General features: G+C 39.0%; 56 protein-coding genes (1 of these 56 running past the window's edge). 32 read left to right on the top strand and 24 right to left on the bottom strand.

Going from position 1 to position 57,671, the window contains the following annotated elements:
* Positions 1–52: 52 nt before the first annotated feature.
* Entirely contained in the window at positions 53–1,054 is a 1,002-nt protein-coding gene (gene pdhA / locus AC106S_RS20360; RefSeq protein WP_482441526.1) for a pyruvate dehydrogenase (acetyl-transferring) E1 component subunit alpha, read from the bottom strand.
* A 125-nt stretch (positions 1,055–1,179) separates the two neighbouring features.
* Here pdhA and AC106S_RS20355 point away from each other — a divergent pair, with 125 nt between their 5' ends.
* On the top strand, positions 1,180–1,782 hold the full coding sequence (locus AC106S_RS20355) for a phosphatase PAP2 family protein (protein WP_482441524.1): 603 nt from the start codon (positions 1,180–1,182) through the stop codon (positions 1,780–1,782).
* Between the two features lie 8 nt (positions 1,783–1,790).
* Complete coding sequence (locus tag AC106S_RS20350; RefSeq protein WP_482441523.1) at positions 1,791–2,282, top strand: BlaI/MecI/CopY family transcriptional regulator; 492 nt, start codon at positions 1,791–1,793, stop codon at positions 2,280–2,282.
* Positions 2,283–2,346: 64 nt separating this feature from the next.
* Here the strand turns inward: AC106S_RS20350 and AC106S_RS20345 are convergent, their stop codons facing one another.
* Positions 2,347–2,697, bottom strand: coding sequence for an RNA recognition motif domain-containing protein (locus tag AC106S_RS20345; RefSeq protein WP_309427522.1), 351 nt, complete (start codon positions 2,695–2,697; stop codon positions 2,347–2,349).
* 251 nt (positions 2,698–2,948) lie between these two features.
* On the opposite strand from AC106S_RS20345, the gene AC106S_RS20340 reads away from it, so the two are divergent.
* The 7 genes from AC106S_RS20340 (at position 2,949) to AC106S_RS20310 (ending at position 9,457) form a co-directional block, all read left to right on the top strand.
* Positions 2,949–3,503, top strand: coding sequence for a DUF2975 domain-containing protein (locus AC106S_RS20340; protein ID WP_482441522.1), 555 nt, complete (start codon positions 2,949–2,951; stop codon positions 3,501–3,503).
* A 7-nt stretch (positions 3,504–3,510) separates the two neighbouring features.
* The gene (locus AC106S_RS20335) at positions 3,511–3,714 is read left to right on the top strand and encodes a helix-turn-helix domain-containing protein (RefSeq protein WP_482441521.1); all 204 of its coding nucleotides are present in this window, start codon (positions 3,511–3,513) and stop codon (positions 3,712–3,714) included.
* Between the two features lie 124 nt (positions 3,715–3,838).
* Positions 3,839–4,252, top strand: coding sequence for a DUF6157 family protein (locus AC106S_RS20330; RefSeq protein ID WP_482441520.1), 414 nt, complete (start codon positions 3,839–3,841; stop codon positions 4,250–4,252).
* A 96-nt stretch (positions 4,253–4,348) separates the two neighbouring features.
* The gene (locus tag AC106S_RS20325) at positions 4,349–4,741 is read left to right on the top strand and encodes an acyl-CoA thioesterase (protein WP_482441519.1); all 393 of its coding nucleotides are present in this window, start codon (positions 4,349–4,351) and stop codon (positions 4,739–4,741) included.
* Positions 4,738–5,298, top strand: a complete 561-nt coding sequence (locus AC106S_RS20320; protein ID WP_482441517.1) for a helix-turn-helix domain-containing protein — start codon at positions 4,738–4,740, stop codon at positions 5,296–5,298. Before AC106S_RS20325 ends, AC106S_RS20320 begins: the two co-directional genes overlap by 4 nt.
* Positions 5,299–5,483: 185 nt before the next feature.
* Complete coding sequence (locus tag AC106S_RS20315) at positions 5,484–8,348, top strand: heavy metal translocating P-type ATPase (protein WP_482441516.1); 2,865 nt, start codon at positions 5,484–5,486, stop codon at positions 8,346–8,348.
* A gap of 371 nt (positions 8,349–8,719) precedes the next feature.
* Entirely contained in the window at positions 8,720–9,457 is a 738-nt protein-coding gene (locus AC106S_RS20310; protein WP_482441514.1) for a DUF72 domain-containing protein, read from the top strand.
* A 5-nt stretch (positions 9,458–9,462) separates the two neighbouring features.
* Here the strand turns inward: AC106S_RS20310 and AC106S_RS20305 are convergent, their stop codons facing one another.
* Positions 9,463–10,287: a carboxypeptidase-like regulatory domain-containing protein gene (locus AC106S_RS20305; RefSeq protein WP_482441513.1), complete on the bottom strand. Its 825-nt coding sequence runs from the start codon at positions 10,285–10,287 to the stop codon at positions 9,463–9,465.
* Positions 10,288–10,921: 634 nt separating this feature from the next.
* Here AC106S_RS20305 and AC106S_RS20300 point away from each other — a divergent pair.
* The 5 genes from AC106S_RS20300 (at position 10,922) to AC106S_RS20280 (ending at position 16,184) form a co-directional block, all read left to right on the top strand.
* Complete coding sequence (locus tag AC106S_RS20300; protein ID WP_482441511.1) at positions 10,922–11,788, top strand: polysaccharide deacetylase family protein; 867 nt, start codon at positions 10,922–10,924, stop codon at positions 11,786–11,788.
* A gap of 111 nt (positions 11,789–11,899) precedes the next feature.
* A complete protein-coding gene (locus AC106S_RS20295) occupies positions 11,900–12,559 on the top strand; it encodes a YggS family pyridoxal phosphate-dependent enzyme (RefSeq protein ID WP_482441510.1) in 660 nt (219 codons plus the stop codon).
* A gap of 56 nt (positions 12,560–12,615) precedes the next feature.
* On the top strand, positions 12,616–13,800 hold the full coding sequence (locus tag AC106S_RS20290; protein WP_482441509.1) for a sigma-54-dependent transcriptional regulator: 1,185 nt from the start codon (positions 12,616–12,618) through the stop codon (positions 13,798–13,800).
* 102 nt (positions 13,801–13,902) lie between these two features.
* Entirely contained in the window at positions 13,903–15,264 is a 1,362-nt protein-coding gene (locus AC106S_RS20285; RefSeq protein ID WP_482441508.1) for an MATE family efflux transporter, read from the top strand.
* 95 nt (positions 15,265–15,359) lie between these two features.
* Positions 15,360–16,184 carry a GLPGLI family protein gene (locus AC106S_RS20280; protein WP_482441507.1) on the top strand — a complete coding sequence of 275 codons (825 nt, stop codon included), beginning with the start codon at positions 15,360–15,362 and terminating at the stop codon, positions 16,182–16,184.
* A 69-nt stretch (positions 16,185–16,253) separates the two neighbouring features.
* Here AC106S_RS20280 and AC106S_RS20275 read toward each other — a convergent pair whose 3' ends face one another.
* Positions 16,254–16,757 carry a GNAT family N-acetyltransferase gene (locus AC106S_RS20275; protein ID WP_482441506.1) on the bottom strand — a complete coding sequence of 168 codons (504 nt, stop codon included), beginning with the start codon at positions 16,755–16,757 and terminating at the stop codon, positions 16,254–16,256.
* A gap of 114 nt (positions 16,758–16,871) precedes the next feature.
* On the bottom strand, positions 16,872–17,435 hold the full coding sequence (locus AC106S_RS20270; RefSeq protein WP_482441505.1) for a Crp/Fnr family transcriptional regulator: 564 nt from the start codon (positions 17,433–17,435) through the stop codon (positions 16,872–16,874).
* Between the two features lie 78 nt (positions 17,436–17,513).
* Here AC106S_RS20270 and AC106S_RS20265 point away from each other — a divergent pair, with 78 nt between their 5' ends.
* Together AC106S_RS20265 and AC106S_RS20260 are read left to right on the top strand one after the other, a co-directional pair.
* Positions 17,514–18,203: an HAD family hydrolase gene (locus AC106S_RS20265; RefSeq protein ID WP_482441503.1), complete on the top strand. Its 690-nt coding sequence runs from the start codon at positions 17,514–17,516 to the stop codon at positions 18,201–18,203.
* Between the two features lie 34 nt (positions 18,204–18,237).
* Positions 18,238–18,393 (top strand): hypothetical protein, encoded by a 156-nt coding sequence (locus tag AC106S_RS20260; RefSeq protein ID WP_482441501.1) that lies wholly within the window; start codon positions 18,238–18,240, stop codon positions 18,391–18,393.
* A 218-nt stretch (positions 18,394–18,611) separates the two neighbouring features.
* Here the strand turns inward: AC106S_RS20260 and AC106S_RS20255 are convergent, their stop codons facing one another.
* From AC106S_RS20255 to AC106S_RS20245, 3 genes are all read right to left on the bottom strand, one after another.
* On the bottom strand, positions 18,612–19,337 hold the full coding sequence (locus AC106S_RS20255; RefSeq protein WP_482441499.1) for a hypothetical protein: 726 nt from the start codon (positions 19,335–19,337) through the stop codon (positions 18,612–18,614).
* Positions 19,338–19,410: 73 nt separating this feature from the next.
* Positions 19,411–20,133, bottom strand: coding sequence for a hypothetical protein (locus tag AC106S_RS20250; RefSeq protein WP_482441498.1), 723 nt, complete (start codon positions 20,131–20,133; stop codon positions 19,411–19,413).
* Between the two features lie 72 nt (positions 20,134–20,205).
* A complete protein-coding gene (locus AC106S_RS20245) occupies positions 20,206–22,608 on the bottom strand; it encodes a S9 family peptidase (RefSeq protein WP_482441496.1) in 2,403 nt (800 codons plus the stop codon).
* Between the two features lie 120 nt (positions 22,609–22,728).
* On the opposite strand from AC106S_RS20245, the gene AC106S_RS20240 reads away from it, so the two are divergent.
* Positions 22,729–22,890 (top strand): bacteriocin-like protein, encoded by a 162-nt coding sequence (locus AC106S_RS20240; protein ID WP_153391867.1) that lies wholly within the window; start codon positions 22,729–22,731, stop codon positions 22,888–22,890.
* Positions 22,891–22,946: 56 nt separating this feature from the next.
* Here the strand turns inward: AC106S_RS20240 and AC106S_RS20235 are convergent, their stop codons facing one another.
* Complete coding sequence (locus tag AC106S_RS20235; RefSeq protein ID WP_482441494.1) at positions 22,947–23,375, bottom strand: DoxX family protein; 429 nt, start codon at positions 23,373–23,375, stop codon at positions 22,947–22,949.
* A 66-nt stretch (positions 23,376–23,441) separates the two neighbouring features.
* Entirely contained in the window at positions 23,442–24,317 is an 876-nt protein-coding gene (gene era / locus AC106S_RS20230; protein ID WP_482441493.1) for a GTPase Era, read from the bottom strand.
* Positions 24,318–24,515: 198 nt separating this feature from the next.
* Between era and AC106S_RS20225 the strand changes: the two genes are divergently transcribed.
* The 3 genes from AC106S_RS20225 (at position 24,516) to AC106S_RS20215 (ending at position 26,402) form a co-directional block, all read left to right on the top strand.
* Positions 24,516–25,079: a Crp/Fnr family transcriptional regulator gene (locus tag AC106S_RS20225; protein WP_482441628.1), complete on the top strand. Its 564-nt coding sequence runs from the start codon at positions 24,516–24,518 to the stop codon at positions 25,077–25,079.
* A 221-nt stretch (positions 25,080–25,300) separates the two neighbouring features.
* Positions 25,301–25,627 (top strand): DMT family transporter, encoded by a 327-nt coding sequence (locus tag AC106S_RS20220; RefSeq protein WP_482441491.1) that lies wholly within the window; start codon positions 25,301–25,303, stop codon positions 25,625–25,627.
* 67 nt (positions 25,628–25,694) lie between these two features.
* Positions 25,695–26,402: a T9SS type A sorting domain-containing protein gene (locus AC106S_RS20215; protein WP_482441490.1), complete on the top strand. Its 708-nt coding sequence runs from the start codon at positions 25,695–25,697 to the stop codon at positions 26,400–26,402.
* Positions 26,403–26,455: 53 nt separating this feature from the next.
* Here AC106S_RS20215 and AC106S_RS20210 read toward each other — a convergent pair whose 3' ends face one another.
* The 6 genes from AC106S_RS20210 to AC106S_RS20185 all read right to left on the bottom strand — a co-directional run bounded on the left by AC106S_RS20210 (position 26,456) and on the right by AC106S_RS20185 (position 33,004).
* Positions 26,456–27,223 (bottom strand): class I SAM-dependent methyltransferase, encoded by a 768-nt coding sequence (locus AC106S_RS20210; protein ID WP_482441488.1) that lies wholly within the window; start codon positions 27,221–27,223, stop codon positions 26,456–26,458.
* Positions 27,223–28,032 (bottom strand): type I methionyl aminopeptidase, encoded by an 810-nt coding sequence (gene map, locus AC106S_RS20205; protein WP_482441486.1) that lies wholly within the window; start codon positions 28,030–28,032, stop codon positions 27,223–27,225. The genes AC106S_RS20210 and map overlap by 1 nt, the downstream gene beginning before the upstream one ends.
* Before the next feature lie 80 nt (positions 28,033–28,112).
* A complete protein-coding gene (locus AC106S_RS20200; protein WP_482441484.1) occupies positions 28,113–28,544 on the bottom strand; it encodes a BT0820 family HAD-type phosphatase in 432 nt (143 codons plus the stop codon).
* Between the two features lie 93 nt (positions 28,545–28,637).
* Positions 28,638–29,615: an acyl-ACP desaturase gene (locus AC106S_RS20195; protein ID WP_482441482.1), complete on the bottom strand. Its 978-nt coding sequence runs from the start codon at positions 29,613–29,615 to the stop codon at positions 28,638–28,640.
* A gap of 153 nt (positions 29,616–29,768) precedes the next feature.
* Complete coding sequence (gene gpmI / locus AC106S_RS20190) at positions 29,769–31,310, bottom strand: 2,3-bisphosphoglycerate-independent phosphoglycerate mutase (RefSeq protein ID WP_482441481.1); 1,542 nt, start codon at positions 31,308–31,310, stop codon at positions 29,769–29,771.
* A 449-nt stretch (positions 31,311–31,759) separates the two neighbouring features.
* Positions 31,760–33,004, bottom strand: a complete 1,245-nt coding sequence (locus AC106S_RS20185; protein WP_482441479.1) for a DUF2268 domain-containing putative Zn-dependent protease — start codon at positions 33,002–33,004, stop codon at positions 31,760–31,762.
* Between the two features lie 210 nt (positions 33,005–33,214).
* On the opposite strand from AC106S_RS20185, the gene AC106S_RS20180 reads away from it, so the two are divergent.
* A complete protein-coding gene (locus AC106S_RS20180; RefSeq protein WP_482441477.1) occupies positions 33,215–33,538 on the top strand; it encodes a translation initiation factor in 324 nt (107 codons plus the stop codon).
* A 2-nt stretch (positions 33,539–33,540) separates the two neighbouring features.
* On the opposite strand, the gene AC106S_RS20175 is transcribed toward AC106S_RS20180, so the two are convergent.
* The 3 genes from AC106S_RS20175 to AC106S_RS20165 all read right to left on the bottom strand — a co-directional run bounded on the left by AC106S_RS20175 (position 33,541) and on the right by AC106S_RS20165 (position 38,732).
* A complete protein-coding gene (locus AC106S_RS20175; RefSeq protein ID WP_482441476.1) occupies positions 33,541–34,440 on the bottom strand; it encodes a leucine-rich repeat domain-containing protein in 900 nt (299 codons plus the stop codon).
* Positions 34,441–34,499: 59 nt separating this feature from the next.
* On the bottom strand, positions 34,500–36,665 hold the full coding sequence (locus tag AC106S_RS20170) for an alkaline phosphatase PhoX (RefSeq protein ID WP_482441474.1): 2,166 nt from the start codon (positions 36,663–36,665) through the stop codon (positions 34,500–34,502).
* A 237-nt stretch (positions 36,666–36,902) separates the two neighbouring features.
* A complete protein-coding gene (locus AC106S_RS20165; RefSeq protein ID WP_482441473.1) occupies positions 36,903–38,732 on the bottom strand; it encodes a cytochrome-c peroxidase in 1,830 nt (609 codons plus the stop codon).
* Between the two features lie 232 nt (positions 38,733–38,964).
* Here AC106S_RS20165 and AC106S_RS20160 point away from each other — a divergent pair, with 232 nt between their 5' ends.
* From AC106S_RS20160 to AC106S_RS20150, 3 genes are read left to right on the top strand one after another with little or no spacing between them, the layout of a single operon-like run.
* A complete protein-coding gene (locus tag AC106S_RS20160; RefSeq protein WP_482441471.1) occupies positions 38,965–39,423 on the top strand; it encodes a hypothetical protein in 459 nt (152 codons plus the stop codon).
* Between the two features lie 23 nt (positions 39,424–39,446).
* On the top strand, positions 39,447–40,301 hold the full coding sequence (locus AC106S_RS20155; RefSeq protein ID WP_482441469.1) for a nucleoside phosphorylase: 855 nt from the start codon (positions 39,447–39,449) through the stop codon (positions 40,299–40,301).
* 6 nt (positions 40,302–40,307) lie between these two features.
* Complete coding sequence (locus AC106S_RS20150; protein WP_482441468.1) at positions 40,308–40,826, top strand: hypothetical protein; 519 nt, start codon at positions 40,308–40,310, stop codon at positions 40,824–40,826.
* 761 nt (positions 40,827–41,587) lie between these two features.
* Here the strand turns inward: AC106S_RS20150 and AC106S_RS20145 are convergent.
* Positions 41,588–42,352: a Rossmann-fold NAD(P)-binding domain-containing protein gene (locus AC106S_RS20145; protein WP_482441467.1), complete on the bottom strand. Its 765-nt coding sequence runs from the start codon at positions 42,350–42,352 to the stop codon at positions 41,588–41,590.
* 553 nt (positions 42,353–42,905) lie between these two features.
* Between AC106S_RS20145 and AC106S_RS20140 the strand changes: the two genes are divergently transcribed.
* From AC106S_RS20140 to AC106S_RS20115, 6 genes are all read left to right on the top strand, one after another.
* Positions 42,906–45,053: a type VI secretion system Vgr family protein gene (locus AC106S_RS20140; protein WP_482441465.1), complete on the top strand. Its 2,148-nt coding sequence runs from the start codon at positions 42,906–42,908 to the stop codon at positions 45,051–45,053.
* Positions 45,054–45,069: 16 nt separating this feature from the next.
* Positions 45,070–46,629, top strand: a complete 1,560-nt coding sequence (locus AC106S_RS20135) for a polymorphic toxin-type HINT domain-containing protein (protein WP_482441464.1) — start codon at positions 45,070–45,072, stop codon at positions 46,627–46,629.
* Positions 46,630–46,657: 28 nt separating this feature from the next.
* Positions 46,658–47,095, top strand: coding sequence for a hypothetical protein (locus tag AC106S_RS20130; RefSeq protein ID WP_482441462.1), 438 nt, complete (start codon positions 46,658–46,660; stop codon positions 47,093–47,095).
* Positions 47,092–47,517, top strand: a complete 426-nt coding sequence (locus AC106S_RS20125; RefSeq protein ID WP_482441460.1) for a tetratricopeptide repeat protein — start codon at positions 47,092–47,094, stop codon at positions 47,515–47,517. Before AC106S_RS20130 ends, AC106S_RS20125 begins: the two co-directional genes overlap by 4 nt.
* Positions 47,518–47,581: 64 nt before the next feature.
* Positions 47,582–47,962, top strand: a complete 381-nt coding sequence (locus AC106S_RS20120) for a hypothetical protein (RefSeq protein WP_482441459.1) — start codon at positions 47,582–47,584, stop codon at positions 47,960–47,962.
* A 44-nt stretch (positions 47,963–48,006) separates the two neighbouring features.
* Complete coding sequence (locus AC106S_RS20115; protein ID WP_482441457.1) at positions 48,007–48,879, top strand: hypothetical protein; 873 nt, start codon at positions 48,007–48,009, stop codon at positions 48,877–48,879.
* Positions 48,880–48,968: 89 nt separating this feature from the next.
* Here the strand turns inward: AC106S_RS20115 and AC106S_RS20110 are convergent, their stop codons facing one another.
* On the bottom strand, positions 48,969–50,351 hold the full coding sequence (locus AC106S_RS20110) for a hypothetical protein (protein WP_482441456.1): 1,383 nt from the start codon (positions 50,349–50,351) through the stop codon (positions 48,969–48,971).
* 263 nt (positions 50,352–50,614) lie between these two features.
* Positions 50,615–51,172 (bottom strand): DNA-3-methyladenine glycosylase I, encoded by a 558-nt coding sequence (locus AC106S_RS20105; protein ID WP_482441455.1) that lies wholly within the window; start codon positions 51,170–51,172, stop codon positions 50,615–50,617.
* Between the two features lie 256 nt (positions 51,173–51,428).
* Between AC106S_RS20105 and AC106S_RS20100 the strand changes: the two genes are divergently transcribed.
* Together AC106S_RS20100 and AC106S_RS20095 are read left to right on the top strand one after the other, a co-directional pair.
* Positions 51,429–51,728 carry a hypothetical protein gene (locus tag AC106S_RS20100; protein ID WP_482441454.1) on the top strand — a complete coding sequence of 100 codons (300 nt, stop codon included), beginning with the start codon at positions 51,429–51,431 and terminating at the stop codon, positions 51,726–51,728.
* 120 nt (positions 51,729–51,848) lie between these two features.
* Positions 51,849–52,661 carry an enoyl-ACP reductase FabI gene (locus AC106S_RS20095; RefSeq protein ID WP_482441453.1) on the top strand — a complete coding sequence of 271 codons (813 nt, stop codon included), beginning with the start codon at positions 51,849–51,851 and terminating at the stop codon, positions 52,659–52,661.
* A gap of 1,580 nt (positions 52,662–54,241) precedes the next feature.
* Here AC106S_RS20095 and AC106S_RS20090 read toward each other — a convergent pair.
* Together AC106S_RS20090 and bglX are read right to left on the bottom strand one after the other, a co-directional pair.
* Positions 54,242–55,681, bottom strand: coding sequence for a glycoside hydrolase family 30 protein (locus AC106S_RS20090; RefSeq protein WP_482441452.1), 1,440 nt, complete (start codon positions 55,679–55,681; stop codon positions 54,242–54,244).
* 121 nt (positions 55,682–55,802) lie between these two features.
* Positions 55,803–57,671, bottom strand: partial view of a beta-glucosidase BglX gene (gene bglX, locus AC106S_RS20085; protein WP_482441451.1) — the 3' portion only. The gene runs 354 nt beyond the window's last position; 1,869 of the gene's 2,223 nt are visible here — the last part of the coding sequence; the start codon falls outside the window, past its right edge — the gene reads right to left on this strand; its stop codon occupies positions 55,803–55,805.

Raw genomic sequence — 57,671 nt, 5'->3', positions numbered from 1 at the left:
CAAAATTCAATGTCAAATGTCAAACGTCAAATGTCAAATTAATTTTTATTTATTAATTTTCTAATTTATCTAAGAACGGATAGTCTTCCTGAGCATACACATACTCATAGATCTTCTCAGCATCCGGATATGGAGAATTCTCCATAAATTCGATACACTCTTCAACAAAATCCCTTGATCTGTTATCCATAGCTTCCAGTTCTTGTTCCGTAGCCCATCCGTTTGCTAAAATTCTTTGTTTCACCAATTCGATCGGATCGTCGTTTTTGTGAACTGCAACTTCTTCTTTAGAACGGTAAGGTTCAGCATCAGACATAGAGTGCCCTCTGTAACGGTATGTTCTTGCTTCAATGAATGTAGGCCCGTCTCCTCTTCTCGCTCTTTCGATAGCTTCGTAAGCAGCTTCCGCCACTTTTTCAGGATCCATTGCGTCTACGGCAAGGCAAGGCATTTCGTACCCAAGACCCAGTTTATAGATATCTTCGTGGTTGGCTGTTCTTTTTACAGAAGTTCCCATCGCATACTGGTTGTTTTCTACAACAAATACCACAGGTAGCTTCCAGTTCATAGCCATGTTGAATGTTTCGTGTAAAGACCCCTGTCTGGCGGCACCATCTCCGAAGAAACAGATATTTACAGCTTTTCTGTCGAAATATTTATCTGCAAAAGCAATACCTGCTCCCAAAGGGATCTGTCCTCCTACAATACCGTGACCTCCATAGAAACGGTGCTCTTTGCTGAAAATGTGCATAGAACCACCCATACCTCCTGATGTTCCGGTAGCTTTACCGCAAAGTTCAGCCATGATTCTCTTAGGATCCACTCCCATCGCCATTGGATGAATGTGGCATCTGTAAGCAGTAATCATGCTGTCTTTCGTTAAATCCATTGCATGTGTGAAGCCGGCAGGAATAGCCTCCTGACCGTTATACAAATGTAAAAAACCTCTGATCTTCTGTTTTAGATAAAGAGAACGGCATTTGTCTTCAAACCTTCTCCACATAGTCATATCTTCATACCACTTCAGGTATACCTCTTTAGAAAATTCTTTCATGTGATAGCTCTTGCTTATTTATGATGAAATATTTGAGCAAAATTATAAAAAAAACTTTGTTTTTATCGTATACCTACTAATTGTTTTTTTGTGTATAGTGTTATATTTGAATTTTAAACCTGAACATGGAAGAAAAACAACCGTCATTAGTACATAAAATTTCAAAAGTCATATCCGATTTTTTCAATCCTTTAGTTTCTCTGTTTATTTTTTACGTTTATATGAGCGTAAGGGAATATTCGCTTAAAGACTCTCTTTTTTATTTTGTTCCTATCCTTTTAATGACTATCATCCCTGTCATTATCTGGCTGATATGGAATGTAAAAACCGGAAGATACACGAATATGGATGTATCTGACCGTGTACAAAGGAAAACCTTATATATATTTGTAGCAGGCTGCTTAATGAGTTATCTTATTTTTCATTATGTAAGGAACGGCTATATTGATCTGGTGATGCTGTTTATTCTGATTCTTCTTATCACCATGCAGATCAGCAATTTTTTCATCAAAAGTTCTATGCATACCTCTTTCAATATATTTGTAGCGGCATTATTTTTCAGTATGAACTGGAAGATGGGTATGATCTGGCTGGGTATTGCAGCGCTGGTAGGAATGACAAGGGTTATTTTAAAAAGACACACGGTAAAAGAAGTATTTATGGGGGCAGGAATAGCATTTCTGGTATCTTTTCTCTATCTTTATTGCAATATACAATTTCAACATTAAGAATATCTATGAAAATTAATCATCTTACGTCTGCGGAAGAGAACTTTATGAAACTGTTCTGGAAGCTGGAATCTTTTTACCTGAAAGACGTTATGGAGCAGCATCCCGAGCCGAAACCGCATCAGAATACCGCTTCCACCTACTTAAAAATACTTGTTGAAAAAGGGTATCTTTCCACAGAAAAAGAAGGCAGAATATTCAAATACTCTGTAATTGTTCCTATGGAAGAATACAGAAAATTCCTGCTAAAAGAGCTTGCTCATCATTTTTTCAATGATTCCGGAAAAGAAATTCTTGAATTTTTATTCAACGAAAATTTAATTTCACAAAATGACCTGAAGGGTTACTTTGATCTTAAGATAGAAATAAAACCAGCCAAAACCGAAGAACCTAAATTTGAGATCGCTGAAGAAGTCCTCAATCCTAAAAAGGTAAAGAAAGGTAAGGAAAAAGAGAAAAGTAAGGATAAAGAGAAGAAGAAAAAAAAGAAGAAAGACTGATTTACTTTATCAGTTTTTGAGGAAAAGACATAAAAAAAGCGGCTTAAAAAAGCCGCTTATATTTTTACCAACGATTTCCGCCTCCGCCACGGTTGTTACCATAGCCTCCGCCTCTGTTGTTGTTATTTCCGTAACCTCCGCCTCTGTTGTTATCGAAGCTTCTTCTTGGTTTTTCTTCTCTTGGCTTAGCTTCAGATACGTTCAAAGTTTTTCCGTTGAATTCTTTCTGATTAAGAGCCTCGATAGCTTGCTTTCCTTCTTCATCACCCATTTCGATGAAACCAAAACCTCTAGAACGGCCGGTTTCTCTATCGGTAACGATTTTAGCTGATGATACGTCACCGAATTCTGCAAATAGATCATGCAACTCATATTCTTTAGTTGCGTAATTGATGTTTGAAACAAAAATGTTCATTTTGAATAAAATTAAAAAATTAATAAAAATTTGGGTATATAAAAGAAAAACAACATAAATTAATGAACAAATATTGATTCCAAATATAAACGTATGCAAGATACAATTAATAATTTCAAATCAAAGCTTTTTTTGACCCGTTTCTCACATTATGTTGAATTTAAAATTTAAATTGATTGAAAAAGGAAAAATATTTATTGTTTTTCAATAAATATTTACCGATATTTGTTTTCATAATTTTTTATTAAAATATGAAAGCAATGGAAACCAATACCAAAAGAATTCTTTCGATCATGCATGTTATTTCATGGATCATCTTTATCGGGGCCTGTATCACCGCAGGAGCACTTACATGTTCTTACATCATTACCGTAGTGAAACCCGAAGCAGCAAAAAACCTTTATAAAGGCATCAGCTTTTACCGGCTGTACCAGTCCGACCCTCAAATGTATTTCCGTACGGTAACTGTTATTATTTTTCTGGCGTGCTACAAAGCATATCTGGCTTATTTTGTGGTAAAAATTTTCCTGAAGCTTAATCTGGCAGCACCTTTCAGTGAGGAAATCAGGATGATGATCTCCAAAATCAGTTATGCCGCCCTTTCAATCGGTCTTATTTCCCTTATCGCCAGTTCTTATTTTTTCGATAAAGAATCGGTAAGATCAGGAATCTCCCCCGTTGAAGATCTTTATGAATATATAGGATCCGGAGCGGAATACCTGTTTTTCGGCGGGATCATTTTTATCATTGCCCAGGTATTTAAAAGAGGTATTGAACTTCAGTCCGAAAATGAATTAACTATATAAGAAAGATATGCCGATTATTGTAAACCTAGACGTTATTATGGCCAAAAGAAAAATGTCACTGAATGAGCTTTCGGAAAAAGTAGATCTTACGCTCTCCAACCTTTCTATTCTGAAAACAGGAAAAGCAAAAGCTATAAGATTCAGCACACTTGAAGCCATCTGCAAAGCCCTCGACTGCCAGCCAGGTGATATTCTGGAATACAAGGAATAAATAAGATAAAACCCCGGAGAGAAAACTTAATGTTACGGTAAAACCCCTGTCGCATTCCTCTCCGGTTTATTTACTTCTTATTTTCCAGGATTTAGACTTATATTTAGAGGCATCAAAATCTGATATGAAACAGCATACCACCAATTACATCAATACCCTTATTGAAATTGCCGAAGACTGTCCGGTATCAAAGGCACAGACTCCTCTTGAAAAGAAGGAAAAAACACTGGCCAATCTTCAGTATGAAATAATTTCAGAACATCCGTATCAATTTTCATCAGATGATATCCTCTTTGAGTGTTTTGCTTTGAAGAATGATGTTGCAGAAAGTGAGAAAGAAGAAGAAAGAATCCGGTTTTTCTCAAAAGGACAGGCCTGCCTGCGATGCTCTCCGCTGGCCAAACGTTACGGATTCGGGATTCATCATAACCAGGAAGGCAAAGTAGCTCTTTTTCCTGTCGAAAGCGAAACCTATCAGCAATTACTGAATAACCCTTCGGTTACCAAAGTAAAAGCGATGCGTTCCAAAAGAAAATGATTGAGAAAATGAATGATTTTCTTCAGATCAATAAATAGTATTTCTTTGACAAACCCGCTTTTTAACATTAAATTTGTCCTGCTAATTATTAAAAATATGAACTATCATACCAGAAAATGGGTAAAACCCGAAGACCTGAACCCCAACCACTCTCTTTTTGGAGGAAGACTTCTCCAGTGGATTGACGAAGAGGCCGCACTGTATGCCATCATCCAACTGGAAAACACAAAAGTAGTCACCAAATTTATCTCTGAGATCAACTTTGTAAGCTCTGCCAAACAGGGAGATATTATAGAAATAGGAATTGAAGCTGTTCATTTCGGAAACTCTTCCGTTACCCTGAGGTGTGATGTACGAAACAAAATGACCCACCAGACCATTATTACCGTTGATAAAATTGTTATGGTAAACCTTGATGCAGACGGAAATCCCTCTCCTCACGGAAAAACCCAGATTGAATTCGTAAAAGACAGGCTCAGCAAACCATGAAGATCTTTATAAAGAATATGGTATGCAACAGGTGCATTGCCGCTGTTGAAAAAATCTTTCACGACGCTGAAATACCGCTTCGTTCGGTTACACTTGGAAAAGCGGAAACAGAAGCTGACGTTTCCGGTAAAATCATGCAGCAGATTGAGGAAAAACTGCAGGAAACAGGTTTTGAAAGAATCAAAGATTCGGCTCATCAGCTGATTGACAAGATCAAAAACCTGGTCATCATTAAAATCAGCGGGCTGGATATTGATGAGAACTTTCTCCTCTCAGAATATTTAAGTTCAAAGCTGCACAAAGATTACAGCTCTCTTTCCAAAACCTTTTCTCAAAATGAAAACATCACGCTTGAACAGTTTTTTATCCTTCAGAGAATAGAAAAAGCGAAAGAACTTCTGCTGTATAATGAGTTCAGCCTTACTGAAATTGCAGGTAAACTCGGCTACAAAAGTGTACAGCACCTTTCCACACAATTCCGCACTGTTACCGGCTTTACCCCTACTGAGTTCAAGAAACTGAAAGAACACAACAGAAAACCGCTTGACAGTGTTTAAGTGAAAAATCTTCCCGAACCGGAGTGTTTGAATAATCCGGTAAAAAGAAATATTCCTTTTTAAGCACTCCGGTTTTTACGCCTCACCCCTGCTTGTCTTTTCCCAAATTTTATAACTATTATCCTCAAATCTATAACAGCTTTAATTTTTGATTCCGGAAATTTGTATTATAAAATTCAAGGATCATGGAAAGACAATATAATATCCTCGGAATGACCTGTTCCGGCTGCCAGAAAAAAATATCAGAAAAACTCAACAGTATACCCGGTGTAAAAGCCGATGTCAATCTGGAGAACAATACGGCAACCATCAGTTCCGATCACGAAATTGAGCTTTCAGCTTTAAACCAGGCTTTATCGGAAATAGGAAAATACAGCCTGGAAGACCCTGCAAAACCTGAAAAAACTTTTGTAAAGCCCCAGGACAGGGTTTCCCCTTCTTCTGTATATTACTGTCCGATGGAGTGCGAGGGTGAAAAGGTATATTTTAAACAGGGTGAAAGATGCCCGGTCTGCAATATGTACCTCGTTCCTATTGAAGAAAAACATGCCAAAGATCCGAATCATAAGCGGGCTTATTCATCATCAAACCTTCCGGAAAATTTTAAAGACAACATTGGAAAATACTATTGCCCGATGTTCTGTGAAGGTGAAAAAACCTATGATTCAGATACCGGCTGCCCGGTCTGCCATATGCATCTGGAACCAATTACCGATGAACTTATAAAGAATGCTTCACAACACGGACATTCACATTCACATTCACATTCACATGATCAGCACGGGCATCATCAGCATGAAACCCCTAAGGTAACGGATGAAATGGCGGGAAGGTACTACTGCCCGATGTACTGCGAAGGCGATAAAACCTATGATTCCAATGTAGGCTGTCCGGTCTGCGGGATGGATCTGGTTAAATATCCGGAAAAGAAGACTGCAAAATACACCTGCCCGATGCATCCGGAGATCATCAGCAACGAACCGGGAAGCTGCCCCATCTGCGGAATGGATCTTGTCAGAATGCCTGACAGCGGAGACGATGAAGAAGATGAAACCTATAATATATTAAGGAAGAAATTCTTTATTTCGCTTGCTTTTACCATCCCGGTTTTTATCCTTTCAATGGGCGGAATGTTTATCAATTTTCCTTTTTCTCATCAGACTCAGGGAATTATTGAGTTTATCCTGACGCTTCCTGTCATGTTTTACTCAGGGTGGTTTCTGCTGAAGAGAGGCTGGATCTCTTTCAAAACCTGGAATCTGAACATGTTCAGCCTTATTGCATTAGGGGTTGCCGCAGCGTTTATCTTCAGTATAACTGCCATTGCATTCCCGGGTATCATCCCGCATGAGATCCGCGGGCACGGCAGTGAAACACCGTTATATTTTGAGGCGGTCTGTGTTATTTTAACCCTGGTTATCTTAGGACAGCTCATGGAAGCGGCAGCTCACAAAAAAACAGGAAATGCCATTAAGGAACTCATGAACCTTTCCCCTGATGAAGCCAATCTCATGGTGAACGGAGAAGAAAAAAGAGTACTCCTTTCCCAGGTTAAAATCGGTGATCTTCTAAAAGTGAAACCGGGAGAAAAGATCCCCGTAGACGGAAAGATTGTTGAAGGAAATTCAGTTGTAGACGAAAGTATGATCACCGGAGAGCCCGTTCCTGTTGAGAAAGCTATTGATGACAAAGTTTCTTCAGGAACGATCAATGGCAACCAGGTTTTCATTATGAAAGCTGAAAAGGTAGGTGATGAAACCCTTCTTTCACAGATTATAAAAATGGTGAATGAAGCAAGCCGGAGCAAGGCCCCTATTCAGAAACTGACCGATAAAGTTTCTAAAGTTTTTGTTCCGATAGTCATCGTCATTGCTGTACTTACCTTTATTTTATGGCAATTTTTTGGACCGGAGGGACAAAGAAGTCTTTTTGCATTCGTTAATGCCGTAGCGGTTTTAATTGTTGCCTGCCCGTGTGCATTGGGTCTTGCAACCCCCATGTCGCTGATGGTAGGAATCGGAAAAGGAGCTAAAAACGGGATTCTGATCAAAAATGCGGAAGCTCTTGAACAGATGAATAAAGTAAATGTTCTGATTACCGATAAAACAGGAACACTTACAGAAGGAAAACCGTCTGTGGAACATATTGAAACTGCAGGCAGCGAAGACAAAAACGAAATGCTGAAACTGGCCTTTTCACTGAATCAGAATTCAGAACACCCACTGTCGAATGCTGTGATCAGAAGAGCAAAAGAAGAAAATATTTCTGCTGAAAAAGTAGATCAGTTTGAAAATATTTCAGGAAAAGGAGTAAAAGGAAAGATCAACGGAAAAACAGTTTACTTAGGAAATGAAAGCCTTCTGACTGCTCACAACCTTAATATCCCTGACCAGATAAAACAAAAGGCAGTAGAAGTACAGTCAAAAGCGCACACCATTTCCTATATTGCGCAGGATCAGACCGTACTGGGCTTCATCAGTTTTACCGACAAGATCAAGGAAAGCTCTAAAAAAGCAGTCAGACAGCTTATGAATGAAGGGATTGATGTCATCATGATGACCGGAGATAACGAACATACAGCAAAAGCGGTTGCTGATGAACTGGGAATCATACACTTTAAAGCCAGCTGCCTTCCTGAAGATAAATTAAACGAAGTAAAAAGGCTTCAGCAGCAGGGCAAGATTGTAGCCATGACCGGTGACGGAATCAATGATTCACCTGCTCTCGCCCAGTCTGATGTGGGAATTGCGATGGGAACAGGAACCGACGTAGCCATTGAAAGTGCAGAGATCACGCTTCTGAAAGGTGATATTCTGGGGGTAGCCAAAGCAAAACTTCTGAGTGAAAAACTGCTTAAGAACATTAAAGAAAACCTCTTCTTTGCATTCATCTATAACGTACTTGGGGTTCCGGTTGCCGCAGGACTGCTGTATCCTTTTTTTGGGATACTTCTGTCCCCGATGATTGCAGCAGCAGCAATGAGCTTCAGTTCACTGTCCGTAATTCTGAATTCACTGAGATTAAATTCCGTGGATCTGGATATAGAATAACCTGAGTCTGACGTAAAAAATTAAGGATAAAAAGCCGGAAGAAGGGAGAAAGAGGACAGAAGTACCTTTATTTACAATACTGAAAGCTATTGTAAAATCTGAATAATTCTGAAAAAGGCACCCATCTCATTATTGATGACCTTCAGAACTTCCCTCTTCCGGCTTACCCCGAACTGAAGCCGGATCACAGTAGGTCTCATAAAAATATAATTTGGCTGAATATTTGTTTTTTTCTTATAACCTCTAAAATAAATGATTTAAACTTCATCAGAGATTTGATATTGCAGCAAAACTAAAAGCTGTTAATGCCAAAATCTGACGTATTATATTTTAAACTTTATCAAAAAGGTTCTGAACTTAAATATAATATCATGAACAAAGCAATTTATACAGGCTGTTCCGGATTTTACAATAACGACTGGAAAGGGACATTATATCCTGAAAATACTCAGAGTAAAGAATTTCTTACCCTATATTCACAGGTTTTCAATTCGGTAGAAATCAATTCTACTTTTTACCGTAAGCCAACGGCCAAAACCCTTTTGAAATGGTATGAAGAAACTCCGGGTCATTTCAGGTTTTTCGTCAAGATCCCCAAAATTATTTCCCATGAAAAGCGTATGAAGGAGTCTAAAGAAGAAATTATGGAGTTTTGCCGCCACATTGCAGAGCATTTAAAAGAAAAACTATCAGGTTTTTTATATCAGTTCCCTCCGTCTTTTAAAAATACGCCTGAAAATCTGGAACTGATCCTCAACAACCTTGATTTCGGATATGTTAATACCATTGAATTCCGTCACCGTTCCTGGTGGCAGGAAAATATCTTTACCGTATTAAAAGAACACCGCATTATTTTTTCCGGCGTCAGTTTTCCGGGCGATCTTCCGGAAGACATCATCAACAATCATCCTGAAACTCTTTATTACAGGCTTCATGGGAAACCGGTTCTTTACAAATCCGAATATAGCCATCATTTTCTTGATCATCTTGCAGAAGAAATACTGAAAACGGAAAAGAAAGTTTTTATATTTTTCAACAACACATGGGGAACAGCAGCCATTAATAATGCTTTGTATTTAAAAAAGCTGTTAGAAAAGAAAGGCATTTAGAATTCTCATTTTTCAACCAGAACATCTACATTAATAGAAGGTTCACCCACTGAAAACTTTTTCCATTCTCCGAAATAGTTTCTGTAATAGGTATTCTTTGAAAATGCAAAAATATTTCCTGCCAGATAAAGTTTTCCTTTAAAATCTTCAGAAACTCTCACTGAGACAAAAAAATCTTCATGAGTCCAGATCCCTTTGTCACTCACATCAAGAGAAACCGTATTATTTTTAATATCATCCTTAGTAACTGTCATTTTCAGCGTTTCATTGGCCAGAGATTCTCCCGGAAAACCATTTTCAGATTTCTGAATATCAAAGATCAGTGTTACAGGCTGTTCCAGTGTGAAAAAAGCCAGGTTAACATTAATTCCCTTCACCTTAGCTCTTTTAGTATTCTTAACCCTTATAGCATATTCCCTGAATAATTTGGACGCATCTTCCGAGTTGTAACCGCAGTAACTTCTCTTCGCATTTCTGGTTCCGAAATTTTTCAGAATGTATTTTTTAGGGATAATTTCCACCTTATCTATTTCAATAGCCTTCTCTTTAAGAACAATCGTATGGTTTCCCAATGCTTCAAACGCCGAAACACTCATCTGAAAAGGTTCATAACCATTCACTGCTATTTTTAAGATTTTATTTTTTTCAATGCCCTCAAGGTTAATGATGTACTTTCCGTCTCTATCTGTAACATCTCCGATATCTGTATTTTCAACCCCGATTCTAGTATCGGAAAGCGGAGATTTCTTTTCGGTAACAATTGTTCCTGAGATCTGTTGAGCGGATAATGTTCCCGCTGCCAGCAGCAGAAATATATATTTGAGTTCCATGATTTCAAAATAAGTTCCGAATATAAGAAGAAATAGCACTATTCTAGCAGACTTAGAGCCTGTTTAAATTTTATTCAGACGCTTAATCATCAGATGTTTTATTGAAATTCCTAATAGATTATGTTTGAAATTACTTGTTGATTAAAAAGATTTCACGCAAAGCTGATGAATAATTACGCTTTATTTTAAGTGGACAAAGTGATGCGACTTCTTTGCTTCCTGGAAATATGCATAATGAAGCTAAAGCCTATTGCGTTAGGAAGACAAAATCATAAGTATATTATCTTTTATTCAAATAATCTGATTTAGAAATTTAAACAGGTTCTAAAAAAATAATGATTTTTGCAGGCAGAGGTAGATAAGTTGGAATTAAAATAAATCACCAGGGAAAGAAGAATATGTTATTCATCAGAAAAAGCAATAATAGAAATATTTTCAATATCAATAAATGTTAAAAAATAAAGATAATCAAACATAAACTGAATTTTAATATCTCAGTTTAAAAAACACTGAAAAACAAGCACCTTAAAATAACCTTAAAAAGAATATTTTTAACAAACACTGGCATATATTTTGTTAACATTTAGAAGTTAATTTTAACGATTTTTTAACAATTTAATTTTCCATTATCTTTATGAAAAAAATTTTTGCGGAAAAGTCAACAAATAAGACTTTTCTAGGGATGTTTGCATTGGTGAGTGCAACTTCATTTTTATTAAACAGCTGTAATTACAAAACTGAGGTGAAAGATACCGAACAGGTGATTTCACAGGAACATCCCCCCGCAGAAATAGTCCCCGGGCCTGATGAGGAAACCCCGGATCCGGACAAAAGGGTCATCTATCTTACTTTTGATGACGGACCCAACCAGGGTACAGAAAATCTCATTAAGATTCTTAACAAAAGAAATGTATGTGCTACTGCGTTTTTAGTAGGGAAACATGCTTATGGGAGCAAAAAGCAAAAAGATGATATGGAGCTTTTAAAAAGCAATCCACTGATTGAACTGGCCAACCACAGCTTTACACATGCCCACAACAAATACACCGATTTTTATAAAAATGCGGATGCAGTAGTCCGTGATTTTGATGTTGCCAAAGACAGCCTTAAACTTTACGATAAGATCGCAAGAACCCCGGGAAGAAATATCTGGAGACTCAACAACATCAATGTAACTGATATAAAAAGTTCTGCCGCAGCTGCCAACGGACTGAAAAAAGCAGGATATAAAGTAATCGGATGGGATCTTGAATGGAGACCTTCCCAACACATGACCCTGAAAGGCAGCCATGAAGCAATGCTGAAAAAAGTAGACAGCATTTTCCTGAATGATCTGGAAAAAACATCAAGACATCTGGTTTTCTTAACCCATGATCAGTATCTCAGAGATGCTGACTCTATTAATGAACTCGACATGTTTATTGAAAAGCTGCAGAAGAGCAATAAATTCGTATTCAGAAAAATATCACAATATCCTAAGATTAATGAAATCCTGAATTAACTGTAACAGGATAAACCAGAGATAACAGAACCGCCGGTTTAAGACCGGTGGTTCTTAACTATTTTACAGATTCATTAGTTTTTTGTTTTTATTATTCTGAAATTTGCATTTATGGATATTAAAGTAAATTATAACGCAGTATTACAGCAGCTTCCGGAAGGAGTACAGCTGGTAGCCGTGTCAAAAACACATCCGGTTCAGGCCGTTCAGGAAGTTTACGATTTGGGGCAGAAAGTATTCGGGGAAAACAAAGTACAGGAACTGATGGAGAAATACCCTCTCCTGCCGAAGGATATCCGGTGGCATCTGATCGGGCACCTGCAGACCAATAAGGTAAAATACATTGCTCCTTTTATTGATACCATCCAAAGTGTGGATTCTGAAAAGCTCCTTTCTGAGATCAATAAAGAATCCGGAAAACATGAAAGAAAAATAAAAGTCCTTCTTCAGGTAAAAATTGCTGAGGAAGAAACCAAATCCGGACTTGACATTCATGAAGCCGGAAACCTGTTTGAAAAATACCTTAACGGGGATTTCCCGAATGTTGAGATAACCGGACTTATGGGAATGGCGACGTTTACTGATGATGAGCAACAGATCAGAAGAGAGTTTTCAACCTTAAAAGCACTTTTTGATGAATTTTGTCAATCAAAAACACTGAAAACCTTATCAATGGGAATGAGTGATGATTTTCCTGTGGCGATTGAATGTGGCGCGAATTCTGTACGGGTAGGTTCTGCCATTTTCGGCAGAAGAGATTATTCAAAATAGAATTTTTAGGTATGGTTTTTGCTAATAATTGAATCAAAAAATCTAAATTTGCAACTATGCAAAAAATCCTTATTGTAGAAGACGAAAAAGCAATCTCAGGAGTATTACACAATATTCTTTCTGATGAACTTACTGATTATGAATTCATTATCGCCGAAGACGGCCTTGAAGGTTATAAACAGATCGAAAAAGAAGATTTCGCACTGGTGATTTCTGATATCAAGATGCCTAAGCTTTCGGGGACTGAACTTTTGAAACAAAGTATGGTTCTGAAGCCTGAAACCACTTTTATCATGATCTCCGGCCACGCGGATATCGATTCTGCTGTTTCCTGCCTGAAGGAAGGTGCATATGATTTCATCTCCAAGCCGATTGACATCAACAGGCTGATCACCAGCGTAAAAAATGCCCTGGCTAAAGAAACCCTGAAGAAAGAAAACAAAAATCTCCAGACTGAAAATAAAACTTTAAAAAGAAAGGTCAGCAAAAAATACCAGATGATCGGTGATTCTCCTGCTCTTAAAAAAATCCAGGATATGATCGAAAAGGTAGCGGCTTCCGACGCAAGAGTTCTGATCACAGGCCCTAACGGTGCAGGAAAAGAATTGGTAGCTCATGCCATCCATAATCAGAGCGACCGTGCAAGAGGTCCTATGGTGGAGGTAAACTGTGCAGCTATTCCTTCTGAACTTATTGAATCTGAACTGTTCGGACACGTAAAAGGTTCGTTTACCGGAGCAATTAAGGATAAGCAGGGAAAATTTGAGCAGGCTAACGGCGGTACCATCTTTTTGGACGAGATCGGAGATATGAGCCTTATTGCCCAGGCTAAAGTATTAAGGGCTCTTCAGGAAAGCAAAGTTTCTCCTGTGGGAAGCGATAAGGAAATCAAAGTGGATGTAAGGGTAATTGCGGCTACCAACAAAAATATGCAGAAGGAAATTGAGGAAGGAAAATTCAGAGAAGACCTTTACCACAGGCTTTCTGTGATTGAAATTTACGTTCCGCCTTTAGATGAAAGAAAAGAAGATATCAAACTATTGGTAGAGCATTTTTCCGGCATGATTGCAGACGAGCATGGTACTGCCGTGAAAAAATTTGATGATAAGGCTATTGATGCGCTAAAAGCTTTTTCATGGACCGGAAATATCAGAGAACTTAGAAATGTGGTGGAAAGATTAATTATTCTTGGTGGAAATTCTGTTTCCGCAGAGGATGTTGCAAGTTTTGTAAGGAAATAATTTAATTAAACATTAAATAAATTATAAAAATTTGCAGTAGCCTTACTGCAAATTTTTTTTTGAACTTATTTCAGATAATAACTATATGAATCATAAAATACGATGAACTTTTTAAACAGAAACTATACGAAAGAATGCCTGACGCTGGCTCTGCCTGTAATGCTTACGCAGGTGGGGCAGGTCTCGGTGAATTTATTCGACAATATTATTGTCGGAAAACTTTTAGGAGCGGATGCACTGGCTTCCGTTTCATTGGGGAATGCTGTATTTTTCTCCATATTCGTTCTGGCGCTGGGGTTTTCATTTGCCATCCCCCCGCTGGTTTCCGAGGCGCATTCCAAAGAGGATCATGCGACCATCAATTCGGTATTCAGCCACGGATTTGTTATCAATATGTCTGTTGGGATCATCCTGATGGGGCTTCTGTTCCTGGGAATGCCCCTGCTCTATCATTCCGGGCAGCCGGAAAAGATCATTCCGAACACGGTGGATTTTCTCAGCATTATGGCGATCAGCATGATCCCGTTTATGGCTTTCCAGACCCTGCGTGAGGTTTCAGAAGGTCTTTCCTATACGATTGGGGTTACCAAAGCCACCATTATCGCCAATATCATCAATATTGTCCTGAATTACGTATTGATCAAAGGACTCTGGATCTTCCCGGAAATGGGCGTAAAAGGATCTGCATTGGCAACACTCATCTCAAGAGTTTTCATGGTGGTTTTCCTGTATTTTGTACTGGTTAAAGAGAAGAAAACAAGACGCTATATCAAAGATTTTTCATTAAAGATTCAGGATTTCTCCAGAAAAATGTTCGATAAAATGGTGAAACTGGGATTACCGACAGCCTTACAGATGTTCTTTGAGGTAACGGCTTTCGCAGGAGCTGCTTTCATCTGCGGACTGATCTCTGCGCATGACATTGCTTCTCACCAGATCGCGTTGAGTATGGCTTCGTTTACCTTCAACCTCTGTGTAGGCTTCAGTGTGGCATCAACGGTAATGATCGGAAGAAAGCTTGGGGAACAGAACTTTACTGAACTGAGAAAAGTAGGGATCAACAATCTGAAAATTGCATTTATTTTCATGTGTATCTGCGGACTGGTCTTCATTTTAGGAAGAAATATCCTCCCTACATTCTTTACCAAAAAAGAGGAAATTGAAGTCATTACTTTAGCTTCAAAACTCATGATTATTGCTGCTTTATTCCAGCTTTCAGACGGAATTCAGGTAACAGCTCTGGGAATGCTGCGGGGATTACAGGATGTGAAAATACCGTCGATCTACACTTTTATCGCTTACTGGATTATCACAATTCCATTGGGATATTTCCTCTGTGTCACTATGAAAATGGGAGCTTTCGGTATGTGGATCGCTCTGGGACTGGGACTTACGGTTTCTGCCGTATTCCTGGTGAAACGGTTTTTAAATATGTCTGCGAAGAGAATTAAGCAGTCATTATAAAAAATACATTTATAAAAATGAACGCGGAGCCCTGAACTCCGCGTTTTTTTTATTTTATTTTACTACTTTTGACACGTCTTATTTTAAACGATACCATGAAAAAAATACTATTCCTGCTGGCTTTATATGCAGGTTCTTTTTACCATTCACAAACCAACAGATTCACCTATCAGCTTCAGTTCCGTAAAGATGTTTCGGAAGGTTACAGGGAAATTGTGATGAATCTGGACATCAGTCCCAAATCCGTTAAATTTTACGATAAAAAATTCGCTGAATATGATTCTATCAATAAACTGGATCGTGGAACGACTTCACATTACAGCACCAGAACAGACCAGATTATTGAGAGAAAACCGGACTCTTTCAAAAATAACTGGTACAGAGACTTCCATGATTATTTCATTGTAAAAACAAATGATGAAATGAAATGGAAACTATTTCCGGAAACACAGGAATACAATGGTTATAAACTTCAGAAAGCCACGACAGATTTCGGAGGCAGAACGTGGACGGCCTGGTTTTCCAACGAAGTGAATATCAAAGAAGGTCCTTACAAATTCAGAGGTCTTCCGGGGTTAATCTTTATCCTCGAAGATGCAGAACAGAATTTTGTTTATAAACTGATCAACAATAAAAAGCTCAGTACAGAGTTCGATACCAAAGATTTTATGGAAAGTCATTATGGTAAGCAGGCTATTCCCATCACCAACGAAAAATTCAATACCTATGTTGAGAATCTTTACGCAGATCCTGTCCGGATCTTTGCAGATGGGGTAAAAAACGGCAACAAAGCCAATTTTAAAAATGAAACGGTAGAATCTATTGAGGAACTGAACAGTAAAAAAGCAATGCTGCAGAATGGCATCAGAGAACGCTATATCTATATTGAGAAAGACAAGCAGCCTGTATTTAACAAATAATCAATTTCCGAATATAGTTCACAGAATTAAGTAAACCAGAATAAGCGGTCACCCAGGCCGCTTTTGTATTTAATCAACTTTTCTTCCCAGAATTTTCAGGCTTCTTTTCACACCGTCCAGAATGGCAACCTCAGGTAATGTTCCCCAGTCTTCAAATCCGAAATTCCGGAAAAGCTTCAGACTCGGTTCATTGTGAAGAAAAATGAGGGCGACCAATGTATGGATTTTAAATTTTGAGGCGTTATCGATGCAATACTGAAGAATTTCCCCGCCATATCCTTTTCCCCGGAAGCTTTCATCGAGATAAATGCTGACCTCTGCTGTTCCGCTGTATGCAGCTCTTTCATGAAACGAACTGAAACTTACCCATCCTACTGTTTTACCTTCAGGATCTTCTGCCATCCAAAGCGGTCTTGTATCCGGATGATGTTCCTCAAACCATTGATGCTTACTTTCTACACTAACTTCGTCTACATCAGCCGTCACCATTCTTGAAGCAATAGTTGAATTGTATATTTCAACAATTTTCTCCAGATCTTCCGGCCCGGCATTTCTGAATCTGATCCCGTTCATTATTTTTTGTTCAAAATTAATAAATTTCAACAACACCCTTAAATAAATTAAATAAAAAGATAAAATTTTAAATAAATAAAAAGAAATACCCCCTAAAAAAACAATACGCGATATTTAATTTATATTTTTTAAAGCCCGGTTTAAACTTCTTACCGTAATTCCCAGATAAGCTGCCATATCTTCTTTTGAAAGACTGACTCCCTGCTGATGCTGAAGCTCAAGAAGCTGTGACAGTGTGTGTTCCGTGGTATAAAGCTGCTGATAAGATGCCCGGCTTGAGGTATTGACGATCCTTTGCGCAAAGACATCGAGCAGCAGATTGTTCAGAACCAGATCGTTTTTGATCAGAGACCGGAAGAAAGGAACTGACAGCGTATAAGCGCTGACCTCCGTCAAAGCTTCAATACTGCATAAACACGGAATATTCCGGATCAGCTCTATCTCCCCTACAATTTCTCCTTTTCCAAGAAATTCAACGATATATTCTTTTCCGTTCTCTTCCACAAAAAAGCATTTGGTGATGCCTTCTCTGATCAGCATGATCCCGGAAGGTTTCCGGTTCTGGATCAGCATATCTTCCCCTTTGGAAAAAGATCTCAACAGGATGTTTTCCTTATTTTCTTCTTTGCTGTAAAGTTTTTCTATATATTCTAAAAATAGCTGATTGGTCCGTAACATATAATATCCGGGACAAATGTCCTTTCGCTGTTTATTTTTTATTCTGAATTTTGCGGTAAGAAAAATACAAAAACTAAAATGAATAATCACATCACCACCATTGCTTTTGATGCAGATGATACCCTTTGGATTAATGAACCTTATTTCCAGGAAGCGGAAAAGGAGTTCTGTACGCTGCTTGAAGATTATCTGCCCCGGCATTCGGTTTCCCAGGAACTGTTTAAAACAGAAATGCAGAATCTCCATCTTTATGGCTATGGGGTAAAAGGTTTTATGCTGTGTATGATCGAAACGGTTAGCAGGGTTTCAGGCGGAACGGCCTCCCTTCAGCTGATTAACAGAACTATTGAAATCGGCCGGGAGCTGCTTCAGAAACCCATAGAATTGCTGGAAGGGGTGACGGAAACCCTGGAAAGTCTGAAAGGAAAATACCGACTGGTAGTAGCCACAAAAGGAGATCTTCTGGATCAGGAGCGCAAACTGAGAAATTCCGGGCTTCAGGAATATTTTCATCATATTGAGATTATGAGCGACAAAAAGGACAGCGATTACAGAAAGCTATTAAAGCATCTGGACTGTCAGCCTGAAAACTTTCTCATGCTGGGGAATTCGATAAAATCTGATATTATGCCTGTTCTGGAAATCGGCGGATCGGCAGCTCATATTCCTTATCATGTCACATGGACTCATGAGCAGCATGAACATACCCTGGAACATGAGCGCTTTATGGAACTGAAAAGCATTGATGAAGTACTGAATTATCTGTAAGTTCCGATTAAGGAGTTTAATATTTCTTTTCAGCATGAAACCATTACCAATCAGACATTTTTACACAGGACTGGTTATTCAGGGTTGTGTAAAATTGTTTTCAGATTTCGTCTGCATTAAAGCTATATCAGAAGAATATATCACTCAATATAACTATCAGGTCGCTCCTACGGAGCTCACCTCACCTTAGATCATATATTCAATTCTATGAACAGAGTACTCCTACAAAGCACTTAAAAAAGCTCAAATACCATCATATTTTTTACAGAAATTTATAAGCTGACCGTCAAAGTCTGATTTTCTTATCCCGGATTGAGGTTAAGTAATAAGGGTCTGTTTAATTTTTTATAAGCGGAGTATTATCTTCAATGATAAAATTCTAAAGTCTAAGCAGGCTCATAAACCTTTTCAGCTTCGGCAGAACTCCAGATATTTCCGGATCATTTCAGAACTGTATTTTTTATCAAAATAAACCAGCCGGTCAGCATACTCCGGGTGTTTCCGGTCTGTATAATAATTGAATTCGGCGATATATTCAATCAGATTTTTTGAAGAGGCATCGTTATCAAGGACCATTTTCTCCAGTTTTATCAGCACGGAATCTATTTCTTTTTCCGTCCATCCGGTTCTTTCCATATTTCTCCGGTTAGCAGAGTTCAGCAGTTCAGGATCGGAATTTTTAAGCGCTTTAAGGCTGTCTCTGTACCGGATATTTTCCTCTACTCTTTTCACATGTTCTTTCTCCATGAAGATGTATTTGTAAAGCTCATCTGCAAGAAACGTACGGGAAACCATGCAGCCCTCCGCTACGGTAACAGGATCATTGTTTTTCAGATGATGAACAAAAAGCTTTTCCAGAAACGGCAGCTTACGGCTGAATACCAGGTATGAAGCATAGGTCTTACTTACCGGGACCCCGTTATAGGCTATATACTCTATTTCTTTGTCGGTTGCTGTTCTGCCTAATTCCGAATAAAGCTTGTAAGCATCGCTTTCGGCTCCTGCAAATCCTCCGACAGATGAAGATTCAACCATATCGCTTAGAGAAAGTTTCTTGTAGATTTTATCTGTTTTTCCGGACAGCTGCCCTAATCCCCAGACCGGAATCAGAAATAGAATATGATATAATTTCATAAGTAGGATTATTAGTTTCTGTTAAACGAAATTTCCATTAAATTATTTTCTCAATCCGCCCATTAGTGTTTCACTAATTACCACAGAATTCCAGATATTCTTTAATAATTTCAGAACTGTATTTCTTTTCAAAATAAGCGAGTCTTTCATAATATTCAGGACGTTTTTTTTCTTTATAATGATATACTTCTGCAATAAGTTCCACTAAGCGTTTTGTTGGGGACGGGTCATTAAGAACGAGCTGCTCAAATTTCATCAGCACTGAATCAAGTTCGGCTTCATTCCATTTGCTTTCTCCCGGATCAAGCTGATCCAACACTTCCAGCTTCATAGGATCCAGATCTTTAAGAGCTCTCATACTGTCGACAAATTTTTTGTCGGCTATCCTCATTTTCATACCGTCTTTTTCCCAAAAAACACTTTTATAGAGTTCATTGGCAAGAAATGAATCATAAATGACACATCCTGACATGATTCTAACAGAGTCGTTATGTTTTAAATAATAAGAAAAGAGTTTATCAAGACCTTTGAGTTTTCTCGCAAAAAATGCCTGCGAAACATATGTTTTTACAATCGGGGTGCCGTGATAAGCCAGATACTCGATTTCCTGACCTGAAGCATATTTATCCGGATCAGCATAAAGCTCAAATACACTGCTGCGCGCTCCCTCATATCCAATAGCAGAAGATTCTGCTCTTTTACTTTCAGACAGTTTTTTATAAATCTCATTGGTTTTGTCAGACAGCTGGCCGAAACCCAGCGCAGGAATCAGAAGTAAGATACAGTATGGTTTCATAAGTACGGTTATCAGTTTCTGCGGAAAAGAAAAGCCCGCTACTGTTGAACGGGCTTTGTCTTCATTTATTTTCTATTTCTTTAAACATTTTTCAAGGAACTGATCCTGTTCCCATAAAAGATGCAGGATATTTTCTTTGGCCTGATAACTGTGTGCCTCTTTTGGCAGAAGAACCATTTTTACCGGAGCTCCCAGGTTTTTCAGGGCCTGGAAATACCTTTCGGTCTGAAGGGTAAAGGTTCCGGGGTTATTGTCCGCATCACCGTGCACCAACAGTAATGGAGTTTTCATCTGGTCGGCATGCATGAAAGGAGACATTGTATTATAAATTTCCGGAACATCCCAGTAATTTCTCTGCTCCATCTGGAATCCGAACGGGGTCAGTGTTCTGTTATACGCTCCGCTTCTGGCAATACCGCAGGCAAATAATCTGGAATGGGTAAGAAGATTGGCCGTCATAAATGCTCCATAGGAATGTCCTCCTACTGCTACTTTCTTTTTATCGATATATCCCAACTGGTCTACTGCATTAATGGCTGCTTCAGCATTAGCAACCAGCTGAGGAATGAAGGTATCGTTCGGTTCTGTTTTTCCTTCTCCGATGATCGGGAAAGCAGCATCATCCAGTACGGCATATCCCTTTGTAGTCCAGTAAACAAAAGAACCGTAATAAGGGAACGTAAAGTCATTGGGGTTCTGGGTATTCTGCCCTGCCGTATTTTTGTCTTTGTATTCCGTAGGATAAGCCCAGATGAGCAATGGAAGCTTTTCTTTTTTAGCTTTACGGTCGTATCCTGCCGGGAGATAAAGTGTACCGGTTAATGTTACCCCATCATTTCTTTTATAGGTAATCACTTCTTTGTATACATCTTTAATGCTTTCAAAAGGATTGGCAAAGCTGGTAACGGCTTCTGTTTTCTGAGATTTAACGTTCTTCCTGAAGTAATTCGGGTATTGGCTGGAAGATTGCTGTGTGGTGAGAATTTCCCCTTTTGCCGGATTCAGAATATCTATAATTTCTTCTTTGGCATTTTTAAGATCCGAGGTGTACAGTCTTTTCTTTTTCAGTGATTTCATATCCATTTCATCGATAAAAGGATGCTGTCCGTCTTTGGTAAAGCCATCACCAATCAGGTAAGATTTTCCGCCTTTCATATCAATCACATATCTTCCATACTGGTTCTTAGTCGTATTGAATCTTCCCGGATCATTGTACACGTCCTGGGAGTTCCGGTCTTCAATCACTTTCGATTCACCGTTGTTAAGGTCTACCAGGAAAGATTTTGTATTTCTGGTATCATACCATCCTTCGGAAATAACAGCATAATGATCGTTGGACCATTGCGCTCCTTCATATCTCTGTTTTGTTTTAAAGAATGATTTGGGAGATGCTGTAAAAGGTGCTTCCCAGGTAAATATTTCATCTCTGAAATCTGCCTGTTTAGACTGGTCCCCGCCATCCAGCGCTTCTACATACGTTAATGTAGCGGGAGCATCGCTTCTCCATCCCATATTTCTTTTTCCGGTTCTCACAGAAGAAAACCCTTTGGGCATGATTTCATTCAAAGGAACTTCGTTGACTACTTTTACGGTATTTCCTTTCATGTCATATACCGTAGTGGTGAGCGGAAACCTGCTGTAAGGGACAATATAGGAAAAGGGCTTTTTTATCACAACCGCCATCAGATAGTTTCCGTCGGGAGAAAAGCTCAGTCCGGCATACATATCCTTATCTTTTACCTTTTTCAGGGTACCGTTCAGATCAACACTGTAAACTTCCGAAGCGGCAATAACTTCAAAGTTTTTTTCATCCTGAGGATTTTTCAGAAGGTCCTGATAGGTTCTGTTCTGTGAAACTTTGCCGTCTGCAGTAGAAACAATGGGTCCTGTGGGCAGGTCTTTATCTGAATTGATAAGAGCAGGCCTGTTCTGAGGAAGAGTTCTGATCAGTAAATTTTGTGAATCATTGTACCAAAGGTATGGGGTTCCCAGATTGGCATTCAGATTATCATTTGTTATCTTTTTGGCTGTGGCTGTTTCCATATCTACGATCCAGAGTTCCACTCCTTTTCCTGTTGTATTGGTAAAAGCCAGTTTTTTTTCGTCCGGGGAGAATGAAATGGAGGTTATTTTAGGATCGGCAGGAAGATTTCTGACCTGTATTTCATTCTTATCATTTATTTTTCTGATTTTCAGATTATTTGAATAAGTAACCGTACTTGAAATATTGGTGACCGGATTTACCCGTAGCCCGCCCAGTTTCAGTTCCTGCTGGTTGAGATCTTCCAGTGTTTTATAGGTAGGACGGTAGGTAAAAACAATCCAGTCTTTTTTACTGTTCATCAGAACGCCGGGAGGTCTTTCATAATCTGCCAGTTTAAGGATTTCAGCAGATGGTTTTTGGTAAGCAATATTTTCCTGTGCATCATAAAAATTAAGAAATGCAAGGAGACAGATAGTCAGCTTTATCTTCATAAAAATCATTTTTACTAATATAATGAAAATTAAAAGATGTATAAAATTTATTAAAATAATCCCACCAAAGGGATATATTTGATTTTTTTCACTTACATTTATCATTCAAAATAAAATAATATGAAAAATTTAAGAAAATTATCAAAGAGCAATCTGAAAACAATTATCGGAGGAAGTGCTCCTTTATGTGATGACGGGTACAGAGCCTGTGTAGTAGGCAGAACAGAGCACGGATCACCCATCTGGGACTGCATCCCGACTTCATCCCCGTGCAGACCGTAAAATGCAAAAGAGGCACCTCATTTCCGGGGTGCCTCTTTTTATTTACAGATTTTAGCTTACCATTCTGAAGCTCTTCTTCTTTTCTCTATCATATGATCCACAGATATCTTTCCAGCTCCGAATACCATCAGCAGAAGGTAAACAGAAAGGTATACCAGGCTCATTTCTCTATCCTTAAAAGGATCTGCCCCATGTACCATAAAGGCAGCAACGATCATGGTAAAGATCAGAAACCCTAATGAAACCCTTGTAAAAAGACCCAGTATCAGGAGTATTGAACAAACAAATTCAGCAAAGACGGCAAGGATCAGCGAGATCTGCGGTCCCATTCCCAAAAAATCAAAAAAATCTGCTTTCCCTCCTCCGATAAGCATCTGAAGCTTAGGAAAACCGTGAGACAGCATGGCAAAACCAATAAATACTCTCACGACTAATAAAACAAGATCTTTAGGGACTGAGCTGGAATTCGAATTTAAATAGTTCATCTACTAAAAATTTAGACTAAGGTAATAAAAATCTTTTAATACAACGGGATTTCCGGTGTTTTTAGTTTATCTGTATCCGAAATTTTTAAGATCCCTGTCGTTTTTACGCCAGTCTTTTTTCACTTTAACGAATAAATTCAGATGGATTTTTTTACCAAAGAACTTTTCAAGGTCCAGTCTTGCTTCTGTTCCTACTTTTTTAATGGCTTCTCCTTTATGGCCGATAATAATTCCTTTCTGGGTATCTCTTTCCACGTAAATAATAGAATCGATGAAGATAATACCTTCTTTTTCTTTGAACTGCTCTGTAACCACTTCCACGGAATATGGAATTTCTTTTTCATAGTTCAGAAGGATCTTTTCACGGATTGCTTCGTTCACAAAAAACCTTTCGGGTTTGTCTGTAAACTGGTCTTTATCATAATAAGGAGGGTTTTCCGGCAATAATGATTTCAGTTTGGGAAGAATGATCTCCGTATTGAAAGCATTCAGTGCTGAAATGGGAAGGATTTCCGCTTTCGGGATTCTGCCATGCCATAATTCCACCAGTTTTTCCAGTCCTTCCTGATCCGTCTGGTCTACTTTATTTAAAAGAAGGAGTACGGGAACCGGGATTTTATTCAGTTTATCAATCAGAAATTCTGAAGGTTCCGCTTTATCGGTTACATCTACAATGAACAGGAAAACATCAGCATCCTGGAGGGAATCTTTTACAAAATCCATCATTTTCTCCTGAAGTCCGTATTTAGGATCCAATACACCGGGGGTATCGGAAAATACGATCTGCAGGTCATCTTCATTATAAATTCCAAAAATTCTGTGACGGGTTGTCTGAGCCTTTTGCGTTACAATAGCCAGCTTCTCTCCCATCAGTTGATTCAACAGGGTAGATTTTCCGGCATTAGGCTTTCCGACTATATTTACAAATCCAGCTTTATGCATAAAAATAATATTACGAACTGCAAAGTTAGTAAAACAAAATTGGTTTCGGGGTTTATCTCCAATTTTAGAAAGAAAAAAGCGGTATCCGGTAATCAGCCCTCAGAAATGATTTCCAGGAATCCGAATTCTGAAAAATGAAGATATTTTATTGTATTGCATAGGCTAAAACTGATATTTTTGAAGACCAGAATTCTTTTTATGAATATAGACCAGATCCTTGACCGTATACATGTTCTTCCTGAAGCTTCCAAAACCAGTCTGAAGAAACATATTACTGAGGTTTCATACCCAAAACACTTCTGTCTTATGGAGGCGGATAAGATCATTCCTTATGTTTACTTTATCAGAAAAGGTATTGCAAGGGCTTATGCAACCACAGCAGAGAATGATATCACGTTCTGGTTCGGAAGTGAAGGTCAGACGGTTATCTCAATGAAAAGTTATGTGGAAGATAAACCCGGTTATGAAAGCATTGAGCTTCTGGAAGACTGTGATCTGTACAGACTGGAAACAGAGAGTCTCAGAACCTTATTTAACGGGGATATCCATATCGCCAACTGGGGAAGAAAACTGGCTGAATCTGAAATGATAAAATCTGAAGAACTGATTATTTCAAGACAGTTTAAAACTTCTCTGGAAAGGTATAAAGACCTGATAACCCACAGTCCTGATCTCCTGAAAAGAGTACAGCTGGGCCATATTGCTTCTTATCTGGGCATCACCCAGGTAAGCCTGAGCAGAATACGGGCAGAAATTAAATAGCCGGGAAGCCGGAGGAATGGAAGTTATTGAACTGAGTGAATCAGCAGTCTTATTTTATTGATTTTAAAGGTAAAGGTAACGATAACTAAAACCAATTGGGGACTGAGATGAATTCCCGCAATCTTCATCCCTGAAATTAAGCCTGAAAATTCATTTTTTATCATTTGTAAAATTTTTTTTCTTTTCAAATCCTGAAATTTGCAGGAGAAAAATTTAAGAAAATGAATTGGATTATTTTAATCATTGCCGGACTGTTTGAAGTAGCTTTTGCTTCATGTCTGGGGAAGGCTAAGGAAACTTCCGGGACTGAAATGTATTACTGGTACGCCGGATTTCTGGTAACCATGACGATCAGTATGGTGCTTCTGATCAAAGCAACACAGACTTTACCGATAGGAACCGCTTATGCCGTATGGACCGGAATAGGTGCCGTAGGAACAGCCCTTATGGGAATTTTCTTTTTTAAAGATCCCGTAAGTTTCTGGAGAATATTCTTTATTGTTACCCTGATTGGTTCCGTAGTAGGTTTAAAAGCAGTTTCTCATTAATATATCTTGGTTTTCTGTATTTGAAAATATCTATAATTTTTTCTTACATTAGCAAAAAACTAAGAAGATGAGAAAAGCATTATTATTTTTATTAACAGGCGGCCTTTTGACTGCTCAAAGCACAGAACTCTTTAACAACAATTGGTATATTTTCAAAATTGTAACAAACGGGCAGACCATCACCACTCCGGCAATGGATCTTTCCCTTAGCGCTTCTAATTTCAAAACGTTCGGAACATCAGAAATACAGTATAATTCAACGTATTTCAATACCTGCCAGCTGGGTATTGTTTTTATTCCCAATACCAACAGCTTTACAAAATCCGTTTCTGCATGTACGCTTGGGGGATATGGAGGCAGTAATGCGATTGCTGTGGAAAATTATGACAATAAACACTCTGATTTTTTCAACTATCCGGCTATTGGAAGTATTTTCAATTATGAGATTGTAACCAGCGGATCCGGACGTACATTAATTGTAACCAACCCGGCCAACGGAAACCAGGTCTATTACAACAGTTCATTCCTTGCCGCAAAAGAAGCGCAGCCTGTGAAAAATATATTCAGGGTATATCCCAATCCGGTAAAAGAAGATCTGTACGTGGAAAATATCAAAAAGGGACTTCCCGTTAAAATCTTTGATATGCAGGGAAAACTGATCTATGAAACGGTAAGCAATGAAGAAAAGCTTAATATAAAAACAGGAAATTTCCCAAAAGGACAATACATCCTGACAGCTGAAAACTATAAGTCTTCTTCGTTTACAAAAGAATAAACACTTCTATCTATCAATATAAAACCGTCCTCAGTATTCTGAAGACGGTTTTATTATTTTTTGAAAACCACGGGAAGAATTTCATTGTGCCTCAGCCCGTATTTTTTAATTTCCTCGTCGGAGAATTTCTGTGAATAAAAATCCGGTTCGGTTTCAAAACCGGCCTTCCTGAGGCGGTCGAAATAATCCATTCCGTACCAGCGTACATGATCATATTGTCCGAAGTGTTTCTGGCGTTCTTTAGGATCTTTGATCGAGAAATCCTCATATGTTTTTTCCAGTGAGTTTTTCATAGGGACCTGAAAGATTCCCCATCCACCGGGCCTCATTACCCTGTACAGTTCGCTCATTGCTCTGGCATCATCTTCAATATGTTCCAGAACATGGTTGCAGAAAACAATATCGAAGCTTTCATCGGCAAACGGCAGATCGAGGATGTCTGCTTTTACATCTACAATCGGAGAAAACAGATCAGCAGAAATGTAATCCAGGTTTCTCATCCGTTTGAATTTTCTCAGAAACTCCTGTTCGGGAGCAATGTGCAGCACCTTATAGTTTTTAATGAAAAAATCGGTTTCATTCTGGAGGTACAGCCACATCTGGCGGTGTCTTTCAAGGCTTAAAGTACCTGGAGAAAGAGCATTTTCTCTCTGTTTTCCATATCCGTAAGGAAGAAATTTGCGGTAAGACCTTCCGTCAATAGGATCAAAGAACTTATCTCCTTTGAAAAACTGGTAAATCAGCGGTCTGGCCCAGATGCTCATTTTAATCAGCACCGGACGCGGAATTTTATTGAGTAAAAGTTTCGTTACTTTTTTCATTAAAAATCCAATTGGAATGGCTTTTCTTCATCACTTACAATACCCAGAGCTTCATAAACATACTGGAAAGTGGAAAGCAATACCGGCTTACCGTTGATCACCGCCACGTCATGTTCGAAGTGTGCGGAAGGCAGATTATCCAATGTCGTTACCGTCCAGCCGTCATTATGGAATTTTACTTTTTCAGTTCCGAGGTTGATCATCGGCTCAATAGCAATAGCCAGACCGTCTTTGATCACTTTTCCGCTTCCCTGTCTGCCGTAATTAGGAACCTGAGGGTCTTCATGCATTTTTCTGCCCAAACCGTGCCCTACAAGTTCTCTTACTACTCCGTATCCTTCTTTTTCACAATGTGCCTGGATAGCATGGGAAATATCCCCGATTCTTTTTCCTCTTACACACTGTGCAATTCCTTTGTAAAGGGATTCTTTGGTTACCTGAAGCATTTTTTTCACCTCTGGCTTTACTTCCCCTATTTCAAAGGTATAGGCATGATCTCCTACAAAACCATTGAGAATTACCCCACAGTCTACGGAAAGAACGTCTCCTTCTTTTACAATATCTTTATTAGGGAAACCGTGAACAACCTGTTCGTTGGGAGAAATACATAAAGAATTAGGGAAACCTCCATATCCTAAAAAGGCAGGTTCTGCTCCATGATCTTTAATAAAATCGTGCGCCAGTTTATCCAGATATAAGGTATTGATTCCCGGTTTAATTTCTTTTGCCAGCATTCCCAGTGTTTTGGAAACCAGTCTGGCACTCTCCTTCATCAGGCGGAGTTCCTCTATTGTTTTTAGCTGAATCATTGTTTTAATTTACCAATGTATGAATGTAGCAACGCCATCATATCAAACAGATACGCTGCCAGATTATTTATTTGTCTTTTCTACCAGAAAAGTCCTTTTTTCTTTTCTTTTTTAAGTTTAGAATAAGCCAGGACCTCTTTTCCTTCTACCCGGAATTCTATTCTTTCCTGGATGATGTTATAAATTTCTCCCCATCCCGGAAATCCTCCTAAATTTCTGTCGTCAATGAACCAGTCTGCATCCAGTTTTCTGGACTGTGTGGCAGAATCGAACACTTCTCCTTCAAAGCTGGAATTCACTGCATAGAACTCAATACCGTTCTGTCTGCAGAATTCTACGGCCTCCTCCAGTGTTTTCCCGTGTCTGTATGTCCAGAGAATCAGTCTGTACCCTTCTCCCTGAAGTCTTTTAAGGGTTTCAAAAGCAAAGATTTTTGCTTTTCCAATTGCCGGATACGCATCATCTACAATAGTTCCGTCAAAATCAACAGCAATTTTTTTATTATTTAACATTTTGTTCTTTTTTTAGCTTTGCAAAGATAAGAAATAAAAAGAGTGCCAAAAAACGATGACACTCTTAGTTTTATAATTTAATGATTATGTGGACTAACTTTTTACCCAGCTGAACTGAAACTGAAGATCGGGAGTAGAAACCCTGTCTGTGATCTTCTGAAGTCTCGCCGGCAGTTTCATTAGATATTCCTGAGCTTTTTCAGCCTTTTCAGTAAGTCCTTTTACATGTTCTATCTTCCATTCGTCCAGCAGGTCTTTCAGAATATTGATGTAATCCTGGCCTGTGTATACCATACATCTCTGCGCTGCATCTGAGAAATGCCCCCAAAGCTCTCCTGCTTTCTGCCCGGACTGTCTCATCAGGTGGGCAGGCATTACAATTTTTTTGCGCATCATATCTTCAAAGGCAAGAATCATTTCCGAAGGATCAATTTCAAGGATTTTGGCTACGAAATGTTTGTAAGCTTTGGCATGTCTCGCTTCATCGGCAGCAATTACCCCGCACATTTTTGCCAGTTTTCCGTTTCCGGACTGTTTTGCCAGTGTTCCTACCCTACGGTGGGAAATGTTGGTCGCTGTTTCCTGGAAGCTTGTATACACGAAATTTCTGTACGGGTCCATGCTTGTTCCCAGATCAAAACCATCGTTGATCAGGTATTGAGTCGTAATTTCCACTTCTCTCATGTTCACTCTTCCGCACAGGTAAAGGTATTTATTCAGTAGGTCTCCATGTCTGTTTTCTTCAGCAGTCCAGGCTCTTACCCAGTTTACCCAGCCTACGCTTTCTTCCTGATTCACTCCGTCTACTCCCATCAGCCAGGATTCGTAAGAAGGCAGAGCTTCTTCTGTGATACAGTCCCCGATCAGGGTTACAAACAGATCATAAGGCATTTCACGGGCGAAGGTCTGAATTTCTTCCAGATCATGTTTAAAATCATCGCTTGAAGGATCCGGAAGCATATCTGAAGGCTGCCAGATCTTTTCGATCGGCGTTAAAAATTTTTCAAGAAAAGAACCTACTTCCTTTTCCAGAATTCCCATTACTTCTTTCCTAACAAGCTTTTGATACATTGTAACTCTATTAATTTTAAACAGCAAAGATATGATTTATTTATTATTTACCGCATAATAAAGTATGCAACTCATATCATGTCTGACATAAATCATAAAAAAATGCCGGCATGTAATTATAGAACGGCATTTTTTTAACATTATTATTGAATTTTAGCTAACTAAAATATTTCCTGTCATGATTTCCGGAATTTCCACTCCCATTACCTTCAGGATGGTTGGGGCAACATCTCCCAGTTTACCGGGCTTCAGGTTCCAGGTATGGTCTTTATCCATCACAATAAAAGGAACCAGGTTGGTTGAATGCTGGGTATTAGGGGTTCCGTCCGGGTTGATCATTACATCGGAATTTCCGTGGTCTGCCAGAATGAATACTGCATATCCGTTTTCATAAGCAGCTGTGGCCACTTTTTCAATGCATTTATCTACTGTTTCCGCTGCTTTTACTGCGGCTTCAAAAACTCCGGTATGCCCTACCATATCGGTATTGGCAAAGTTTAAACATACAAAATCTGCGGTGCCGTTTTCCAGTTCCGGAACAATAGCATTGGTAATGTCGTAAGCTGACATTTCCGGCTTCAGATCGTAAGTAGGAACATCTTTCGGGCTTGGGCACAGCAGCCTTCTTTCTCCTTCAAATTCTTTTTCCCTTCCTCCTGAGAAGAAAAATGTCACGTGAGGATATTTCTCTGTTTCAGCAATTCTGATCTGGGTTTTACCGTTTCTTTCAAGTACTTCTCCCATAGTATCCTGAAGAACATTTTCGTCGAAAACAACCTGTACATTCTGAAATGTTTTGTCATAGTTGGTCAGTGTAACGTAGTAAAGGTTTAGTTTACGCATAAAATATTCCGGAAAATCTTTCTGAGAAAGAACTTCTGTAATTTCACGGCCCCTGTCTGTACGGAAATTGAAACAGATCACCACATCATTATCGATAATCTTAGCCACGGGCACCACATTTCCGGTTGCCGTGGTATTGACCATAATGACAGGTTTGAGGAATTCGTCTGTTATATTGTTATCATAAGAAGCTTTAATAGCCGCTGCTGCATCCGTAGTCTGAAGGCCTACCCCTTCTACAAGGGCATCATATGCCAATTTTACACGTTCCCATCTTTTATCTCTGTCCATAGCGTAATAGCGCCCCACAATGGTTGCCAGTTTTCCGGTAGTTGCCTCCATGTGTTTCTGAAGCTCTTCGATAAAACCTAATCCTGAATGCGGATCACAGTCTCTTCCGTCTGTAAATGCATGAACAAAAACATTTTCGTTGAGTCCGGATTCTTTGGCTGCCGTTAAAAGCCCTTTGAGATGATTGATATGGGAATGCACACCTCCGTTGGAAACCAGTCCTATGAAGTGTACTTTTTTATTTTCTTTTTTAGCATATTCAAAAGCATCCTGAATGACTTTTTCCTGTCCCAAAGTACCGTTTTCCACTGCCATATTGAGTTTTACCAGGTTTTGATACACCACTCTTCCTGCTCCTAAATTCATATGCCCCACTTCGGAATTCCCCATCTGTCCTGCGGGAAGTCCTACTGCCAGGCCGCTTGCTTCAAGGGTTGTATGGGGAAATTTTTTATAACAGCTGTCGATAAACGGGGTATCTGCTTTATCTATTGCTGAAACTTCCGGGTTCATGCCCAGCCCCCATCCGTCAAGGATTGCTAATATTGCTTTTTTTGACATTTTGTAAACTTTTGTTATACAAATTTACCTAATTTCCGATGAACAGAAGAATTTGCAGTGTTGAATTTTAACTGTGTGCTGAATTTTAATATTCAGTGTAAATTCAATCTTCATTTTGTAACAGTTTCTCATAAAGTCTGCCGGATCTGCATAATCTGCAAGCCAAAAATATTTATAAGCAGCTGTGTATCCGTGGGAAAATTTGTATTAATACTTTTTCAAGCGCAAAGTTCATTTATAGACAATGCTGATTTAAAGCATGCAAAGAGCGGAATCAACTCCGTTGATTCAATGAAGTGATGGATTAGCCTCCGGCTGTTTTAAAATTTATAAACCTGTGAGATTTGAAAGATCTGTCGGAAATTAAAATCTGCGGAAACAAAAATACAGATAATATATAGTTTTGTTTCCGCAGATTATACAGATTGAGCAGATTTTCCAATCTTTATTTATTGATTATCAGACCAGTTTGTAATTTCATAATGTACCGGCTTTGAAGGTTTTTCTTCAATTCTAATATTCTGCCATTTGTTTTTTCCTTTTACATCTGCCTGAATCTCCCAGTTTCCTTTGGTGAATTTAAACTGGGCGGGAAGATGTATTTTTAAGGTAATGCTCCTTTCTCTGGCACTTTTCCTGTTCATTTTAATGGAGGATGGTGTCCAGTTTCCCAATTCCGGCTGGTTTCCGGTAATGTATACCTCATCATTTTTATCAGGAACACTTACAGTGAAAGTTACTTCATGGGTTTCGTCTGAATAGGGTTTGTAAAAATCCTCAAATTTCATTTTTTGATTTTTCGTGTATTCTCTGATATAAGGATCCAAAAAGCCGCTTTCTTTCAGGAATTCCAACGGATCTTCAATATTGAGGATATCATGGATCGCTTTATGTTTATCTTTTTGCCTCATGAAATAAGATTCCGAAATTTTATACCCCATCCAATATCCCAGGTCGTTGGGTCTGTCGTCTTTTTTACTGGTTCCGTATAGCCAGTCTGTGTTATCATCATTTTTCAACCGGGTAACGAATTCTCTGCATAAAGCTTCCAGATGGGCTTCTCCATAACGAAAAGCTCCGGTATTGATATTTTCACCTGAAATCATTTCGCTGATAAAATCAGCACCACCTTCCATCAGGGTATTTTTTAATAAACTGCCATCCCCTTTGATATTCTGCTGAAAATGGATCAGTTCGTGGGCAACAAGTCCCATTACCCCATCCAGGTTATTCAGCATTTCCGTCCCGATAATAATTCCGTCTTTGGAAACTGTCCCCCCGGAATTGAACCGGCCATAGACAAAATAAACGGGAGGAAATTTAGCTTCCGGATGCCAGTATTTCATTGCGCTGTAAATAGCTCTCGCCCTTTTTTCTTTCTGCCCTACTCCGGCAAGAACATTTCGGCTTTTCAGGTAATCTTCCTTCCGTTTTCTGACCATTGTATACAGGGAATCGGCATTAATAATTCTGAACTCTGTAAAGCCTTTTACTCCCGGTGAACCATTTTTCATATAGTCTGCAAACGGATTTTCTTTAGAAGTTTCCATTTTATCGAAAGCTTTCCAGAAACGGTCGGTATCACCGGTTTCAAAGATTGCATTCATCGGATCATCGGAAAATCCCGTCTGTGCATTTACTGTTGCATAAGTGAGAAAACAGGCCGCAAGAATCTGATAGGATTTTATTTTCATGGTTTTTTATGAGTTTTTTTATTTAACAGCGTAAAGTAGGAAAATATTATACGAAAAAACAAAAATTTGTTCAAGAGGTATGGAAGACGGGGCATGGAAGCAGGAAAATTTTAAAAGCAACTTCTCTTCTTCTATTTTCCAGTGTGCTTAAAATGCTCCGGTTTGTTCAATTATTTGTTTCATTAAATTAATTATTATTAATTTTGTTTTATGGATTTACGAGATCAATTGAAGAACCTTTTTCCTGACCATGAGGAGCAGGATTTTGAAATGCCTGAAGAAGAATTCAAGCAGAAAGAACCATTGGTATGCAAGTTTGAGAAGAAAGGCAGAAACGGTAAGCCTGTTACCATTGTCGAAGGCTGGGAAGGCAGTGAAGAAGATTTAAAAAAGATCTCAAAAAAAATAAAAACGACCTTAGGAATAGGCGGTTCTGAAAAGGATGGTACGATTATTATTCAGGGAGCCAACCGTGATAAGATCATGAATATCCTTAAAGAAATGGGATATAAAACCAAAAGAGTCGGCGGATAGACCTAGAAATAGATCTGGGTTTCCGGCATCAGCTTCTTTAATTGTTCTATTTCAGTTTTATCTAATGGATTCCCTGTAAGGATCAATGTTTTCAGGTTTTTCAACCGGGTAATCTCAATCGGGATACTTTTCAGGTTATTACCCGCCAGATTCATACTGGTCATGTTTTTTAAACCTTTGATCTTTGATGAAATTTGGGAGATGTTATTTCCACTGGCATTCAGGTATTCGAGCTTTCGAAGTCTGAAAAGTGTTTCAGGTAATTTCACAATGGCATTCTGCTGAAGTTCCAGGTATTTCAGATTTTCAGGAAAGGAAAGGCTTTCCATATCGTTGATCTGGTTTTCTGCAAGATTCAAAAACTTCAGATTTTTGATGTTGTCTATACGATCTGTAATAAAACTGATCTGGTTTCCCTGAAGGTTAATTTCTTCCAAAGACGGAATTTCCATCAATGCTTCCGGAAACACATTCAGATTATTGGCTTCCAGATGTACAGCTTTTAACCGCTGAAGCTTCACCACATTCGGGTTGATGCGTGTAAGTCCATTGAGATTCATTGAAAAAGTTTCCAGCTTTGTCAGCATTCCGATTTCATCAGGGATAAACTTAATATTGTTTTCATTGACATTCAGGATCGTCAGTTCTTTTAAAGTAAAAATTTCCTGATCCATCTGTTCAAGCTTATTTCCCATGATATTCAAAAAGAAAAGTGACTTCAGTCCGGCAATTTGAGGGGGAAGGTTAAACATGCCTTTTTCCCGGAAACTCATACTGTATACAGTTTTATCACTGCTCAAAGCTTCTTCAATATTTGTAAAGGTTGGATATTTTACAGGGTCGATCTGGGCTTTTGCCTGAAAAAGAAAGAAAACGGAAACCGGCAGAAGGATTTTTTTCATAGATAAAAAGTGTCCGTTGCGGCAGCTTCGCTGCCGCAACGGACGGGAATTATTAATACTTATTTCTTTAATAATTTTACTGTTTTCTGAAACCCTCCTTCAGCTTCGATATTCAAAACCAAAATACGGGATGCTTCCAGCTGCTTCGTAAAGTCAAACTCCAGAGCTCTGTTTAAACCGTTGAACTTCTTTGTATAAACGATTTTTCCATCCATACTGTAAACGGTTACCAGAATATCTTTCAACCCTTTTTCCGAATTGATCTTCACGATTCCGGAAGTAGGATTAGGGGCCACTGTCACAGTAGTTTCAGAAGTCTGGCTATCAATGGTTCCCAATGAACCGTTGGTTCCGAGATTTTCTTTCAGGGCAATGACCACTGTTGCTGATTTCCCTCTGTAATCAACAGTATTTCCTGTGGCATCAATATCCGTTGAAATAGTAGAGTCAGGATGCTGAATAGAGAAGAAGCCAAATTTATGATCCGGAGTAAAGGTAAGTCCCGTTGGTTCTGAACCTGCCGGCATTGAAGCAAACAATCTCACTTTAGGATTTGCCTGGGTATGGTCCGGTGCAATAACCCAGATATAGTTTTTCCCTCCGTCCTGAAGCACCCAAAGGTTTCCACGCTCATCAAAGGTAAGGTTATCGTTTCCATCTCCCCATGCTTCGGTTTTCATTCCCTGAGCGGTATTGAATGAATAAGCCGTAGAAGCACCTCCAACGAATGTTTCTACCTGGGAAGCCGTAGTTCCGTTATCCTGAAGACGGTATACCTTATCAAGACCTTTTGCTGTAAAGTAAATCTTTCCGTCCAGCGGGCTGATATCCACGTCCTCCACTCCGTTGAATCTGGTTCCTCCCAAAGACTGGGCAAGTCCGGCAGTATTGTTCTGGTCTGCCTTTATTTTATTAGGAATCTGAACCCATGTTGCGGTGGTTCCTGCCGGATCTCCGGAAGCATTCAGTCCCTGATCCAGTTTCAGTACATAAAGATTTCCTGAAGACAGATCATTCGGGGTATCCATCACATACTTATATACCATGTGAGTTCCGCCGTCTTCACCATAATAAGCTATGGTTCCGGCATTGTTGATCACTACATTTTCATGGTTCATGATTCCCATCTGCCAGAGCTTTCCTTTGGAACCGTCAGGATTTTTAGAAACGACCTGTGCAGTAGCAGGATCTATTTCCACGAGCCATCCGTAGTCCTTATATCCGTCACCATTCACATCGCTGGATGTTACAGATTCTTCAGCAGTAACAACTGTTCCCCAGGGTGTAATTCCTCCCGAACAGTTCCTGATGGTCTGAACAAGGCTCGGAGCTGAGAAACTTACCGCTCTGGATCTTGTAAGCTGCCAAAGTTTGGTACTTGTATTATAGTTTACTTCTGCCATAGTTACTCCACCCGGATTCGTTTCATGGTTTACGGAAAGGTATCCGTCTGTGCTGCTTCCCGACCTGGCAACATACGCCGTAAAGTCATTCTGCCCGCCTACCATTCCGCCTCCTTCTGTATAATTATCTCCTTCTTTCAGGATGAGCTGGTATTTATGTTCAGCCGGAATAATCAGTTTATTGGTTTGTGCGGTAGGAACGATAGAGGTAAAACAGCTGATATGCGTTCCGTTACAGGCAGTCGGCTGAGGCGTGGTGGTTACTTTAGTTTTCAGATAGGCATCGATTCTGAGATCAGAACTTGTTACGCTTCTGTTGTGGAGTTCAACAGAAATTCTGTTGATTCCGTTTACAAATTTAGATTTCGGGATTGTGAAAAGATTGTATACGTTTTCTGCCGCTCCGTCAATGGTTGTGGATGAAAATGTATTGAACGTAACAGCACCGGCAGGCATATTATCCCTTACCACTTCTACTCCGTTCAGGTAAACAATAATTCCGTCATCTCTCATTACTCCAAGTTCCATTTCATCTGAAAGGGTTGAAAGATTCACGGTAAAATCTTTTGCAAAGTAAGCCGTGACAAGTCCGGTAGCTCCATTATGAATGGTTGTTGTTACAGGATCACCATATCCCAACGGGCCGTTTCCTACCGGCCATGCAGAAATGTCATAGGTTTTGGTTTTCCATTCATTCGGCTGCGCCTGGTCCAGATCTCTGTAACTCCAGGATGAGTTTCTGTCGAAAACAATAGTCTGTGCCTGTACGTTAAAGCCCGCAACTAACGCGAGAGCTCCGATTGCTAGTAGTTTTTTCTTCATTTTTTTGATTTATTAGACCCTGCAAAACTATTTTTTTGAGCCGGCACCTCCGTTAATAGGATTTTAAATATATCCTGATATTTGTTAATTAATCTGGAATTTAATGTTAAGTGGATTAAATAATTGTTAAAATCCAGTGGTCAATGACTTTCATCGCTTCCCTCTTCCAGCCTCAAACCTTTATTCATCAGATATCCTTATCCCGAACTGAAGTACCTTTTAAGTATATCTCCTCTTTTATTTTGCTTTACCCGTATCTGTAAGAGAATTCAGGAAAGCAATAATCTGTCTGATTTCTGCCGGGGTAAGATTCAGTTTATCCGGTGAAAGAGTTTGGTTTTTCATCTTTAAGCCAAGTCCTTCCCCTCCGCCTTCATTGTAAAAATCAAGAACTTCTTCCAGTGTACTGAAAGCGCCATTGTGGAAATACGGTCTGGTAAGAGCAATATTCCGTACAGTAACCGTTTTGAAGGAATAATCGTAGATCCACGACTTTTCTTTTTTTACCGGGCTGCCGGCTCTTCCCAGGTCTCTATCAAGCTCAACAGGAATCTGACTGACAGGCTTTGTAGTTACTCCTAAAACTTCAGACTCATTTTCATTAAAAAACGGGGGAACCAATCCTGAAAAATGGGGCGCAAAGTGGCAGGTTGCACAGTTCGCTTTTCCCATAAACAGATTGTAGCCTTTTTTTACCTCTTCTGAAATGTCTTTTTCATTTCTCATAAAACGGTCGAAATCGCTGTCAAAAGAATATAAGGAAGCCACATACGAACTCAGCGCTTTTGAAAAATTTTCCTTACTGATCTTTCCGTCTTTAAATGCGGAACGGAAAGCTTTTTTATATTCAGGTTTTGTTTTTAATTTTCTGATAATATCTTCGTAACTCGTATTAAATTCATCTTCATTATAGATAACGTGTTCAGCCTGCTGTTCCAGATAAAAGGCACGGAGATCGTAAAAAAACCTTTTGGCAAAAACCGCATTATAAAGTGACGGGGAATTCCTTAATACGGTTTTCCCCTCTACATTGCTTTCAGACTTAGTTTTAAGATCTGTGAAGGCATTTTCCGGAAGATGGCATGCAGCACAGCTCATTTTACCGTTTCCGCTTATGCTTCCGTCATAGAAGATGGCCTTTCCGAGATTACGGAGATCTGCATTATCTTCTGAAGATTTCAGCAATGTATAAAAATAAGGATCCAGAAAATCACTGTTAAAAAATCCTTTACTGCCAACATTCCAGCCTGAAAATTCTTTAAGATCATCCGTTCTGCCGTCCCATTTTCCCAATTCTTCATACAAAGGCTGTATATAGTTTTTATAAAACGCTATACGGTCAAATGTTTCAAAATCTGTATTCTTTGAAAGATAGCTGATACTTCCGGACAGGAGCTGATCTGCCTTCTGTACATTATAATTTCTGAAATAAGGATCATCATGAATATATTTTTTCATTCCTGTAAGGGCATGGGCAGCTTCTTCTGAAATATTCAGGGAACCCGGTGTATCAAATCCCGTAACGCCTAAAGTATAAATCCTTATCAGCTCTATACGCAGCGGAAGTGTTTTATTATTTCCTCTGCTTAATCCGTTCTTTACAGCACTCAGATAAAATCCGGAATAGCTGTTATATAAAAAGTCGGTGATCGTTTTGATCTTTTCTTTCTCCTCTTTGGCTTCTTCAGAGAAGATCAGTTCATCCAGAACCTGCAATCCCTCAGGAGGCAGGGTGTAAGCCGAGGTTCCTGCCGCTTCAATATGAAACAAAGGAGCAGCATTCAGGTGGGCTTTGGTAAATTCAGGATAATGATAGGCTATATAAAATTCAACCTCTTTGAATGAATTTCTGGTATTTTTAAGTGATTTCTGTAATTCTTCAAGAGACAGCCGGTCTTCTGAAAACCCGTAGACATCTGATTTCAGCTGTTCAAGCCTGGTTTTAAAGTCTGATAAACCTTTATTTACAAACGTAAGCTCATTCTTCACTCCTTTATCGGCAGGATTAAAGGACATAACAGCAAAACCGATCAGCAGGATCACAACAAACAGCGGGTAAGATCTCATGAATTTTTTAGCGGCAAAACTATCGATCGGATGTTATCTCAACTTTAATTACAGATTAAAAAATGTTTATATTTTAAATAGGAGATTTTTCACTACTTTTAAACCCCGAAATCAAAATTCATTATTCTTAAAGAAACCGGTATTCTGAATTGCCGGTAAAAATAATGGGGAAGGTTATTGGGAGAGGACATTTTTAATTAAATTCAAAAACATCAGAAACGAAAATAGCATTATGAAAACAAAATTATTGTTGGCCTTTGCAGCTGGTTTCCTTTCTCTTTCTGCTTTTTCACAGAAGAAACAGCAGGAAATGGCTGTGTATGCAGAGAAAAAAGGCAATGATTATTATCTGATCCGCCTGGAAAAAGATAAAGAGATTCCCAATGTATATGTTTATTCAAACGGAACCACCAAGCCTTATAAAAAATATGCCGAACTTAAAGATATTGTTATGGACTTCCCCGGAATGATGGAGTCTAACAACTCTACTAAGGAAGAACTGGTTTCTGTTCTTAAAAAAGGAGATCATTTTTACGAAATCACTTCCCAGAGAAAAGATCCTAAGGATTTTGAAAAAACAACTGTTACCGTATATGAAGTTATCCAGGGACAGAAAAGAATTGTGGAAGAATACGGCTCCATTTATGAACTGGTTTCATCTCCCTACAAAGAAGCGATTTTCATTAATTAAAATAAAAACAAAATATACATATTATGCTAAACAAACTTGCTGCCTCAGAACTTGTTCTGAATGAAGACGGAAGTGTATACCACCTGAATCTTTTACCTGAAGATATTGCAGATAAGATCATTCTTGTAGGAGATCCGGACAGAGTGGCAAAAGTTTCAACATACTTTGATAAGGTTGAAATCAAAAAAAATAAAAGAGAATTCTATACCCATACCGGAACCCTTCGCGGAGAAAGAATCACCGTAATGTCTACCGGTATCGGAACCGAAAACATCGATATCGTGATGAACGAGCTGGATGCGCTGGTAAACATTGATCTTAAAAATAAAGAATTCAAAACAGAACACAAATCCCTGGAATTATTCCGTATGGGAACCTGCGGAAGCGTAAATCCGGATGTACAGGTTGACAATATGCTTGTTACCCGGAATGTAGTTGGACTGGATGGTCTTATGCATTTCTACCAGGACTATAATTTCGAAAATGAATTCTCCAGAAGCTTCCTTGAAAAGTTCCCTTATGAAAGAATCAAGCCTATGCTTTACTTCTCGGACTGGGCAGAAGAACTTGGAGAATACTACAAAGACGCCAGATACCACGGAAACACGGCAACTTTCCCGGGGTTCTACGCTCCTCAGGGAAGACAGCTTCGTCTGAAAGCTGTGGATGACCAATTCCTGGAAACATTAAACGATCTCGGTATCACAAATTTTGAAATGGAAACTTCAGCGATTTATGCTCTTTCAAAATTATTGGGCCACAAAGCTATCACGGTAAACAACGTAATTGCCAACAGAAGACGCGGAGAGTTCTCAGCAGACCACCATGCTTCTGAAAAAAACCTGATTACCTGGGTGCTTGACAGAATCATTAAATAATTGCTCATGGGCCAGAATATTACTTGTCTGATCATCAATAAAAAGATTGATTTAGGGAAAGATGTCGTTCATTTCGAAGTGAATGGCTTCACCTTTGTTCCTTTCAATATGTCCTGTCCACATTTTGAGGGAATAGAAAACTTTGATCTGGCGAGCGATTATATCAAACACCTGGAATCTGAAGCCGATTTTGAAAGTTATCCATATAACCGGGACGATGATCACTGGGATGGGGATATTTTTAAAATGGTCAGAGATCATAAAATTGAAAGTTTTATCATTGAACACAGCTCTGAATGGGCAGATATACCTGTAGACTACTGTTTTATGCAGGTTCTCGATGACAAAATCATTAAAAATGCACTGGTATATAATGAAAGTCAGTTTGCCGGAAACAATTTTGAAAACATTAAAGAAGCCAAAAAGAACTTCGGCCTGAATTTCAACTGGCTTGACATGTATGACCTGTTTCATTCTTATCCCGTTTCGGACAGAGCTTATACTCTGGTTCAAGCAAAAAAATAATTTTCAGCAATTGAAATCTTATGACCTTACAGGCTCCAATCTGTAAGGTTTTTTTTATGTGTTTTTCGCGGGGGGGCTATAATATTGGGGTAATTTGTTGGATTTACGCAATGGAGCAAGGATTTTTTTATCATTATGCTGCTTTTAAGGCGCAAGAAAATCCAGGATTTTCAGCAAATTTTTCAGAACCGCAACCGACTATTTGAAGATTAAAAACAGCCGAAGGCTAATCTATCGCTTCATCGAATCAACGCAGTTGATTCTACTCTTTGCTCTCTGAAATCAACGGTATCAATCATCAACTTTGCGTTTATTTTTTTAATATTAATGAATTCGTTGTAAAAATATTTCCCACAGATCGCAAAGCTTTCGCAGATGATAATGATAGATTCTACCCAATTAATAAAAATCAGTGTATAAAATATTTTCAATCTCGCAGATTCCGCAGATTGAGCAGATTTTTGTTGGATTTACGCAATGGAGCAAGGATTTTTTTATCATTATGCTGCTTTTAAGGCGCAAGAAAATCCAGGATTTTCAGCAAATTTTTCAGAACCGCAACCGATTATTTTAAGATTAAAAACAGCCGAAGGCTAATCTATCGCTTCATCGAATCAACGCAGTTGATTCTACTCTTTGCTCTCTGAAATCAACGGTGTCAATCATCAACTTTGCGTTTATTTTTTTTTAACATTAATGAGTTCGTGGCAAAAATATTCTCATGCAAATCAAGCAGACATCAAGTCAATCTATTTTATTTTTTATTCTTCATGAAAATTACACGGATCAGGATAGGTGAATACAAAATCCAGATCAGAAACCAGTTTTGATGAAAGTATTTTCCGGCCTTCCGTTTTTATTTCTCCGGAAAACGGCAAGTTCTTCTGGGCATGGATCACAGCTGCCTTTGAGGGATGTAAAGGAGCCGTTACATTATAAAGTTTTCCTTCCGTCTTCAGCTCTTCCATTCTTACAATCAGAGAACAGATATCTGCATAATGAATATGGTTGACCGGAGCTTCCAAATTGGAAACATTATAATTTTTAAGAAGCCTGTTATCCCCCATCAGCCCTCCCAATCTCAGAACATTGGCTTGCGGATATTTATTTCTGATCATTCTTTCTCCTGAAACTGCATTTACCGGCAGATCATCTTCTGTAAATTTTTTTGGAAGGTCAGGATAAACGCCTGTGGTACTCATAACAAACAGCTGTCCTTTAAAATCTCCTATAAATGACAACAAATGCTGTATCCTATTATATAAAGAACTTACACAGCAGCTTTTCCCTGAAAGCGGAATTGTAATGATCAGAATATCCAGCTGACCGATGATCCCCCACTGTTTAATTTTCTCATCCAGCTGATAATCCGGAAAACCGGCCAGTGTTGCATTCAGCCCTTTAATGTTCAGCTCTGCAACTTTTTCCTCCGTAGTCGCCGTTGTATAAATAAGATGCGTGCCTGACAGCGATTCTGCAATTCTGGATCCGAGCCAGCCACAACCTATGATTCCTGCTTTTTTCATATTGAATACTGATTTCTGAAAATTTCAGATGGCAGACTGTCAGCTTTTTTTAAAAGCAGTATGAATTACGGAACATGAGTATTCCTCAATTTCACCTCTTCCAGCTTTCAGCCTGATATTAACAACGACAAAATTAACTCAATATCTTTTGGCAATCCCTATTTTACTCTAAAATCTTTCTATCACATTCATTACAAAAACGCCCTAACAACCGTTAGTCGTAAAACTACTACAAATTTCAAAATAGCATTCTATATTTTTTTTAATTGGGCGATAGGTTTTTATATTTGTCTCACTTGGAAGTGATTATTAAAATCAAAACAACACATTGTTTTACAATAAATTAAACCCCATTTAAACTAAATATTAATTTTATATTAACCTAGAAAAAACTATAATAACAAGCCATTTAAATCATTTGAAGAATGTACGATAAACCTCTTATAAAAGATATTTTCCTGCTTTAGCAGGTATCTTTTAGGAAGTAAACATAAATGTCTGACGCAGTTTTTCAGACTGCCAACTCTCTACACCAATCCAGAAAAAATATGTTATGTTTCAGAACAATAAATCTTCAAAAAATCCAGACCGGAAGTCCCTCAGCGAATTATCCGGCCTGGAAACTCCGGAAATACAGCAAACCGGAGAAACCGTAAAAAAGAGTCATCAAAAAATCAAAAAAACGGCAGAAACAGGAAATCAGGCTCTATCCTATGTCAATACCTTTATGAATCAGGCTTCACAGCCCAATACCTCTCTGGTAAGTGAAGGTAAAATATGGACACAGCAACCCACTTCTAAAATCCATAACGCAAGTGCCATCCCGAAAAGTGAAATCCTGGGAATCAACAGGGTGGTAAAACTTGATCTTATTATTGAAGGCAAAATCATTAAACACTTCAAGCATTTTAAACTGACGCAGTCTGCTGTAAAACATCATGAATTCAGTCTGACACTGGCCCACGACTCCCTGGGAAGCGCAGAAAACCACAACCTGGAACAGGCACAGGGATTTCTTGGAAAAAGAATAACGGTTGTTTTCAAATATAAAGATGTGGAAGACAGTCCGGAAAGAAATTTCGTGGGTGTGATTACCGAGGTAGGCTTCAGTCAGGATAAAGGAAGTCTCGGAAATATTATTCTCACGGGATACAGCCCTACTGTACTTTTGGATGCCGCACCCCATATCCAGAGTTTTGGCGGCAAGCAGGAAATCAGCCTGAACAGTATTGCCGATCAGGTCATTAAAGAAGGGCTTGGATCCAGTAAATTTGATTTCAGGGTAGATGCCCAGCATGGAAATATTTCATACAGTTCCCAATACGAAGAGACTCACTATAATTATCTTGCCAGAATAGCGGAAGCTTATGGCGAACAGTTTTATTATGATGGTGAAGTCCTTCACTTCGGGAAACTTCCACCTCAGGAATCCCCTGTTCAACTCGTGTATGGAAGCAGCGTGAATGATGTAAGGATCAGAATGAAAGCCCAGCACGTGAATCCTACCTTTTACGGCTACAACAGCAGCAAAAATGAAAAACTTATTACAGGCAGTTCCAAAATAAACCATCAGTCTGATATTGCCAAACGGGCCTATGAAATATCAGAAAAAACCTTCACTACACCTTCCCTGCGTGTAGCTCCCATCAAAGCATCCAGTTTTATGGATATTGATGCTTCACAAAAAGGCACGGCAGGCAGCAGGGCGGTAGATGTATTCGTTACTTCAGGAAGCACTACCGTTCCGTTTTTATATCCGGGATGTACCGCTGATATTGAAATGCGGAAATCAGACAGCAGCCAGACCGCTTATTTCACGAAGCTGATGATTACAGAAGTAAGCCATGAAGTAGATGCAAGAGGTTATTATACCGGAAACTTTGGAGCGATTGCCGCAGACACAGGATTTATGCCACGCCCAGAATTTCATGTTCCAAGAGCAGATCCGCAGTTTGGTAAGGTGATTTCCAATACAGACCCTTTAAACCAGGGCCGGGTACAGGTTCAGTTCGACTGGCAGAACGGTCCGGATACTACCGAATTCATCCGTGTGATGACTCCTGATGCGGGAAGCAGTGATAAAGTCAATAAAAACAGGGGATTCATGTCTGTTCCGGAGGTGGGTGATCAGGTTGTGGTGAATTTCGTTCATCAGCATCCCGACCGGCCTTTCGTAATGGGAGGAATGTTTCACGGCAGCATCGGCGCAGGCGGAGGAGCGGGAAATAATATCATGAGCTTCAGTGGAAGAAGCGGGGCGGAACTGAAATACGATAACGGAGCTGGATCCATGAATCTGAAAGATCAGGGAGGTGCGAATATGAATTTCGACGGAACCGGGAACGCAACCACCAATGCCAACAGCAATCACACAGTTAATGCCGGAAATACCAATGTAATCAACGTTGGCGGTAAAAAAGACTCTCCTCCTCAGTCTCTGTTGAAAATGGATGCGGCAGGGAATATCACCCTTGACGGAAAAACAAGCATCACACTTCAGGTAGGTGAAAATTCCATTACTATTTCAGGAGAGGGCATTACCGCCTCAGCAGGAAAAGGAAATATAGATAATACAGCATTAGCCGGAGCTTTAGGGATTGCCAGTATGGGGGGCGCTATGGATATTACAACAGATTCAGAGCTTACCATTACGGGCGGACCGACTGCCGTAATGTCTTCAGGCGACACCAATATTATGTAATTCTAAAGCATGAGTCATGGATGAATTAGAATACATTACCCTCAATGCCCTGATGATGTGCGACCAGGGAGCGGCTCCCGATTTCTTCAAGCCTACGTTTAACAAGAAGGTTAAGATTCACGGCTGCCTTGTCGCAACCAATATGGACACCATTCCTCTGATCAATATTCCCTCTTTTAAGATCTGTAAAATCAGCGGTGGTCCCTGCACTCCTACTACCATTCCTATGAGTTGGCAGGATACCTGGCAGGTAAAGATCAACGGAATCAATTCCCTGATCGGGAAAAGCACGTGCAGATGTCCCATAGGCGGTAAAATAGAGTTTATGACCAGCGGGCAGGTTCCTCTTCCCGATGATGCCGCACAGGAAGTAAAAGATATGCAGGACCAGGCACAACGGGAGCTTGACGACAGCGGACAGGGCAACAGTGTTGGGGAAGCAGGCCTTGTAGAAGGTATGATTCCTGTCTGGGGAAGCGGGCGCGACCTCATCAACGATATACAGACCGGAGATGTAGGCGGAAGCCTTATGAATGCAGGGTTTTTAATCTGGGATGTAGCATCCGTCGCGGTAGGTATTTTTTCCTTCGGAGCCGGAACGGTAGCTATGCAGGGCGCAAAAGCCGGATTGAAAGGCGCTATCAAAGCCGCAGCTAAGGCCATTTCTAAAGAAGCGCTGCAGCAGATGGGAAAAGCTGCGATGAAAAAGCTGAGTAAGGAAGCCTTAAAGAAAAGCGTGGATGATGTTGCCAAAAAATTACTTAAAACCTGTGTTTTTGCCTGTTTCCCGGCCGGAACCCCTGTGCATACCGAATATGGCATTAAGAATATTGAAGACATCCTCATCGGAGACCAGGTATGGGCTTATGATGAAGATACAGATACCATAGCCCTTCAGCCGGTGACTGATCTTATCATCAATGAGAGTGACCATACCATCAGTATTTATACGGAAGCTGAAGTGATTGAAACTACAGCAATACATCCTTTTTATACGGAAGAAGGCTGGAAAGATGCTTCAGAATTGGAACAGGGCGACCAAATATTAACGAAAGACCTTACTAAAATTACTGTTGAAAAAACAGAATATAGCTATGAACCTAAAAAAGTTTATAACTTTACGGTAGCCCATTTTCATACGTATTTTGTAGGGCTGCTTGCGTGGCTGGTTCATAATTCGGGAAAATGTTTGTCAAATGTTGTTAAAAAAATTTCTAATCGACTTAAATATCTTGGAAAAACACCAGGTAAAGCAAGCAAAACCGGTCGAGAAGTTTTTGATAGAATGCTCAAGGGCAAGCCTCCAACGGCTAGGATTGAAGACGAATTTGGAAATGCTGTAAAAGAATTTTGGGACGATGGAAATAAAGTTTGGAGAGATATAAAAGAAGCAGATATGGGACACATAGATGATGCTGTAAGCTGGTGGAATAAAACAGGCCGGCACTATGGGGCAAAATCAAAAGAAGTAAGAGAATGGATGTTAGATAGTAAAAACTATGTTTTAGAATATTATAAGACCAATAGAAGCAAAGGAGCAAAACTTCTTGAGCAATATTTACCTCCATTAAAATAAATTTATTATTAATATTAAAAAAATAAACATGGCAGTATTAGAAGCAGAAAAGTATAATAATGTAATTGATTTTGGAAAAAAAGCAATTAGCAGTTTAAAAGAAAATAATCTTGACCGGTTTTCAGTATTAGCTGAAGAAGGATGGAACTGTTTTCCAGAACCAAAAAACAATTGGAACCAAGGATACAATTATGCAAAAATGGTTTACAAAGGCTTTTTTAGCCATAAACAATTTGACCAGGCAAAGATTTGGTTGAATAGAATGATAGAAAACAATAATACTCTTAACTTATTTGATGAAGATGTTTGGTTTGAAACAGCAAAGTATCAATTTGAAACAGCTGATTATAAAGAATCATATAACAAATTAAAACAGGTAGTAGAAGTCGCAGGTTTCAGATATTTTGAAAATGAAGATCCAAAGTATCTTGAATTTTATAAAAATCCTGAAAAATATTTTGAATGATGAGTATGGAATTGTCTGATGAAAAATATGAAATGATAATGGAATCTTTAGAAAAGGGAGATTTCCTTGTAGATAGAGGGATGTTAAAAGAAGCGCTAAAAAAATACATTGAAGCTTTAGAACATATACCAACACCTAAAAATGATTATGAAATAGCATTGCATGTTTACACAGCATTAGGAGATTGCTATTTTAACCTGAAAGATTTTCAAAACTCCTGCAATAATTATAATGAAGCTCTTAAATGCCCTGATGGCTTAAGCCATGGCTATATATGGTTAGGTTTAGGTGAATCATATTTTGAACTTCATGAAGAAAGTAAGGCTCAGGATGCTTTAATGAGTGCCTATATGTTGGAAGGAAAAGAGATATTTAATGGTGAAGAAGACAAATATTTTGATCTGATAAAACCAGGTATTTAGAGACTTATCTACAAAATGAAACACCAAGATAATTGCCAGCAATAAAAGGATTCAAACTATTATTGTGCAGGAAATAACATATAATATTTATAATGATGTTGCTTTAAAAATCTTAAATGATGAAGTAGCCTTAAAGAGAATAAGAATAAAGTTTGAAGATGAATCAAGTAAATCGGTATTGAAAGAAAATACTTCATCTCCGCTTGCTTGGGCTCAATATGCACATGCAAATAATTCATGGTATCCTATCACTATTTTTAACAATAATATACCAGAAATTTGTATAAGTTATGGTTCTGAATATATTGTTGTTTCTTTTCCTGATAAGAGATTATTTGAGATCATGAGTTTAACTTATAAAAAAGTTGATGAAAACAGATTGTTTCTTATGAAGATTTATTTAAGAAAATATAATGGCATTGCACAAAAGCCACTGAAAATCTGAAAAAACTCTAAGCCACTACCCAACCCAATCCCACCAAATCCAAAATGAACATTTCAAAATCCATATTCGGTGAAAATATTCCGCTTCTTCAGTTGGAAAACTTCACACAGTCCTACACGCTGAATGTTGAAAATACTTTTCTGATGGGAAAAGAAAATCCACCCGTTTCTCTGCAAACCGCTTCCAGTCTTGTCATTAAACAGGAAAAAGAAAATGATTTTCTGTATAATACCATTGAATTAACCCATATCACCGGAGATACGGAAAATGACACCATGAAGCCGTTGCTGCTTCAGAGCCTTGCGCTTGCAGACATTTCAAAAAGCCTTTGCATTAAAAGAAATAAGGATGGAAAAATCCTTTCCGCAAAGAAAAAAGAGAATCTCCGGAAAGACTGGGAATTATGGAAACAGGAAAAGCTTTCCTCTGTTTTTCCGGAAGAAAAAGACCGGAATACTTTTATTTCCAATTATGAAAAAGGCCTGGAAGATTTTGATGCGGCAATCAGGAAAAATTTACAGTATATTCTCCTGCTTCCCGAAATATACAGCCTCATTTTCCCACCGAATCAGCATTTTGTATTTCTGTCCGGGCCATTTCAGTTCAGTTCAAGGCTGGCAGGCGGAACGGAGTATATCTATCAGCTGAAACTTGTAAAACTGGATGAGGAAAAAGATATACTTTCAGCAGAACTTCATTCTGTTCTCAATAACGAAAACGATCTGTTCAGGAATCATCTGAAAAAGCTTTATGAAAGCAATCCCGGATTTTCCATCGATCAGTTTGAGTTCAGCATCAGGATCAGATATACCTTTGAAAAATCAACTTCCAGAATTATTCAGGCTGAACTTTATCTCACGGAAAAAATGCATGACCATCTGGCTTATACGATCGGGATGAAACTGGAATCAATATAAAAGAAATCTTCCCGATCATCCCCTTCGATTTTATGACGGTTTTCAGAATCTATAACTAAAATCAGCTTCCAGTCTTTTATGATTTCAGGTTAAAACTCATTAATCATCACATAGAAATGTGTAGAATAAAGGCTTTCCGGGCTTCCTGAAATATTCGTAAGATTAATGGTAATACTTGAAACAGAGGTCATTCTTGGGTTGGAGATCGAAAAAGAAGAGTTTCCGGCAAAATCTCCGGCTGGAGAAACTATGATGGCGGCTCTTGTAGAACCAGGCTGCAGATTGGCAGGAACCGGGATTTCCATGGTTACGGATTTCCCTGCCGGAAGATTGTTTACGGAAACCGAAGGCCATGTTTCAAAGCTGATCTGGTTCTTCTGTACACTTCCTCTTTCACCTACTTTATAGGATCCGTTCACATCCAGTTTTGCAGAAGTATTGGGAGTTCCTGTTCCAATTCCCACATTGGCATTCCCGTTTCCGATAATGATGGCATTTGCCTGGGACGTAGAAGCTCCATAGCCTATTGCCGTAGAAAACTGTCCCAGTGCCTGAGCTCCCGATCCTACTGCCGTAGAATTCTGATTATTGGTCTGTGTATTATATCCTACTGCTGTTTCACTGTTCGAAGCTGTTTTCGCATTATATCCGACTGCCGTAGACTGAAAACCTGATGCGGCCGAGTTTTTCCCCAAAGCAGTAGCATCATTTGTGGTTGTTTTCGCATTATATCCCAGAGCAACAGACTGGAAACCTGATGCGTCAGCGTTATTTCCTATTGCCGTAGCCTCATTTACGGTAACTTTAGCGTTATACCCCACTGCTGTTGACTGATATCCTGAAATTTTTGAGTTGGCTCCCAAAGCCACAGACTCATTGGCGGTTACCGAAGTATTGGTTCCGATGGCAATTCCCTGGTAGGCACTACTGGAATTTCCCAGAGCAATACCATTCTGGGAGGCATTCGCATTGGTCCCGAAACTTACAGAATTGTTTACCCCTAATCTTCCTACCGAAACTGAATTTACTTTAAACACAAGGTCATCAGAAGTATTGGTTCCCAGAGAAAGATTCGTATTCGCCCCTCCGGAATTTCCGCTGTTGGATGCTGAATTGTTCCATGCAGACATAGGCGTAATCCCTCCTCCTCCGTTTGATCCGTTTCCGTTATTTCCGGAAGTTGTAGAAAGCATATTCCATTTGGAAGCATTCCAGTAATAAAACCCTTTTTCAGCTAAAGCTCCGCTGCCATTATTCCATACAATAAGCCCGTCCGCAGGATTCTGAATGGTTGTACGGTCCGTTAATGAAACCAACGCCACACTTGGCAGCAATATTCCTTTATCTTTTGAACTGATCTGAAGCATTGCGGAAGAATCAGGGCTTGAAGTCCCTATCCCCACCTGAGCCTTTGAAAAAACAGAGATTAGCAAAAAGACAAAGAAAGGCGAAAGTTTACATTTTCTGAACATCGTATTGTTTTTGTTTATTTTGAAGGGTGCAAATATACGAATTTTTCAATAAAACAATAATTATTTTGAAAATTCAATAATAAAGACACCTTTGAGTGAGTAAAAACACAGTTAATCACAATAAAATGAAACATTTCAAACCTTTAGACACCCGAAAAACGGCTTTATAAGCTATTTTAAGCAGGATTAAACTTAAAAAAACCTAAAAATAAATTACATTATTCTCAATAAAATTCACCAAAAATTGAGTAAAACAAAATTTATCACCATCTGATGAAACAGTTTTTTAGATGATCATTCACCATTCCGGTTGCCTGCATGTGAGCGTACACCACAGTTGATCCCATAAACTTAAACCCACGCTTTTTAAGATCTTTCGCCAAAGCATCAGAAATTTCCGTTACTGCCGGAATATCAGATAATGTTTCAGGAACGTTATCTATGGGCTTTCCTCCTGTAAAACCCCAGATATACTCAGAAAAGCTTCCGAACTCTTCCTGTACTTCCATAAACCGCTGTGCATTGTTTACGGTTGCTTTTATTTTAAGTCTGTTCCTTATAATTCCGGGGTCCAGCATGAGTGTCTCCGTTTTTTCTTCAGAATAAAGGGCTATTTTCCGATAATCAAAATCATCAAAGGCTTTCCTGAAATTCTCCCGTTTGGAAAGAACCGTATACCAGCTCAATCCTGCCTGGAAACTTTCAAGAACGAGAAATTCAAAAATAGTATGATCATCAAAAACAGGTTTTCCCCATTCTTCATCGTGGTATTTGCGGTAGAGATCGTCTTTCTCACACCATCCGCAGCGAATTTTTTCCATAGAGTTTTATTTTATCATAAACCTGAGCCCGGGGTATAAAATCAGGAAACCGGAAAGAGGCCGGAAGTTATTAACCTAAGTATTAAAAGCCATTTCCAACGGTATAAATCAAAATTTATTCTCCCGCACTGAGGTTACTAAAGATACATCCGATTGAGAAAAGAATAACAAAAGATTAAGAAAAATTTAACAGTGTTCCTATGTTTTAGGAATGGTTCTTGTTTATTTATTACCACACAACAAAATATTTTACATTATGAACAATTCAGAATACAACAAAGCGGAAAATGCAGTTAATAACACAGAAAACTCATTAAAAAATGCAGCAGATAATGCAAAGTGGAAAATTGAGGAGCTGGCGGATAAGGCAAAGGAGTATATCAATGAAAAACGGGCCAATGATGAGGAGGCAAAGCAGGAAGACTGGTTGGACAGGGTGAAAAATAATGTTTCGGATGCATGGGATGATATTAAAGATAAAGCTAATGATGCATGGGAAAAAACCAAAGATGCAGCTGAAGATGTGAAAGCGGAATGGAACAAGAAAACCAATTAAAATTTCAGTCATATAAATATTTTCAAGAAAATGGAGCTTTAAATTGATAAGGCTCCATTTTTATTATGCCCCAAACACAAATTATTGCTACATTTGTAGGAATATAAACATTAAAGAATTATGTCATACGGTTTACTTAAAGGCAAAAAGGGAATTATTTTTGGTGCCCTTAATGAACAATCTATCGCATGGAAAGTTGCTGAAAGATGCCATGAAGAAGGAGCTGAATTTATCCTTTCTAATGCTCCTATCGCAATGAGAATGGGAGAATTGAATGCTTTAGCTGAAAAAACAGGATCTGAAGTAATTGGAGCAGATGCCACTTCTGTAGAAGATCTTGAAAAACTTTTTGATGCCGCTGTTGCTAAATTTGGTAAAATAGACTTCATCCTTCACTCTATCGGAATGTCCGTGAATGTAAGAAAAGGAAAACACTATACAGAAATGAATTACGACTGGTTGGAAAAAGGATGGGATGTTTCCGCGGTTTCTTTCCACAAAGTAATGCGTGTAGCATGGGAAAAAGACTGTATGAACGAATGGGGAAGCATTCTGGCCCTGACGTATATTGCAGCCCAGAGAACATTCCCGGATTACAACGATATGTCTGACAACAAAGCTTATCTGGAAAGTATTGCAAGAACTTTCGGAAACTATTGGGGAGAAAGAAAAGTACGTGTAAATACGGTTTCCCAGTCTCCTACAATGACTACTGCAGGTAGCGGTGTGAAAGGTTTCGGAGGATTCCTGGGATACGCTGAAGATATGTCTCCTCTAGGAAATGCTACCGCCCTGGAGTGTGCAGATTACTGTGTTACTCTTTTCTCTGATCTTACCCGAAAAGTAACGATGCAGAACCTTTTCCACGACGGAGGCTTCAGCAGTTCAGGGGTAACTCAGAAAGTGATTAATAAATATAATATTGAAGGCTAATCAGCCATTCCTATTTTTAATAAAACAAAGAGGTCGTCTTCACAGATGACCTCTTATTTTTGAAGAAAATTCTATATGGTCTTAAATGAAAGTTTTCAATTTACCATTTTAAAGGGTTTCTCTCGAATAATTAATATTTAATTGCCTGCTTCTGCAAAATATGAAAAAAATAAACGCAAAGTTGATGATTAATACCGTTGATTTCAGGTTCTAAAAAAACTTGCTGAAAATCTTGGATTTTCTTGCGCCTTAAAAGCAGCATAATGATAACAAGAACCTTGCTCCATTGCGTAAATCCAACAAAAATCTGCTCAATCAGCAGGATCTGCGAGATTGAAAATATTTTATACACTGATTTTTATTAATTGAGTAAAATCTATCATTATCGTCTGTGAAATGCGCGGAATCTGTGGAAATATTTTTACCTCGAATTCATTAATGTTAAAAAATAAACGCAAAGTTCATGATTGATACCGTTGATTTCAGGGGGCAAAGAGTAGAATCAACTCCGTTGATTCAATGAAGCGGTGATTAGCCTTCGGCGGTTTTAATCTTCAAATAATCAGTTGCAGTTCTAAAAAAATTGCTGAAAATCCAGGATTTTCTTGCGCCTTAAAAGCGGTATGATAATAAAAAAAAACTTGCTCCATTGCGTAAATCCAACAAAGAATCTGCTCAATCTGCAGAATCTGCGAGATTGAAAATATTTTATACACTGATTTTTATTAATTGGGTAAAATCTATCATTATCGTCTGTGAAATGCGCGGAATCTGTGGAAATATTTTTACCTCGAATTCATTAATGTTAAAAAATAAACGCAAAGTTCATGATTGATACCGTTGATTTCAGGGGGCAAAGAGTAGAATCAACTCCGTTGATTCAATGAAGCGGTGATTAGCCTTCGGCGGTTTTAATCTTCAAATAATCGGTTGCGGTTCTAAAAAAATTGCTGAAAATCCTGGATTTTCTGGCGCCTTAAAAGCGGTATGATAATAAAAAAATCCTTGCTTCATTGCGTAAATCCAACAAAAATCTGCTCAATCTGCAGAATCTGCGAGATTGAAAATATTTTATACACTGATTTTTATTAATTGGGTAAAATATATCATTATCGTCTGTGAAATGCGCGGAATCTGTGGGAAATATTTTTACCTCGAATTCATTAATATTAAAAAAATAAACGCAAAGTTCATGATTGACACCGTTGATTTCAGGGGGCAAAGAGTAGAATCAACTCCGTTGATTCGATGAAGCAAAGGATTAGCCTTCGGCTGTTTTTAATCTTAAAATAATCGGTTGCGGTTCTAAAAAAATTGCTGAAAATCCTGGATTTTCTGGCGCCTTAAAAGCAGCATAATGATAAAAAAATCCTTGCTCCATTGCGTAAATCCAACAAAAATCTGCTCAATCTGCAGAATCTGCGAGATTGAAAATATTTTATACACTGATTTTTATTAATTGGGTAGAATCTATCATTATCGTCTGTGAAATGCGCGGAATCTGTGGGAAACTTTAGATTTACCATAAAAAAAGACTGACTTCGAAAAGCCAGCCTGTAAAAAAATAATCAATATGAAGTTTATATAATTACGGTCTGTATAGAATGTGCCGGAGCAGACAGTTTTGCAGACATTCCTTCAATCCACAGATTGGTTTCAATATCATTATCGGAATCATTCATAATTACGGTCACCAGCTGTCCGTTTTCATTCATAAAAGTCGTTGAAGTCAAAGCTGCCCTGTTAGAAGAACTTCCGATTCTCTGTGCGTTCGGCTTGATGAATTTTGAAACATGCCCTACATAATAATATTCGTAGGTATAATGTACTTCACCTGTTTTGGTATCGGCAATAATAGGTGCAAAGCAGAAGTTTCCGACGTGGTTCGGGCCTCCCGTTTCATCCAGAAGCACGTTCCAGTCTGTCCATAAAGCGGTTCCCTTATTGAAATCATTCAGCATATTTCTTCCGTAAAGCTCACCAAGACTTACATCGTAAATCCTTGACATGCTGAACTGTTCTTTACAGCCTTCCGTGAAAGCCAGGAATTTGTCGGGAAATGCTCTCTGGATTTCCGCTAAATTATCAAACAGCTGGGTTTTGTTATTCCAGGTTTCATACCAGTGGTACCCGATTCCGTGAGCATATTTTGATGTTTCAGGATCACTTAAAGTGGTGGTTGCCCTCTGGTAGATAAGATCCCTGTTATGGTCCCAGATCATGACTTTTTTATCTTTATAGCCGTTTTTCCAGAGTGTGGGTCCCAGATTGTTTTTAAGGAAATCTCCTTCTTCCTCCGCGGAATAGATGCAGGATTCCCAGGTTTGCGTAGCCATCGGCTCATTCTGAATGGTCAGGCCCCAGATATTAATTCCTCTTTTTTCATATTCTTTCATGAATTTAATATAATAATCGGCCCAGGTCTGGTAATACCGGTTTTCCAGCCTTCCTCCTTTGAACAGGCTTTTGTTGGACTTCATCCATGCCGGCGGACTCCAGGGTGAAAAATAGAATGTAAAATCTTTCCCAATTGCCTTCTGAGCTTCTTTGATCATCGGGATCTTGTACTTTTCATCATGGGCGATACTGAACGACTTCAGAGAAGTATCGTTATCCGTTACATAAGTATAGGAATCACTGGAAAAATCACAGGAATTCATATTGGTACGGACTACGGTGTATCCCAGACCGTTTTTTCCGAAATAAGCATCAATGATCTCTTTCTGCTTATCTTTAGGCATTTTGTAAAATGTTTCTGCAGAAGCATCGGTAACCGCCCCTCCTATCCCGATCAGTTTCTGATATCTGAAATCAGGATCTACAAAAATACAGGCATCCGTTTCTTTCGGCTGTCCGAATTTTTCAAATTTCACGGTTCCTTTGTCTGCCATTTTCTCGCTGGTTCTGGAATTGGTCAGAATCACCTTAGCCGTTTTTCCTGCATTTTTCTTCCAGTAGTTCTGTGCGTTCACGTTCAAGACAGCTCCTGCTGCCAGACAGCTTACGATTAGTTTTTTCATATCTTTCTCTCTTTTCGGACGAATTGTCCTCGCTTCATTATTTTTAATTTATCAACAGGCCAAAACCTATTTTCTCCATGTATTCCGCAGACTTTAAAATCAACTGCAAATATCCTTTTTTTTATCGGGACCAGTTGATTCTTTTAGATTGAACATTCTGGGAGCTGGTTCCAATCATGATGTCAAACTCTCCGCTTTCCCAGTCATAATTCAGTTCATTATCAAAAAATTTAAGATCTTCCGGGGTCAGTTTAAAAGTTACGGTCTTGCTTTCGCCTTTTCTGATGAATATTTTCTGAAAACCTTTCAATTCTTTCACCGGTCTTACCACTTTTCCGAACAAATCTCTTATATACAGCTGTACAACTTCTTCACCGCCGTATTTTCCTGTATTGGAAACCGTTACCTCAACCGTTAAAGTCTGATTACCTTTCAATGCTGTGGAACTCAGGTTCATATCGGAGTATTTAAATTCTGTATAGCTGAGTCCGTAGCCGAAAGGAAATTTCGGATCATTATCCAGATCAATATAGGCTGAAACATAATTCCTGTCTGTATTATTTTTTGCAGGTCTCCCTGTATTGTAATGATTGTAGTAAACCGGAATCTGCCCTTCGGTTCTTGGAAAACTCATCGGCAGCTTTCCTCCCGGATTTACGTTTCCGAACAGAACATCTGCGATGGAATTCCCGGCTTCCGTACCCAGCCACCAGGTGTACATGATAGACGGGATATGATCCGCAGCCCAGTTAAAGATCAGGGGTCTTCCTGCATTGATCATCAGAACGATGGGTTTTCCGGTTTCTGCAATTTCCTTTAAAAGATCTTCCTGAACTCCTGTAAAGCCGATTGTGCTTCTGCTTTTCGCTTCACCACTCATCGCATGGCCTTCTCCTAAGGTCATAATTACGACATCTGCTTTTTTTGCCGTTTCAACAGCTTCTGCAAACATCGACCTGTCATTGTCATCTGCATTACAGCCTTTTGCATATAATAAAGTGGAATTTTTATCGAGCTGATTTTTAATTCCGTCAAACTGGGAAACAATTCTCTGCTGATCATCTTTAAAAGCAACCGACCAGAACCCGTGATTGGCTACCGTTTCTTTACCGAAAGGCCCGATAAGGGCTACGGTCCTGATGGTTTTGGAAAGAGGCAGGATATTTCCCTGATTTTTAAGCAGTACAATACTTTTTGAGCCAAATTCTCTCCCGAATTTACGGTGTTCTGTGTTATTGGTCTGCTCTTTTTGTCTTTTCTCGTCACTGAATCTGTATGGATCATCAAAAAGCCCCATTTCAAATTTCTTTTTCAGGATTCTTCCGGCAGCATCATTTACCCATTTGCGATCTACTTTCCCTTCTTTTACCAACCTGGGAAGTTCTTTCATATAGATATGACTTTCCATATCCATATCGCTTCCTGCTTCAATGGCTCTTTCAGCGGCTTCCCCGGCATCTTTGGCATAACCGTGGGCTATCATTTCCCCGATACTTCCCCAATCTGAAACGACAAATCCCTTATAGTTCCATTTTCCTTTTAAAAGATCTCTGAGAATATATGGATTGGCCGTTGCCGGAATTCCGTTAATATCATTAAAAGAGTTCATAAAAGTCGCTACCCCTGCATCTGCTGCTGCTTTAAAGGGTGGCAGATAGGTTTCGTGGAGCTGTCTTAAGCTCATATCCACAGAATTGTAGTCTCTTCCACCCACTGCTGCACCATAGGCAGCAAAGTGTTTAGCACAGGCCATCACAGCATCAGGACTTCCCAGTCCTTTTCCCTGAAATCCCTTAATTCTTGCGAGTCCAATCTGTGTTCCCAGATAAGTATCTTCCCCGGAACCTTCCATTACTCTTCCCCATCTCGGATCTCTGGCAACATCTACCATAGGGGCAAAAGTCCAGTGAATTCCATAGGCAGAAGCTTCTGTTGCCGCAATCCTCTCTGATTTCTCAATAAGTCCCAGATCCCAGCTGGCGGCCTGCCC

The organism is Chryseobacterium sp. FR054 (genome assembly GCF_056844565.1).
This window is presented reverse-complemented; position numbering and strand designations above follow the sequence as displayed.

Excerpts from the sequence above, each read along its gene's own strand:
- AC106S_RS20110 (WP_482441456.1), bottom strand. The coding sequence starts at position 50,351 with ATGTTCAGAAAATGTAAACTTTCGCCTTTCTTTGTCTTTTTGCTAATC.
- AC106S_RS20280 (WP_482441507.1), top strand. The coding sequence starts at position 15,360 with ATGAAAAAAATACTATTCCTGCTGGCTTTATATGCAGGTTCTTTTTAC.
- AC106S_RS20300 (WP_482441511.1), top strand. The coding sequence starts at position 10,922 with ATGAAAAAAATTTTTGCGGAAAAGTCAACAAATAAGACTTTTCTAGGG.
- AC106S_RS20240 (WP_153391867.1), top strand. The coding sequence starts at position 22,729 with ATGAAAAATTTAAGAAAATTATCAAAGAGCAATCTGAAAACAATTATC.
- AC106S_RS20355 (WP_482441524.1), top strand. The coding sequence starts at position 1,180 with ATGGAAGAAAAACAACCGTCATTAGTACATAAAATTTCAAAAGTCATA.
- AC106S_RS20255 (WP_482441499.1), bottom strand. The coding sequence starts at position 19,337 with ATGAAATTATATCATATTCTATTTCTGATTCCGGTCTGGGGATTAGGG.
- AC106S_RS20325 (WP_482441519.1), top strand. The coding sequence starts at position 4,349 with ATGAACTATCATACCAGAAAATGGGTAAAACCCGAAGACCTGAACCCC.
- AC106S_RS20235 (WP_482441494.1), bottom strand. The coding sequence starts at position 23,375 with ATGAACTATTTAAATTCGAATTCCAGCTCAGTCCCTAAAGATCTTGTT.
- AC106S_RS20210 (WP_482441488.1), bottom strand. The coding sequence starts at position 27,223 with ATGAAAAAAGTAACGAAACTTTTACTCAATAAAATTCCGCGTCCGGTG.
- AC106S_RS20140 (WP_482441465.1), top strand. The coding sequence starts at position 42,906 with ATGTTTCAGAACAATAAATCTTCAAAAAATCCAGACCGGAAGTCCCTC.
- AC106S_RS20090 (WP_482441452.1), bottom strand. The coding sequence starts at position 55,681 with ATGAAAAAACTAATCGTAAGCTGTCTGGCAGCAGGAGCTGTCTTGAAC.
- map (WP_482441486.1), bottom strand. The coding sequence starts at position 28,032 with ATGATTCAGCTAAAAACAATAGAGGAACTCCGCCTGATGAAGGAGAGT.
- AC106S_RS20180 (WP_482441477.1), top strand. The coding sequence starts at position 33,215 with ATGGATTTACGAGATCAATTGAAGAACCTTTTTCCTGACCATGAGGAG.
- AC106S_RS20130 (WP_482441462.1), top strand. The coding sequence starts at position 46,658 with ATGGCAGTATTAGAAGCAGAAAAGTATAATAATGTAATTGATTTTGGA.
- AC106S_RS20260 (WP_482441501.1), top strand. The coding sequence starts at position 18,238 with ATGAAACCATTACCAATCAGACATTTTTACACAGGACTGGTTATTCAG.
- AC106S_RS20175 (WP_482441476.1), bottom strand. The coding sequence starts at position 34,440 with ATGAAAAAAATCCTTCTGCCGGTTTCCGTTTTCTTTCTTTTTCAGGCA.
- AC106S_RS20150 (WP_482441468.1), top strand. The coding sequence starts at position 40,308 with ATGGGCCAGAATATTACTTGTCTGATCATCAATAAAAAGATTGATTTA.
- AC106S_RS20155 (WP_482441469.1), top strand. The coding sequence starts at position 39,447 with ATGCTAAACAAACTTGCTGCCTCAGAACTTGTTCTGAATGAAGACGGA.
- AC106S_RS20160 (WP_482441471.1), top strand. The coding sequence starts at position 38,965 with ATGAAAACAAAATTATTGTTGGCCTTTGCAGCTGGTTTCCTTTCTCTT.
- AC106S_RS20145 (WP_482441467.1), bottom strand. The coding sequence starts at position 42,352 with ATGAAAAAAGCAGGAATCATAGGTTGTGGCTGGCTCGGATCCAGAATT.
- AC106S_RS20305 (WP_482441513.1), bottom strand. The coding sequence starts at position 10,287 with ATGGAACTCAAATATATATTTCTGCTGCTGGCAGCGGGAACATTATCC.
- AC106S_RS20125 (WP_482441460.1), top strand. The coding sequence starts at position 47,092 with ATGATGAGTATGGAATTGTCTGATGAAAAATATGAAATGATAATGGAA.
- AC106S_RS20290 (WP_482441509.1), top strand. The coding sequence starts at position 12,616 with ATGCAAAAAATCCTTATTGTAGAAGACGAAAAAGCAATCTCAGGAGTA.
- AC106S_RS20215 (WP_482441490.1), top strand. The coding sequence starts at position 25,695 with ATGAGAAAAGCATTATTATTTTTATTAACAGGCGGCCTTTTGACTGCT.
- AC106S_RS20320 (WP_482441517.1), top strand. The coding sequence starts at position 4,738 with ATGAAGATCTTTATAAAGAATATGGTATGCAACAGGTGCATTGCCGCT.
- AC106S_RS20185 (WP_482441479.1), bottom strand. The coding sequence starts at position 33,004 with ATGAAAATAAAATCCTATCAGATTCTTGCGGCCTGTTTTCTCACTTAT.
- gpmI (WP_482441481.1), bottom strand. The coding sequence starts at position 31,310 with ATGTCAAAAAAAGCAATATTAGCAATCCTTGACGGATGGGGGCTGGGC.
- AC106S_RS20250 (WP_482441498.1), bottom strand. The coding sequence starts at position 20,133 with ATGAAACCATACTGTATCTTACTTCTGATTCCTGCGCTGGGTTTCGGC.
- AC106S_RS20115 (WP_482441457.1), top strand. The coding sequence starts at position 48,007 with ATGAACATTTCAAAATCCATATTCGGTGAAAATATTCCGCTTCTTCAG.
- AC106S_RS20335 (WP_482441521.1), top strand. The coding sequence starts at position 3,511 with ATGCCGATTATTGTAAACCTAGACGTTATTATGGCCAAAAGAAAAATG.
- AC106S_RS20330 (WP_482441520.1), top strand. The coding sequence starts at position 3,839 with ATGAAACAGCATACCACCAATTACATCAATACCCTTATTGAAATTGCC.
- AC106S_RS20315 (WP_482441516.1), top strand. The coding sequence starts at position 5,484 with ATGGAAAGACAATATAATATCCTCGGAATGACCTGTTCCGGCTGCCAG.
- AC106S_RS20310 (WP_482441514.1), top strand. The coding sequence starts at position 8,720 with ATGAACAAAGCAATTTATACAGGCTGTTCCGGATTTTACAATAACGAC.
- AC106S_RS20170 (WP_482441474.1), bottom strand. The coding sequence starts at position 36,665 with ATGAAGAAAAAACTACTAGCAATCGGAGCTCTCGCGTTAGTTGCGGGC.
- AC106S_RS20245 (WP_482441496.1), bottom strand. The coding sequence starts at position 22,608 with ATGAAGATAAAGCTGACTATCTGTCTCCTTGCATTTCTTAATTTTTAT.
- AC106S_RS20220 (WP_482441491.1), top strand. The coding sequence starts at position 25,301 with ATGAATTGGATTATTTTAATCATTGCCGGACTGTTTGAAGTAGCTTTT.
- AC106S_RS20345 (WP_309427522.1), bottom strand. The coding sequence starts at position 2,697 with ATGAACATTTTTGTTTCAAACATCAATTACGCAACTAAAGAATATGAG.
- AC106S_RS20275 (WP_482441506.1), bottom strand. The coding sequence starts at position 16,757 with ATGAACGGGATCAGATTCAGAAATGCCGGGCCGGAAGATCTGGAGAAA.
- AC106S_RS20200 (WP_482441484.1), bottom strand. The coding sequence starts at position 28,544 with ATGTTAAATAATAAAAAAATTGCTGTTGATTTTGACGGAACTATTGTA.
- AC106S_RS20165 (WP_482441473.1), bottom strand. The coding sequence starts at position 38,732 with ATGAGATCTTACCCGCTGTTTGTTGTGATCCTGCTGATCGGTTTTGCT.
- AC106S_RS20095 (WP_482441453.1), top strand. The coding sequence starts at position 51,849 with ATGTCATACGGTTTACTTAAAGGCAAAAAGGGAATTATTTTTGGTGCC.
- AC106S_RS20285 (WP_482441508.1), top strand. The coding sequence starts at position 13,903 with ATGAACTTTTTAAACAGAAACTATACGAAAGAATGCCTGACGCTGGCT.
- AC106S_RS20225 (WP_482441628.1), top strand. The coding sequence starts at position 24,516 with ATGAATATAGACCAGATCCTTGACCGTATACATGTTCTTCCTGAAGCT.
- AC106S_RS20105 (WP_482441455.1), bottom strand. The coding sequence starts at position 51,172 with ATGGAAAAAATTCGCTGCGGATGGTGTGAGAAAGACGATCTCTACCGC.
- AC106S_RS20295 (WP_482441510.1), top strand. The coding sequence starts at position 11,900 with ATGGATATTAAAGTAAATTATAACGCAGTATTACAGCAGCTTCCGGAA.
- AC106S_RS20270 (WP_482441505.1), bottom strand. The coding sequence starts at position 17,435 with ATGTTACGGACCAATCAGCTATTTTTAGAATATATAGAAAAACTTTAC.
- AC106S_RS20340 (WP_482441522.1), top strand. The coding sequence starts at position 2,949 with ATGAAAGCAATGGAAACCAATACCAAAAGAATTCTTTCGATCATGCAT.
- AC106S_RS20350 (WP_482441523.1), top strand. The coding sequence starts at position 1,791 with ATGAAAATTAATCATCTTACGTCTGCGGAAGAGAACTTTATGAAACTG.
- AC106S_RS20100 (WP_482441454.1), top strand. The coding sequence starts at position 51,429 with ATGAACAATTCAGAATACAACAAAGCGGAAAATGCAGTTAATAACACA.
- AC106S_RS20265 (WP_482441503.1), top strand. The coding sequence starts at position 17,514 with ATGAATAATCACATCACCACCATTGCTTTTGATGCAGATGATACCCTT.
- AC106S_RS20135 (WP_482441464.1), top strand. The coding sequence starts at position 45,070 with ATGGATGAATTAGAATACATTACCCTCAATGCCCTGATGATGTGCGAC.
- pdhA (WP_482441526.1), bottom strand. The coding sequence starts at position 1,054 with ATGAAAGAATTTTCTAAAGAGGTATACCTGAAGTGGTATGAAGATATG.
- era (WP_482441493.1), bottom strand. The coding sequence starts at position 24,317 with ATGCATAAAGCTGGATTTGTAAATATAGTCGGAAAGCCTAATGCCGGA.
- AC106S_RS20195 (WP_482441482.1), bottom strand. The coding sequence starts at position 29,615 with ATGTATCAAAAGCTTGTTAGGAAAGAAGTAATGGGAATTCTGGAAAAG.